Origin of the sequence: Paenibacillus sp. FSL A5-0031 (assembly GCF_001956295.1) — a bacterium.
In the GTDB taxonomy this organism is placed as follows: Bacteria; Bacillota; Bacilli; order Paenibacillales; family Paenibacillaceae; genus Pristimantibacillus.
This window is the reverse complement of the sequence record NZ_MRTD01000010.1, coordinates 230,685-288,355: the sequence shown is the minus strand read 5'-3', so window position 1 is coordinate 288,355 and position 57,671 is coordinate 230,685. Positions and strand designations below refer to the sequence as shown.

Genomic DNA, 57,671 nt, shown 5'->3' with positions numbered 1-57,671 from the left:
CTTCACGACTGCTGTTGGCGTATTTGAATCCGTTATTGCCTTCACGCTCGTCTTGGCGGGCAACGCGCTTAGCCGCAAATACCTGCAACGCGGGATTTGGTAACTGAAAGGGGAGATTGCTGTGACCGTGAAAACATCATTTTCAGAGAAGCTGTTCAATTTCTGCAACTATTTATTTTTCATACTGGTAGGTCTGACGACGCTGCTGCCCTTCGTTAACCTGATCGCCAAATCGTTCAGCAGCGAAGCGGCGGTCATCTCCGGCAAGGTTAATTTGCTGCCTGTTGGCTTTCAGACTGGGACATACATGTATGTGCTCAAGGATTCCATGTTTCTTAACTCTTTAAAAAATTCGATTCTTTTGGCCATTGTGGGGACGGCGTTAGGATTATTCCTCACGACCATTACGGCGTATCCATTATCTCGCGTTCAGCTTCGAGGCAGAAAATGGTTTCTGCTGATGTTTATTTTCACAATGCTGTTCAGCGGCGGCCTGATTCCTACCTACCTGCTCATGCAGAATCTTGGACTGGTCAATCAGTTTCCTGTTCTATTCCTGCCGGCGGCCATCAACGTGTTCAACATGCTGATTATCAAAAATTACTTTGAAGGGCTGCCGGACGGGCTGGAGGAGTCCGCCAAGCTGGACGGAGCAAGCAACATCCGAATTTTATTCTCCATTGTTTTGCCGCTGTCGCTTCCTGTGCTGGCAACCATTGCTCTATTTTTCGCGGTGGCGTTCTGGAACGACTATTTTACATCGATGATCTACATTACCAATCAGGATTTCAAACCACTGCAGCTGTATCTGAAGGAACTGTTGGTTTCCTCCAGCAGCGAGTTTTTGAAGGATAACGTGGACGCGGCGCTGAACATAACGCCACAATCCATTCAGGCAGCTTCAATATTGCTGGCTACGCTGCCGATCCTGATGGTTTATCCGTTCTTGCAAAAATATTTTGTCAAAGGTGTGCTGGTAGGTTCGGTTAAGGGTTAAACCTATCGGCCATGAAAGGCGGTGATGCTGTCAGCTTGTCATGATAGCGAGCAATGGAAGGGTAATGAAGTTTGACTTTAAAACACATATTCGGGAGGGTACTCTATGAAAAAAGGTTCTTGGTTGGCCATAGTCCTTGTATTTGCTCTTGCTCTTGCCGCATGCGGCAACAATTCCACTCCGGCTCCGGGCAGCGGCTCAGGGGGAGATGGCGAAGGCAATCCTAACCTCACGATGCTGATGCAGTACAGCCTGTTCGATCCGAACGCAGACCCGGTTGCTAAAAACATAGAAGATGCGACCGGCTACAAGGTTACCTATGAAATGCTTCCGGCGGAAAGTGCCGACGAGAAGCTGAACTTGATGGTTGCGAACAAGCAAAACTTCGATATCATGAAGCTGGGTTCTGCTCAGTTCTACAAGCTGGCAACAGCGGGCGCGCTGGAGCCGCTGAATGATCTGATCGAAAGCCATGGCCCTAACATCAAAGCGGCGATTAAGGAAGATTCATGGGAAAGCGTTACGATCGACGGCAAAATCTATGCTATACCGGAGACTGGCTCTGGCATTAGCGTAGGCGAGGAGCTCGTTGTCCGTCAGGATTGGATGGAAGAACTGAGCTTGAAAAACCCGACAACGCCGGATGAGCTGTATGAGGTGTTGAAAGCGATCAAGAAAGCCAAAAATATTGTACCGTTAACGGGTTCAAAGGATTCCATCTATGGAGATATTGCAGCAGCATTCGGCGTGCTGAACGACTGGAACGATGTGGATGGCAAGCTTCTGCATAAAGCAGAGCTTCCGCAGATGAAGGAATTTTTGGCTTATATGAACAAGCTGTACAGCGAAGGGCTGCTGGATTCGGAAATGCCAATCAATACGAGTGCGAAAGCGATTGAGAAGTTTTCCAGCGGCAATGCCGCAATGATCAAGCTGGCTTGGTGGAGTGCTTCTAGCGCAGAAGCCGCTCTTGTCAAAAACTTCCCTGAAGCCAAAATCGGCATTATTCCTTACTTAGTTGGCAAGGATGGCAAATCATCGATTGGCGTTAACCTGGCAACTACTTGGTTTATAGCGATACCGAAAGTTTCCAAGCAAAAGGAGCATGCGATCAAGCTGCTCGATACCAAGCTGAAGAAGGATATCTTCATAAAGCTCGCCATTGGCGAGGAAGGCGTTCATCACGAAGTGAAGGATGGCAAATATTATCCCATTCTGCCTAAATTCAATGATGACTTAACCAATGCAAGCTCCTACATGACCGGGGTTAATGAATATGATTATCCAGCTTACTGGCAGGCGCGCGTTCGGAAGGACCCTGTGCTGCAAAGCTACTATGAGGCGTTTCAGGAAAACGCGGCGAAAGGCAATATTGTCGTTGATCCGATGTCGATTGCGCCGCCGATCGATGCGGTATCCAAAAACAAGCAAAAGCTGACGAAGCTGCTCGACGACACGGTGCTAATGTATATCGCAGGTGCGCAATCTAGAGACAGCTACGATACCTTCCTGACGCAATGGATGGCCGAAGGCGGCGCAGAATCCGTCAAGGAAGCGAACGAGTGGTATCAAACCATTTCAAAATAAAGGCTTGCCTATAGACGTAGGCTTGATGGCAAAGGGGCAGCTGCGAATCGCAGGTGCCTCTTTGTCGCCCAGGCGAAATGCCCGGCATAATTGACTGAGGGGGAACAGAAATGAACGAATCATTTAAGCCGACTAAAGGCAGTGAGGTTGATATGCTTGCTATCGATGCCCAAGTGGAAGCTGCGCCGGAGGATATTACAATTACATTAGAAGGGCAGCGGCATGCTATAACAGCAGTCAACACCATTCCGGTGGCCGAAGAGTGGCTTGTCTTGTTTACAAGCACATGGGGGGAATCGGTTACTGTTCCTGAGAATGGCGTTGCGGTGCAGGTGGGGGCAGGCGGCTTGGTTTTGCGTGTCGTTAATGAAGCGCCTGTCGGCTTTGCCCCGGCCTGGTCGGGTCCAACGATACTAAACATCCCTGAGGATGGTTACGTACTTGTTGCCCTTGATCCTTTGTATGCTCCGGAAAACAGCCGCTTCTTTTTGTCTACCTGCTTTAGAAAAGGAGATCGGATCAAGCTGCGCAAGGACGGTGCGGTGACTGATCATCACGGGCTGGCAGGCGCTGCTGATCATGAAATCAGCCTTTATTTGAACCATCCATCCGTTTATTCGGAAACGCAGACTGTAACCACGGTTAGCGGTATTGTGAGCGGCGGCAATGCGGGCGAGTTTCCGGTGCTAACGGTTAATGGTGAAGCTGCTGTGGTAGACGAGCATGGTGCTTTTGCCCATACGCTGAAACTGGCGCTTGGCGTAAACTTTGTTGATGTGGAGATCAAAACGTGGAACGAAACATCAGTTGCTCGAAGCTTAGCTATTTTTTCTAAGAGCCGTGCTGAGAGCAAGCAGAGGACAATCCTTTGGATAGATCAGAGAGCCAACAGTGGGAAGCTGCAGTCTGCGGACGCGGTAAGAAAACTGCTGGAGCGTGCAAAACATGCAGGCGTTACGGATATTGCGCTTGACGTTAAAGGGGTGGAGGGTTACGTTTCTTACTTCAAAAATCCGCTGACGAGCCGTCCCCACATGAGTGAATTGGTAAACGCTGGGCAGAGTATTCCTTATCCAAAGCTGGATTTGCTGCAGATTTTTATAGAAGAGGGGCATCATCTTGGTCTAGCTATTCATGCATCCATGAATGTATTTGCAGAAGGCTCCATTGTACGTGGTCAATATGCGATTCTAAATGAGCATCCTGAATGGGAGGAAATGGTTTACAAGCATCAGGATAAAGGTGTGATCAAGCGGCAGCGAGACAGCTCGGCTCCGGGCTTGGTTGCGTTTGCCAACCCGCTGCATGAGAAGGTGCGCGAGCATCAATTGGCTGCTTTCCGGGAAGTGATTGCCGGCTATCAGGTGGACGGCATTATTTTGGACCGGGGCAGATACGACAATGAAACGGCGGACTTCAGTCCTTTGACACGAAGCCGCTTTGAGGCTTATTTGGCGGAAAGGGGCAAGCGGCTTCATCGTTGGCCTGAGGATATATTCGATTACGAAGGCAATACGAGAATAGATGGTCCGTTGATTTTGGACTGGTGGGCTTTCCGTGCAGGCGTCATTACCACTTTTGTTGCGGAGGTCAAGGAGATAGTGGACGGTCATAATCGACAGACGGGAAGCGATGTTTTGTTATCTGCCTACGTGGGGTCTTGGTTTGATACCTATTATGTCAACGGTGCAAACTGGTCCAGCCCTGATTTTCAATATGACAGCCGCCTACTATTTCAGGAGGGCTCCGTCTATACTAAGGACTACCGAGACACTGGCTATGTCCGGCACTTGGATTTCCTCATGATTGGTACCTATCAGGATACGCTGGCCGAGGTGGAGAAATATATGGCGCTTGGCAACATTGCCACAGGTGGAGAAGTTCCGGTATATGCGGGCATTTCTCTTAATCAAATGAATAGCGTCGAGCGGCAGGGTGAGGTATTCCATTCGGCTTTCCGGTACTCAGACGGGATAATGCTGTTTGACGCCTCGCATGCCGATTGGGATATGCTTAATCAGTCTTTAAAGAGAGCGTAAAGGATAGGTGATGGTGGCGCACAGGCAGCTTCTTTAGAAACCTCCCAACATATGGTATGATGACTAGCATAATGCGAAGGAGGAACCATATGAATCTAGCGAATAAAATAACGATTGCTCGTATTTTATTAATACCTGTGTTTATTTTATTTTTCCCCATATACCCCGAGTGGTTAATCAACAAATCAGAATTTTTTCTACATATAGATACCTATGGCATTTATTATGCCGCAGCATTATTTATACTCGCTTCAGCGACAGATAAACTAGATGGACATATTGCAAGAAAATATAATCAGATTACGAATCTTGGCAAGCTGCTCGATCCGCTGGCAGACAAGCTGCTAATATCCGCCGCGTTAATATTAATGGTAGGCGAGCAGATGATTTACAGCTGGATCGCAGTTGTGATTATCGGAAGAGAGATTATTATTACGGGCATTCGAATTGTTGCCTCATCTCAAAAAATTGCCTTGCAAGCCGACCAATTCGGCAAAATTAAGATGGTCTTTCAAGTTGTTGCGATTTCAGCGGTGTTGTTAAACCATCGTCCGCTCAGCTTTTTGACAGCGATTCCTGTTGATCAAATTTTGATGTGTGTTGCCTTAGCGTTGACCATCCTATCAGGAGCTAACTACATCAAAAACAACTATCGCTTGCTGCAGTAGAAATAAGAGTAGAGTAGAACGATTAAAATACAGCGGCAGCGATGGACGAGATGAAACAGTCCAAGGCTGCCGCTGTTTTAGTAAAAGCTCGTTTTCCTTCTAAGCATTCCTATACATTTGTGACTCGGGCTTGATGCCAACGCTAACGGACATAGAATCCGCTATTCTTCATAATTTGGGCTTAATTTGAATCTAACGGACATAGGATCCGCTATTAGGTCGAAATCGTGTTAAATCATAACGATTGGAGCCTAATAGCGTACCCTATGTCCGTTACTTCTGCAAAAAGAGGAAATCGAGGCAAATAAGGCATCTGATGTCCGTTATTTCTATCATCGCCGATTTCGTTATCTTGCGATTATATTCGGTAATCAAAACATACAAAGCCCGATGAGGTATAGTAAGAATATACAGCTATTTATTTCGATTTACAGGGGGCGAGCCGTCTGCAAACGATACAAACAAAGCTTTTTGACTATGGGCAAGCAGAGATCGATTATTTGAAAAGCGTAGATGAAGCGCTTGGTGCTGCCATGTCTCGGCTCGGAAAAGTCGAACGCATCATTATGCCTGACTTATTCACTTCACTCGTTTATGCGATTGTAGGCCAGCTGATCTCAGCTAAAGCAGTACACACCATATGGGAGCGAATGCAGGTGCGGCTTGGCGAAATATCCCCTTCGAACATAGCTAATCAAACGGCAGATTATATTCAAAGCTGCGGGATAACGATGAAGAAGGCTGTTTGCATAAAAAGCATTGCGGAATCGATTGTACAAGGTGAAATCCGGCTGGAAGAGCTGAACCGCTTATCGGATGCAGAGGTAATCAAGCAGCTGATGTCCTTAAAGGGAGTTGGCAAGTGGACGGCTGAAATGCTGCTCATTCATGCGATGGAGCGCCCAGATGTCGTGAGCTGGGGAGATATTGCCATTCGCCGTGGGATGATGAAGCTGTATGGTCTTCAAGATTTAACCAAAGAACAGTTCGATACCTACCGGCTAAGGTATTCCCCCTATGGTTCAGTGGCTTCGATTTATTTGTGGACCTTGTCAATGGAGTAAGCTAAAAAGGAGCAACAACATGGAGAAAACAATAAAAGAACAGCTCATAGCATTGAAGGAAGACGATTTTCAGAAATTTACGGCTGCGCTTATTCCTACAATAAATAATGTATTAGGCGTTCGCCTGCCGAAGCTTCGCCAGCTGGCCAAGTCGATAGCAAGCGATGACTGGCGTACCTATTTAAAGGATGCGGATAGCGAGTACTTTGAGGAAGTGATGCTGCAGGGGATGGTTATTGGTTATGCTCAAGCGGATATCACAGAACGCTTAAACATTGTCGCTGAATTTGTTCCGAAGATAGACAATTGGTCAGTCTGTGACAGCTTTTGCAATGGACTGAAATTTACAACGGACAATAAGTCAGCGGTATGGGATTTCATACAGCCGTATTTGGTATCTGACAAAGAGTATGAGATACGCTTTGGCGTCGTTATGCTGCTTGGCTATTATATTGAAGAAACTTATATCGAGCGCCTCTTGCAGTTGCTTGATCAGACGAAACGAGAGACGTATTACGTCAAGATGGCGGTAGCATGGGCATTGTCGATTTGTTATATTAAGCAGCCAGAGGCTACTATGAATTATTTGAAAAGCGGTGCTAATTCTTTAGACGATTTCACCTACAACAAAGCTCTGCAAAAAATAATAGAATCATACCGCGTCGATCAAGAAACCAAAATCATAATCCGCGGTATGAAACGAAAAAAAAGCTAAGGCTCAAAGCCTTCCTGGCTTACATAAATGCGATCATCGGAAAAAACCTGCTTGAACCGCTCGTATACGACGCGATAAGCAGCCGGATGATACCATTCCTCAAGACCTAGCTGCTCATACAAAGCATTGATGCCTAGTTGTCGCGTTCGTTTTCCACTGCTTCCGTCACCCATAAAATAATCGTCTATGCAGATGCGGTCAACGAGCGGTCGCAGTATTTCGGCGAATTGCTCACTGCTTGGCAGCATGGGGGCAATCGTCGCTTGAGTCGGAACGCCCGCATCATCTAGCAATTGAAGCGTCTTTAGCCTAGCCTTAATCGGAGGGGCATTCGGTGAAAAATGTTTTCGAATGTCCTCGCGATCTGTTTCCACTGTCATACTGACGCGAACCTTCTCTCCAAGTCGCAAGAGCAGATCAATATCCCGCTGAACAAGCGGGCTTCGCGTTTGCACGAACAAAAAATCAGGAGGATCATCAACCATCACCTCGAGCAAGGAGCGAGTAATTTGTTCCTTATATTCAATCGGCTGATAGGGATCAGTGCTGGATGACATAAAAATAGTAACCGGACCTTTAGACTTTTCTCTTAAAAATTGTTTGCGAAAAACTTCAGCAGCATTTTTCTTAATATCGACCCATGTTCCCCATTCGGCGCCTCGAAATAAAGAAACAGGCATTTTCCGCACATAGCAGTAGGAACAGCCAAACGTACACCCTGTATAAGGATTTAAGGAATGGCTGTAGCCGGTAAGAAAGCCGGTTCCTTTATTCAATAAGGTTTTGGGCTGTGTATAGAAATATTCGATCGTCATATTAGTGTTTTTCCAGCTGAAGCAGCTTGGTTTTCATTTCTATGCCGCCGCGGTAGCCAGTCAGCGATCCGTTCTTTCCAATGACGCGGTGGCAGGGAATTGTAATTAAAATCGGATTGGCGCCAATCGCCGTGCCCACAGCGCGAACGGCTGCTGGCCGCTGGATTTGATGGGCGATATCGGAATAAGACTTCGTTTCCCCATAAGGTATTTCGCAAAGTGCTTTCCATACTTCCTGTTGGAAGGCTGTTCCTTGATAGTGGAAGGAAATGCTGAATTGCTTGCGGGAACCTTGAAGGTATTCAGCTATTTCAATTGTATAAGGCTGGAGCAGCTCAACATTCTCTAGTAAAGGGCTGCCTGGATAGCGGGTATTTGCCCATTGGACCAGCTCGTCTATCGGTTCATTCTGAGAGCCGATAAAACAAAGTCCTTCCGTTGTGGCTGCAATGTATAGGCTCCAAGCCTCGTGCGTGAGCAATGTCCAATAAATGGGTGGTTTACTGTGTTTGGTCATTCGAATCAGCCTCCTGTTTGTGCAATTGCCGATAGGCTGCGGGTGTGCAGCCCGTCTTCTTTTTAAACAACGTTACAAAATACGGCGTGTTGCGCATGCCGACGCTTGAACCGATCTCTGAAATGGACAAATCGGATGATGTCAGCTGCTCCTTCGCTTTATCGACTCGTAATTGCTGTATATATTCAACTGGTGTCATGTGTTTGATTTTTTTGAAGGTCCGATGCAGGTGATAGGGGCTGCCGTGACATTGATCGGCAACGACTTGTAAAGTTAAGTTGTTCATATAGTTTCTGTCGATATATTCGGCAGCCAAATGAATCCATTCATCATCAGGCAGGCGCATCCCGGTAGGCTTGCATCGTTTGCATGGGCGAAAGCGGGCAGATAAAGCTTGCTCGGCCGTAGAGTAGATAGCAATATTTTCTTTGTTGGGCGGTTTGGATTTGCAGGATGGCCTGCAAAATATACCTGTCGTTTTCACTGCGTAAAAGAAGATTCCGTCATAAGCAGCATTGTTGTTTAAGATGGCATGCCACCTTTCCTCGGTCAATGTTTCTGAGTGTTGTTTCTCCATTTTGCTCACCTCCATCATTAGTATAACCTCGAAAGTGAACGTATGTACGCATTTTAGAATGTAAAAGCAAGATAACGAAAGCGGGATGATGAGAGGGTAGACTTTGATCCTGACGTGCAATCGCGTAAAATAGAAGGATCAATGCTGCCAATGGAGGAGAGCTTATCGAAGCTAAAGTAATAACATTACCTTTATTACATGTTGTAGGTTATCGTATTGAAGCTAACGTAGCAGAGTTTGAGTCTGGTCTTGGCAAGGATACTTATCGTTTACTCGTTGAAAGAAAAGCGGAAATTATGAATAGAAAAAATGAAAATGTGATGTTAATGCAAATCTACCCCATGAATGATGATTTTGACCCACAGGTCGATCGGTTTACGAATCTGATCTGTTATGAGGTAAGTGAACAAGCTGATGTTCCAGTAGATATGACTAGTCATACCGTGACTGAAAGTAAGTATGTTACATACAAGCACAAAGGACTTGAATCCGAGCTAAGTCGTTCGTACGGCTATGTTTATGGCGATTGGATGAGTGAAACGGGAAATGAACCCAAAGATTACGATTTTGAAATTTGGGATGAACGATATCAACCCGAAAGTCCCGATAATGAAATTGATTTGTATATTGCATTGAAGTAATGAGAGGTTATAAAAAAATATAGCTTTAAAAGGAGCACAATATCATGTCATTGCCACTTTCGAAACAGCTTAATCGGGATTTTATACTTAGCCAGCTTGAAGCTTTACTGAACATTCCAAGCCCTAGCGGGTACTGTATGGACATTGTGAAGCATCTAGGAGTGGAAGCAGAGAAACTTGGCTATTCGCTCGAAATAACGCCAAAAGGCAACGGAATGATAACCATTCCAGGCGTCAATTCAGAGAAGGTGATCGGCATAACCGCGCATTTGGATACGCTTGGAGCGATGGTTCGTTCGATCAAGTCGGATGGGAAGCTTCGCTTCACGTCGATCGGGGGCTACAATATGCAAACGGTCGAAGGGGAATATTGCGTTATTCATACGCGTGACGGCCGGAAATATGAGGGAACGGTGTTGTCTACGAAAGCCTCTGTACATGTATACTCCGATTCGCGGGAGTGGAAGCGCGAAGAAGCGAATATGGAAATTCGTATAGATGAGCTGGTGAAAACCAAAGCAGATACAGAGGGGCTGGGCATTTCCGTAGGCGATATCATTTCGTGGGAGCCGCGAGTGCGCATCTTTCCGAATGGCTGGGTGAAGTCACGGCATTTGGACGATAAAGCAAGCGTAGCAGCGCTGCTTGGATTAATGGAATGGTTCAAGCGTGAAGGGAACACACCTGCACATACACTCAAGCTGATCTTCTCGACCTACGAAGAGGTGGGACACGGAAGTTCTTATATTCCTGAGGATATAACGGAGATGATTGCGGTGGATATGGGAGCGCTGGGAGATGATCTTTCTGCGACAGAGCAGGATATATCCATTTGCGCCAAGGATTCGACTGGACCATACGATTATAATATGACGACTAAGTTAATTGAATTAGCCAAACGTGAGAACCTAGCTTATGCAGTAGATATTTACCCGCACTATGGCTCCGATGCATCGGCTGCGCTGCGCGGCGGAAGCAATATTCGTGCGGCACTAATCGGACCGGGCGTTCACGCTTCCCACGGCATGGAACGCACACACGCAGATGCCATCGTTGGCACGTCTGCTTTGCTTCTGGCTTATGTGATGGAGTGAGATTTCTAGTTAATATACAATAGTTAGAAAAAATGCGAAGAAGAGCGACGATGACATCGGTGCTCTTCTTTTTTTGATGACTAATCTTGTCAGAAAGACAATGAAGTAGGACGTTAGTAGAAGAGCGCCAAGCGTTATTTTGGGACAAAAAGATAGGGAATGCTCTTTGATTTCAGTGCTTTAGAAGCTTTATATTTATCCCGAATGATGTTGGTTTATCCTGATAGGGTGCAAAATATAGATTGCTGAAACGTATGATCGATTAGCTGAGAACGATGGAATATCCGCTTTTTAGGCTCCAAATAGTCCCTTTTTCAATTCAAACCCCGCTTTTTTTTGTTTTTTAAGTGTAAATTTACGGCAGTTAGGGGTTAAAACGTACAGGAAAAAGAGGAATGCGAAATATGTCGAATGGTGATTTACTGCTGCTTAGGTAGGATGCTGGTCAATAGTCCCTTATTTTTTCGCTGAATCAGTGGAATTTTAATTGGATTTTTCGTTCGGTGGAAAGTGGCAAACAGAAAAAAAACCTTTATTTTACATGGGTTAGAGGGAAAAAGCATGCGGGAAAACATGAGTCCCAAGTGGGAATTTCACCTTCTGTTTATTAAGCGCTTTCAATAGTCAGAATTATCAATTTGGCGATAAAAAACATGACATGACATATCCCACTATTCGCATCAATTAGGAGTCCGTACTTATGAAAACCATAATGAAAATGAGCAAGATTGTCTAAGTGTGACCATGTCTTTATTCCCTCAAGAATTATTATCATCTGTGTCATACTAGAGTGCAAAGAGAGACAAGAAGCTTTCCAAAACTCAAAATGTATGAGCGAGCTGATGAATGGAGGTTTCAGAGATGAATGTTTCAAATCAGGAGCAGAAGCAGATGAAGCTGAAGCAGTTTTTGAAAATACTATCCGAGGATCCTTCTCTATTACAGAAAGACGGTCAATCGGAAGCGAGGTCGCTGCCTGAGCTGCTTATGGCAACTGGCTGCCTAATCCATAATGAACCGATTGACATGGCGAAGCTGATATCTCAGCTGCTCGGTAAGATCGGCCTGCAAGCCTGCTCTAACGATATGATGGAGCATGTAATGAATGGCGGGACCGTGGATGAGTTCATTAATAACACGAGATGATAACATTTTATGTCTAAGCAGGAATCCATGGATAAGCCTATTCCTGTAAACAAACGATGCCCAAAAGTTCGCGTTTTGAATAATGAGAGAATTTTAATATTCATTAAGAACAACTTTCCTGAAGTTCGGCAACGGATGATTTTAAAGCAATGGAGGAAATGATTTGGAATTAAAACAGTATTGGATCATCGTCAAAAGAAGGCTATTGATGATAGCTTTAATTATTTCAGTGAGCTGTCTAACCATCGGCATTTACTCCAGCTACTTTATCAAACCACAGTATGAAGCATCCGCTAAGTTAATCGTTAACCAGTATAAGGACAGCAGCTCGCTCATTCCGAGCATAGATGTTGGATCGATTAACTCCACGATCGGACTTATCAAAACCTATAAAGAGATTTTGCGAACGCCGCGAATGATGAAGCGAGTTGTCAAGCAATACCCGGATCTCGGTGTGACATACGGCGAGCTCATCGGCAAGGTAAGCGTAAGCTCAGTGAATGAAACACAGGTCATGTCCATATCGGTACGTGATGACTCCTATGAGCAAGCAGCAAAAATCGCGAATGCGATCGCCATCGTTTTTCAAAAATCGGTTCCAGAGCTGATGAAGGTAGATAATGTTTCCGTGCTGGACCAAGCTGATCCGCATGAACAACACGGGCCCGTTGCTCCGAATCCTAAGATGAACATTGCAGTCACGTTCATGCTGGCATTGATGGTAGGTGTAGGCATATCCTTCCTGCTGGATTACTTGGATGACACGATTAAGACCGAAGAGGACATCGAGGCACTGCTGGAAGTACCAGTACTAACATCGATTCCGAAGTTTGAAGAGCGGGATGCGACAGAACACAGCAGCAACGCCACGCTAAAGACGAATGCAGGGAGGGAACAAAATGTCTCGTTTGATTCCTAAATGGAACTTGATAACGGAGCTTAATCCCAAATCGCCCATTTCTGAAGGGTACCGGATGCTCAGGACAAACATTGAGTTCTCGACAATTAATCAAAAGCTGCAAATTATTATGGTCACCTCTTCCAAGCCAAGCGAGGGCAAAAGCACGACATGCGCCAATATGGCAGTCGCATTTGCACAAGCAAACAAAAAAGTGCTTCTGATTGATGCGGATCTTCGCAAGCCTTCGCAGCATCATATTTTTGGGAAGTCCAACCGCAGCGGCTTAACGACGGCTTTATTGAACCAACTGAAGCTTGAGGACATCATTCAGTTTACGAATACGGAAAATCTGTCCATTATCCAAGCGGGGCCAACGCCTCCCAATCCTTCCGAGCTGCTCTCGTCGGAGCAAATGGCGGAGCTGCTTAAGACAGCTAGAGAGCGGTACGATGTCGTCATTATCGACACGCCGCCGATCATGTCTGTAACGGATGCTCAAATAGTAGCCACACAAAGCGATGGGGTCGTTCTTGTGATCGACTCGGGGAAAGTGAAAAAAGATGTTGCCCTTAAAGCAAAAGCGTCACTTGAACATGTGAAAGCAAATCTTATCGGCGTCGTGCTGAATAAGATCAATCGAAATCATTCAGATATCTACTCTTACTACTACGGAGAAAAGACAGAAGCTTAATCGTCTTTGCTCCAGCTCATAGAAGCAAGAAATAGATAGGTAATGTCTCCTGCACCTCTATCACCGGAGGCACTCGGTCATGCTGTGGGTCAGCCGACCTTAGACGTTAATCGTCAAGGGTGTGACGTGAGGAGGGGTTAGATGCCCCTTAACAACCAATAAAAAAATAATAGGATAGGGTGAAATCAAATGAAAAAAGTGAGAAAAGCCATTATCCCCGCCGCAGGACTTGGAACACGGTTTTTACCGGCAACCAAAGCGATGCCAAAAGAAATGCTTCCGATCGTCGATAAACCGACCATTCAATACATTGTAGAGGAAGCTATTGAATCAGGCGTTGAGGATATCATCGTCGTTACGGGTAAAGGAAAGCGGGCGATTGAAGATCACTTCGATATCGCATTTGAGCTTGAGCATATATTAGAAGAAAAAGGCAAGCTGGATATATTGGAAAAGGTAAGAAAATCATCAAATGTGAATCTTCACTACATAAGGCAAAAAGAAGCGAAGGGGCTTGGGCATGCGGTATGGTGCGCTCGCAACTTCATTGGGGACGAGCCGTTTGCAGTGCTTCTTGGGGATGACATTGTAGAAGCAGAAGTCCCTTGCACAAGGCAGCTTATTGAGCAATATGAGAAAACCGGCCGCTCGGTCATTGGCGTACAGACGGTTGGCGTTGATCAGACGCATCGTTACGGTATCGTTGACCCAGGACAGCGGGTAGACAATCTTTATGAGGTCAATCGTTTTGTAGAGAAGCCGCCGCAAGGACAAGCGCCTTCCAATCTAGCCATCATGGGCCGTTATGTGCTCACTCCCGATATATTCGAATATTTAGGACGCCATGAGCGCGGAGCTGGAGGCGAAATTCAGCTTACCGATGCGATTCAAAAGCTTAACGTAGAAAAAGGCGTTTATGCCTTTGACTTCCAAGGCATTCGTTATGATGTCGGAGAGAAGCTTGGCTTTATTATGACGACGCTTGACTTTGCTTTAAGAAATAATGAAATTAAGTATCAGTTGATGACTGAGCTTGAGGAATTAATGGAACGGGAGCTTAGCAAGCAGTTATTAGCTGGAAGGAGTGATAGAAGATGACACCTCCACAATATCAGGATGAAGCGGTAATCGGCGTTTCTGATTACTATTCGAATAGACGCAGCGCTCAGCAAACGGTAAGCATGTATTCGATTATAAAACGCACGATTGACATTGTTGGTTCGCTAGTCGGTTTAATCCTGTTAAGCCCGCTGTTTATCATCATCGCTATCCTTATTAAGTGGGAGGACCCTAAAGGTTCTGTCTTCTTCTATCAAACAAGGATCGGCAAGGATGAGAAGCCGTTTCGCATGTACAAATTTCGCTCGATGCTGACGGGTGCGGAGGACAAGCTGAAGGATCTGCTGGATAAGAACGAAATTAGCGGTGCAATGTTCAAGATGAAGGATGATCCGCGCATTACAAAGATCGGCAAGATCATTCGGAAAACGAGCATCGATGAGCTGCCTCAGCTGCTGAACGTGCTGAGGGGCGAAATGTCCTTGGTTGGTCCAAGGCCGCCTCTTTCACGGGAGGTAGCGGAATATACGGAGTACGACAAGCAGCGCTTGTCCGTAACGCCAGGCTGCACGGGACTTTGGCAGGTAAGCGGCAGAAACAATCTATGCTTTAAGCAAATGGTTGAGCTTGACCTGACCTATATTCAGAAGCGATGCATTTGGTTCGATTTCAAAATTATGCTGAGAACGGTGAAAACGTTAGTCGGCTCTCAGGATGCTTTTTAGATTGTGAAGGCTTACGAAGATAGTTTTGCTACGCAAAACAAGCGTATGCTTTCGAAGTCAGTTTTGCTTCGCAAAACTAAGCTTATGCTTACGAAGATAGTTTTGCTTCGCAAAACTTTGAGGAGTTGATAAAAATGGCAAGAATCCTGCATATTTCGGAGTTTACGAAGGGCGGTATCGAGACGCACTTGAACGAGGTGCTGAGCTACCAAGCGAGCAGACATGATATTTTTCTTATGGCTTCTAAGCAGAATTCGAGCCCTGAGTCGCTTCAAATTAGCCAAGATCGATTGTGCTTGTACCCTTACAAGAGGAAGCCGGCTTATTTTGTGAAAGCCATGAAAGCTATTCATCGTAAGGTAAAGGACTTCAAGCCTGATATTGTACATGTACACGGAACGTTCGCAGGTGTTTTCCTGCGGACGTTGTTTTTTTTCAAGAGCAAGCGCCCGGTCGTCATCTATAATGCGCATGGCTGGGCTTTTCTGATGGATATAAAGCCATGGAAGCAGCGGATATTCGCCTTAGTTGAGAAGACGCTCGCACTTCGGACTGATTTCATTATCAATATATCGAGACATGAATATGAGAAGGCCATGCATTATGGACTGCCAGCAGCCAAGTCGGGAGTCGTCTATAACGGCGTTTCGGATACGTCGGAAGTAAGCACGCCGCCTTTCGAGACTGATCCTGACATGATTCATCTACTTTATGTAGGACGCTTCGATCGGCAGAAGGGGTTTGATCTGCTGCTTGAGGTGTTCAACAAGCATCAGTTTACAAACGTTCGCCTATATTTGGTTGGCGATACGGTGCTGAAGGAAGTTGAATACAAGTTTCCTGAGAACACAATTAAGATCGGCTGGGTGGACAATTCTCAGATCGATCGTTATATGCAATCTTGTGATGCGGTCATTATTCCATCTCGCTGGGAAGGCTTCGGCATCGTTGCCATTGAAGCGCTGCGGAATAAGAAGCCGGTTATTGCGAGCAATCGAGGTGCGCTGCCGGAAATTATTAGCGATGGCGTTAACGGGTATGTATTCGACTTCGATAAAAAGCAGGAGCTGGCAGACATCATTCATGAGCTGGACAAGCCGAAGCTGAGAGAGCTTGGCTTAGCGGGATGGGACATTTTCCAAGAGAAATTCCATTCGGATAAAATGAACAACCAAATCGAGCGGCTTTACGAGGAAGCCTTGCAGAAATCAAGCAAACCGTTATCCTCCGCCGTCAAAAAATACGTCTAGATTTACGGGGATGGAGAGAAGATGAGCCAAATCTTGCAAAGCAATCTAGTGATTAAAGCTAAATTAGCCAAAAAAGAAGAGAAGCAGCAAATCTTTTTGGCGATTTATTTATGCTTCTTGCTGGTGCTGACCGTCTACCAGGATTTCCCGTTAGTCAATATGATCGGCGAGATTGGCAGGTCACCCATTATTTTGCTGGTTCCGCTGTTTGTGTTATGCGAAATTGGGCTGCTGGCGAAGCATAAGCGGGTGATGCATGGCAGCATGCTGCAGAAGTATATATTCGGATTTATTTTATATTTGTGCTTTATCAGCATTGCCTATTTGCTTATTCAATTCATTCAAGGCAGCTATAGCTTTGGATCAGAGAGTTTGCTTGGCAAAGCGATAAAGGTACTTATTTATTTTGTGCTCATCCTGCTTTACATCAGGCATATGCAGCTCGTTTTTTCCAAAATTACAAGCTTTAAGACGCTGTATGGCTGCTTCCTTGCAATCGTTACGCTGCTGACGGTCATTATGATTTTGGAGCTTATGAGTATGCCGAACGCCTTCACGTATTTGCATGCAGGGAGCAACCCTTATTGGAGGGTTCGGATGTTGACCTCGGAGAGCAGCACGACGGGCTCCATCGTGGTCGTGTATGCATCCATTTTGGTGTATCTGACAAAGTATTTGAACAGCTTCGGCAAGACGTTAACGATCGTTTATGCTTCAGGTTTTTTTCTGTTTTACTTATTTATTACAGGTTCCAAAGGGTTTATGATTATCAGCTTGTTCACGCTAGTCGTGACGATGATTAAGTTTTTGGATTTTCGGAAAAAGAAAAATTTTGTTTTGCTCATCTCAGTCGTTCTGGCCATGTATATGTTCATCACTAATTTTTCTGCGGGGCTGGTCAGCTCGTTCAGTAATGACATCGAAAACTACACATCTTCCTACACGCGTATGGGAACGATCATCATCGCGCTGATTACGGTGTTTCACAATCCGCTCGGGGTTGGCACAGGAGCATATCTCATGTATTTCGATAAGTATGTGAATGATTCGATCAGCATGATGTCTCATTTCTATTACAATACATTTGGCATCAGCCAAATTAATGCGGGGGAGCTGTTGCAATATTCGGGCTCGGACAAAAACTTAGGCGTCAAATCGGGCTTTTTCCAATGGATTATGTTTGGCGGGCTTTTCGCAGTCGTGTTCTTTTATCTGCTTGCCAAAAACCTGATCGTCAAAGTGAAATCCAGCTCTATATTATTTCTTGCTTTAGTTTTTATCTTATTTTCAATGCTTCTTGTTTCCTTGGAGATTAAATATGAGATATGGCTGCTATTTGCTTTTATTAGCCTTTATTTAGGCAAAAACGATATAGATCAACCAAAAAGGTCGGGGGTATCCAAATGAAGATGCTTGTGGTGTGCAGTGATTTTCCCTATCCCGCCGATCATGGCGGAAGGGTAGACACATGGGGGAGAATCAAGGTGCTGGCGGAGCTTGGCTGGAAAATCCACTTGCTCGTTTGCGGCAAGCAGATGCCATCTAAGGAAGAAATGGACACAGTATATAATTACGTGGAAGAGATTACGTTATGTGATCGAAGAAGCAAGCTGGCTGATCTGCTGCATGTTATTCCAATGCAGGTACAGTCGCGCAGTGAACTAAGTAATGTAGAGCTGGCAGGAGATTATGATTATGTACTGCTTGAAGGCGACTACGTGTATCCGGTTTTGCAAAATCCAAAGATCAAGCATGATACGGTTATCCTGCGGGTGCATAACGATGAAGCGGTCTATTTCAAGGCGCTAGCCAATAGCACCAAAAACGTCGTTCACAAAATGTATTACCACATGGAGAGCCGCAAATTCACGATTTTGCAAAAAAAAATGCTGGAGAAGGTGGATAAATACTTGTTTATATCGAGCAAGGAATTTGAAAGCTTCCGCAAACAGCATCCTGCTGCAAAAAGCTTGTTCCTTCCGCCTCCGGTTACGAAGGTCAATTTCGAAGCTAGTGATTTTCGCAGCAAGCATGTCGTGTTCATTGGTTCCCTATTTATGCCGAACAACCGAGAAGCGATTCAGTGGTATCTGGAGCATATCCACCCGCTGATGCTGAAGGAGCCGGACTATAAGTTCATCATAGCAGGGAACAGCAGAAAACAGAGTCTCAGCTGGCTCGACAGCTACAACCTAAAGAATGTCATTGTGCATGATACGCCAAAGAGTTTGGATGAAATATACCGAAGCGGCTATTTATTCGTTAACCCGATGCAGAACGGAGCAGGCGTCAAGCTGAAGACGATTGAAGCGATTCAGAACGGCTTGCCGGTTATCTCCACCTCCATCGGCTACGAGGGAACAGGACTTGTAGATAACGAGCATATCATGGTCGCTGATCGGCCGGAACAATTTTATGGGAAAATCAAGCAGCTATTCGATGATCCGCAAAGGGCAAAATCATTGCTGGAGTCATCGCAAAGCTTCTTGCGCACCCATTACAATCACAAAGAAGTATTGAAAACATATATGCAATCCTTGAACGTCAGTTATCCAGTAAAGCAGGTGCTCTAATATGAGTCGAAGTAAAACGAATGTGTTGTTTGTTACCCACGCGGATAAGAAGGGCGGCGCTGAGCAAAGCCTGATCCATCTCATCAATTATTTGGACACGTCAAAATATCGGATTTTCTTATTAAGCCCTCGCGATGCGTCGTATCTAAATGAAATTAGATCGGATTATGTTCATTTTCCGCTGCAGCTGGGCAGCATTAAGAAAAAACTAGGCTTAGGTTATATCGAAACGGTGCTTAAGATTCAGTCCTTTGTTCGTAAAAATCGCATCGACATCGTTCATGCCAATGGCTGGCGCGCACCTTGGTACACAGCTCCGCTAAAGTTTATGACGAAGTCAAAGCTGATCTGGCATCATCGCGACTATACCCATTTGCGTATGTTCAACCAAGTGCTGCCTAAATTTTTTGATCAGGTGATATGCATTTCGCATTTTGTAGCCAATTCGATTCAGGGCAGCAACAAGACGATCATTTATAACGGTGTTGATCCAGAGCTTGCTTTGACAAGAAAGAGCAGAGCTTTTATGGAGGATGATACGCTCGTCATCGGGACATTCGGCCGGATTGTGGAATGGAAAAGATACCATCTCATGATCGAGGCAGTAAAGAAACTAAGCGACAGCAATCGGAACAATTGGAAGCTGCTCATCGTGGGCGATGCATCCGTTGACGGGTCGGATGACTATTATAATGACATGATCCAAAAGGTGCTGTCCTACGGCTTGGAGCATCATGTGGTCTTCTATGGCTACAGCAAAAAGCCGCTAGATGTGATGAAGGAATGTGATTTAACGATAAACTTCTCCCTTAACGAGCCGTTTGGCAGAGTTATTATTGAATCGATGCTCGTTGAAACGCCAGTTATCGTTGCAGATTCGGGCGGAGCGCCAGAAATCATCCATCATACGAGAGGCGGCTTCATCGTGAAGGACGGCGACGTGGAAGAGCTATATCAGACGATGAGAAGCGTCTACGATGGGGAAGTTGATTATGAGGAACTATCAAGCCAAGGTTATGCAAGCGTAATGAGCGACTTTAATATGAGCTCCATAGCGAAGAAGGTGGAGTCGACATATCGTGAGCTGCTTGCGCCAAACTTAAAATCGGAAGCGGCAGGCGGGATGGTTAGATGAGCACCGTATATAATCGATTAAGCTTCGGCAAGCTCCTGGCTGTATTAAAGGGGGCTGCCATACTGCGAGTCAAGACGAGTTCAGCTGGCAGGCTTGGCCGTATTTCCGGAAAGCTGACCTTGCGAAACAAAGGGCGGTTCATCGTTGGGAAAAATGTTTCTTTCCATGCGAAGCCGCTGCCTTCTTCCGTTACCGTAGAGAAGCAGGCGGAGCTTTGGGTAGGTGATAATGTGTTTTTTAATTATGGCCTCGATATTGGCTGTACGAAATCAATCCGAATTGGCAGCAACACGATTATCGGTCCGATGGTGAACATTATCGATACGAACTTCCACCCTGTAGATATGAAAGACCGAGCTGGCAGCAAGGACATCGTCATTTCGGACAATGTGTGGATTGGACGCGGAGCTGTTATTTTGCCTGGCGTAACGATTGGCAGCGGTTCAGTCATTGCTGCAGGCAGCATCGTAACGCGGGATATTCCGGATAATGTGCTGGCAGGCGGTGCACCCGCAAAGATTATTCGCGAGCTCCAAATTACGAAGGAATGGGTTCGCAGATATAACTAAAGGGAGCGTACGGCGATGAAAGTATGGATGTGGCCAAAATCAAGCGAATTGAACTTTTACAATGATTTATTGACCGATTCACTCAGCAGTGCAGGCATGGAAGTAAAGGATTTGCAGCATGGCAAGCTAGCGCTTCAGGTCGGGCAAGCGAAAGCTGGCGACATCGTCCATATTCACTGGATGCATCATGCCTATCAGAATGATAATCTGCTGTTGTTCATGGTGAAATCGATCATATTTATAATGACGATGCTTTATTTGAAGCTGCGAAAAGTGCAGCTGGTTTGGACGATTCATAATCTGTATCCGCATCAGGTGAAGTATAAGCGGCTGGAGCGTTACATGCGAACGATCATTTGCAAATTTTGCAGCAAGCTGCTGGTTGCTTCGGAGTCGATCAAACGTAAGGTTATGATGGAATTCGGAGTGCCGGCTAGCAAGCTTTTTGTCGTAAAGCATGGTCATTATCTTGGCGTTTATAAGCCTGCAGGCTTCAACTTCAGAGCGTCTTATGGCATCAGCGAGGAAGCTGATGTTTATTTGTTTTTAGGGGCAATCAAAGCGTATAAGGGTGTCGAGGATTTAATTGAAGCGTTTAATGCATTCAAGACTCGAAACACCTATCTGATCATTGCGGGCAAAGCGGACAAGCAAATGGAATCCTATTTGAAGCGGGTAGAGGATAAGGAAAACATTATTTTGGACCTGCGCTTTATTCCCAATGAAGCAGTCGCTGACTTGATTAGCGCCGTTGATGTGATGGTGATGCCGTACAAGGAAATTACGACCTCCGGCTCTGCGATACTTGGCCTCTCGTTCAGGAAGCTGATCGTCATGCCGGACAATGATTTTATCGATGAGTATTTTATGGAGGATATGGTCGTGAGCTACAACCCAAGCGATTATAACGGTCTCGAAAATGCAATGAAAGCCGCGTTAAATGTGAAGAGAGAGCATAAGACGCCTAAGTACGAAGAAGTGCTTAAGGAGCTCGACTGGAGCGCGATCGCACAGAGGATAAAAAATGTTTACCAAGGATGGGGATAAAGGATGAAGGTAACGGTGGCCATCTGCACCCATAACCGGGCGAAGGATACGGGAGAGGCAATAGAGAGCGTAATTGCTCAAAGCTTTGAGCGGGAACAAATCGAGATTGTTGTAATCGACAACAGATCAACAGACAATACGGCTGAAGTGGTAGGCAAGCTTGCGTATCGGTATGGCCCAAGCATTCGGTATATTTTTGAGAACAAGCTTGGTTTGTCGGTAGCCCGCAATCGAGCGATTAAGGAAGCAAACGGTGAATTCATTTTATTTTTGGATGATGATGCGTTGGCTTCGCGGGACTGGGTGCAGCATATTGTGAACGTGTTCGAAAGCGATCCGGCGATTGGCTGCGTAGGCGGCAAAATTGATCCGATTTGGGAAGCGGCTGAGCCGGACTGGATTCCAGAGGAGCATCGCTCGGTATTCACGATTCTTGATTATGCAAACGTGGTGAAGGAAATGCCTGCACCGTCCATTCCATATGGCGCTAACGTAGCATTTCGGGCAAGCGTCTTTCATAAGTATAAGCCGTTCCGAGAGGATCTTGGGCGGGTAGGCACAAATCTGCTCTCAAGTGAGGAAAGTGAGCTCATCGCACGGATTCGTGAAAGCTACAAAGTATTTTATACGCCATATGGATCCGTTCAACACAAAATTGCCAAGGAGAGAACGACAAAAAAATGGTTTTTGAAGCGGATCTTCTGGCAAGGCGTGAGCGATGCGGTTAAGCGACAGGATCGAAGCCTCTTTGCTATCGTAAAACATGTGATCCGAATGATTCAGGCGATTGGAACATCCTTGCTGTCGATTTTTCATTTTAAGAAATTCATCAGTCAGATCGTGAAAATATGTTATCGCAACGGGTCATTAGTCGGCATTCTGCGCTATAACGGTAGGGGTTGACGGAAAGTTATGGCACAGCTCGCAATCTCTAAAGCGTGGAGAGGCAACGGCCTCGTTCAAACGATTATGCGCACGAGTGCAACGAACCTGCTAGTCATGGTCATCAGCACGCTGACTTCCATCGTGACGGCGCGCATGTTCGGCGTTGTTGGCAAGGGCGAATTTTCAGCCATTTTGTTTTGGCCAACGCTTCTCGCGGGTCTTGTTGGCTTCGGCCTGCCGACCTCTCTTATTTATAATATGAAGCAAAACAAAGGCAGCGGCAGCGATTTTGTTAGAGCGGGTTTTCTATTTCAAATTCCGGTTAGCATCATCATTGGCGTGGTCGCGTGGATATGGCTGCCAGTTTGGCTTGGCAATTACCCAGCTGACATCATTCAAATTACGAGATGGTATACGGTACTCATGCTGCCGATTCTGCTCGCTATTAATTTAATATCGGCGCTGGCGCAAAGTACGGGCAAGTTTAACATTTATAACGGTCTGCGCTTACTGGTTCCGCTGTGCAATCTAGTTGGGCTCTTGGGGTTATGGGTAATTGGCGATTTAAGCCTGCATAATGCATCGCTTGTATTTCTCGTAACCAGCGTGCTTGTCGTTTCATGGTCGCTCTATAGTTTAAGAGAAACGCTTCAGATGAACTGGTTGAAGGGCCTCGGCAATCGGCTGGCAGCGAAAGCGTTATTCGGCTATGGCAGCAAAGTGTTCGGAGTGGAACTGCTCGGCACACTGTACACGCAGTTTGACAAGCTTATCATTCTATCGATGCTGACAGCTAGAGAACTGGGGTTGTATACGGTCGTTTATGCGCTGTCCCGCGTATTCAATGTCGTACAGATGGCGATTACGAATGTTGTGTTTCCGAAGGTTACCGGCATGGAGAAGTCAGCCATCATCGCAACGGTAGGCAGGGCGTTTCGGTTATCGATGCTGCTGATGACGATCGTCGTTATCCCGAGCATGTTCATTGGGCGTTATCTGATGGGCATCCTGTTCGGAGCGCCGTTCCTTGAAGCAAGCGGGGCCTTCTATCTGCTGTCGTTCGAATGCATTCTCGGCGGGGGCTCATGGATTTTGGCATCCTCGTTTAATGCGATGGGTCGTCCAGGGCTGGTACTTGTCCGCCAGCTTATTGCCCTAGCGGCAACCATCGGATTGTTTTTTCTGTTTACACCCTTGTATGGGCTTAATGGAATTGCACTTGCTTTATTAATCGGCGCAGTCATTCGTTTAGTAGTGACGTTGGCGTCTATGAGAATTATTTTCCAAGTAAAACTATCAGGGATGCTGTTTGATAAAAATGATTTCCGTTTTTTAATCGAGCGTTTGAAAGACAAAAAACAACGTAAAGGAGCGCGTTGATATGCAAGTTGAAGCACAGGTACATCCGATGGAGGGCCTCAAAAAAATGCTTCTCCGAATTACAAAGGTAATACCACCGGGTTCAAGCATTTATTATATCGATTATCCCGTTTACAACAATGGCGGCGATTTGCTCATTATGAAGGGTGCAGAGGCGTTTTTTAAAGACAATCATATCCGCGTGGCCGCGCGTTATAGCGTTCTTGATTTTCCAGACAAGCTGACCATTCCAAATGATCAAATTATCGTGCTTCAAGGCGGAGGCAACTTTGGTGATTTGTACCCGGTTCATCAGAAGCTGCGGGAGAAAATTGTAAAGGATTATCCTAATCACCGAATTGTACTGCTGCCGCAGACGATTTTCTTCGAGAAGGAAGCGGAGTATGATCGCACGGCGCGTATTTTTAACGCACATAAGGATGTTCATCTTTTTGTGCGGGATACGCTGTCCTATGGGATAGCAGCTCAAAAATTTGATAAATGCTGCGTATACTTATCGCCGGATATGGCACATCAACTGTGGCCGATTTTGCCCAAAAGCAGCCCCGGCAAGGAGCTGCTCTGCTTCTTCCGTACCGACATCGAGAAGACAAGCGAGCAGGCGAGCTTTGAACTGGCAGGGAGAGGCGATTATTTGGACTGGGCTTCCCTATACAATCGCGTCGAGAAAAAATCAATTAAGATGATCGGGCAGATGATGACGAAAAGCGGTGTCCCTCTGCCGATGCAGGCGATATGGGGCAAGTACTCCGACTATCTCGTAGACAAAGCGGTCAAGCGCTTCAGCGGCTATCGCATCGTGCAAACCTCCAGGCTGCACGGGCATATATTATCCTGCTTGATGGACAAGCCTAATACGCTGCTCGATAACTCATATGGCAAAAACTCGAACTATTACAATACATGGACCAGCGGGATCAAGTCAGCGCAGCTGGTGGTGAAGAACGAAGCATAATAACCCCGGTATATCGAAGAGAGTAAGTGCGAATCGAATCACCGTATCATAAAAACGATTAGGAGGAATCAACATGAAGATTGTTCTTCTATCCGGAGGCTCGGGCAAGCGGCTGTGGCCGTTGTCGAACGAATCGAGATCCAAGCAGTTTTTGAAGGTGCTAAAAGACGAGAGCGGCGAGCGTGAATCGATGGTTCAGCGCGTGTGGGGACAAATCACGAAGGCGGGTTTACGCGAGCATGCCTATATCGCAACAAGCAAGCCGCAGGTAGATATGATTCACAGCCAGCTCGGAAGCGAGATTGAAGTGATCGTCGAGCCGGAAAGAAGGGATACCTTCCCTGCTATCGCGCTCGCAGCAACCTATTTATATTCGGTGCAAGGTGTAAGCTTGAATGAAACAGTCGTTGTCATGCCAGTTGATCCCTACGTGGAGCAATCGTTTTTCCATAAGACGAAGGAGCTTGAGCTGGTTTTGAATGAATCGGGAGCAGACTTAGCGCTTATGGGCGTGAAGCCAACGTATCCTTCGGAAAAATACGGCTATATCGTTCCTGAGCTTGCAGCTGAGGCGAACAATTATGTCAATGTAAACAGCTTTAGAGAAAAACCCCGCGAAGAAGAAGCGGCAGCCATGATTGAGCAGGCTGCACTTTGGAACTGCGGGGTTTTTGCATTCAAGCTTGATTTTCTCATTAACATTCTGATTGCTAATGAACTGCCGATTCAATACGACGAGATGCTGAAGCAATACGGGAAGATGCCGAAAAACAGCTTTGACTATGAAATCGTAGAAAAGTCCAATCATATCGTAGCCTTGCCTTATGAGGGCGATTGGAAAGACCTTGGAACTTGGAACACCTTGACCGAGGAAATCGAAACGCCGCTTATTGGGAAAGGGATTATTTCGGGAGATTCAACGAACACGCATGTCATCAATGAGCTCGACATCCCGATTACGCTGCTGAATGTATCGAATGTCATTGTAGCGGCGAGTCCGGACGGAATTTTGGTATCGGATAAAGCCGCTAGTCCTATGATCAAGGAGGTCATGAAGCATTCCGACCAGCGTCCGATGTATGAGGAGCGTCGTTGGGGCCGCTATCGTGTGCTTGATTATTTGAAATATCCCGACGGCAAGGAAGTGCTGACTAAACGAATATGCGTTGCGCCAGGACGGAACTTAAGCTATCAATATCATTTGCTGAGAGATGAGGTATGGACGATTGTTGCCGGACATGGCGTCATGGTACTGAATGGTCGAAGCTTTGAAGTGAAATCAGGCGATGTGCTAACGATATCGAAAGAAAGCCTTCATAGTCTGCGCGCAGAAACGGAAATGGACATTATCGAAATTCAGACAGGGACGGAGCTTATTGAAGAGGACATCGTCCGGCTTGCCTTCGATTGGAATGAGATTATGCAAATATGCACCGTATAAATAAATCATTCAATGAAGGAGCGAATAGCATGAACATCACGGTTATTGGAACGGGCTACGTGGGGCTCGTGTCGGGCATTTGTTATGCGGAGCTTGGCAATCGCGTCATCTGCGTAGACAAGGACCCGCGCAAAATTGAGACACTAAACGCTGGCGGCATTCCGATCTATGAGCCAGGCCTCAAGGAGCTAGCAGCGTCGAACCGAGCTGCAGGAATGCTCACCTTCACGACTGATTTGCGAAGCGCGGTACAGCAATCGGACATTATTATTTTGGCGGTAGGAACACCGCCGCTGCCAAATGGCGAGGCTAATCTATCTTACATTGACCAAGCAGCCATAGAGATTGCTAAGGCGATGAACGGTTATAAAATCATAGCGGTAAAAAGCACCGTACCCGTTGGAACGAATGAACGCCTAGCAACCGTTATCGCCTCCCACACGAGTGAGTTGTTTGACAGTATCTCGCTGCCAGAGTTTTTGCGCGAGGGCTCGGCGATACAAGATACGCTGCATCCCGATCGCATTATTATCGGAGCCAGCTCACAAAGCGCAGCAGAAATTATGAAGCTGCTTCATATTCCTTTAACGGAACAAATCGTTATTACAGATATTCGCAGCGCTGAAATGATTAAATATGCGTCCAATGCATTTCTAGCTACCAAAATATCATTTATCAATGAAATCGCTAATATTTGCGAGAAGGTAGGCGCAGATGTAACGAAGGTAGCTGAAGGAATGGGTTATGACAAGCGAATTGGCCCATCGTTCCTAAAAGCGGGAATCGGCTACGGGGGCTCTTGTTTTCCAAAGGATACAAGCGCCTTAATTCAAATTGCCGGACATGTTGATTATGAGTTCAAGCTGCTGCGCTCGGTAGTAGAGGTCAATCAGGATCAACGCTTCAACGTCATTCGCAAGCTGGAGACAATATTCCAAGGTGAGCTTTCAGGCAAGACGATTGCAGTATGGGGGCTTGCGTTCAAGCCGAATACCGATGATGTGCGGGATTCGCCGGCATCGGAAATTATTCAACATTTGGTGGACAACGGCGTTAAGGTCAAGGCTTATGACCCTATTGCGACTGACAACTTCCGCACTTTATATGAAATTAGCGGTGTTGAATGGTGTGAGGACGCGATGGAAGCGGCAAAAGATGCGGATGCGCTTTGCTTGCTGACAGAGTGGGAGGAGTTCTCGCATGTTGACCTTGGACTGCTTCAACAAGTATTAAAAAGTCCGATTCTGATTGACGGCCGCAATGTTTTCGAAGAGGAGCATTTGGTTGGTACTGAATTTGTTTATTACTCCGTAGGCCGCCCTAGCCTTAATCAAGGCGTAAAGCAGCAAATACCTGTATTACAATTTTAAACCAAACTAATGACCAGAGGTGAATGAAATGACGTTTCGAAAAAAAGTAACCTTATCCGCGCTGGCGATCTCCATGCTTACAGCATCGCTAGGCGGATTGCCGCTCAGCCAGAAAGGGCTGACGGAGAAGCTGGGATTTGTTCAAGCGGCGAGTGCCGCAGAAGCTGCGCTGCCTTCAAGCGTGTTTTTGGAGCGTATGCAGGCTCTATATGCTGCACTAGCAGCTGGGGACAAGAAGGACATGCAAGAGGTTAAAAATTTGCGAGATGAAATTGCCGGTCTGGATGAGGCAACAAATCAGCAGCTGATCGATCCGATTTGGACAAAAATTAGCGAGAAGCTTCCTGAGTCTGCCGATAAAGCGGAACTTAAAGCGAGCCTGTTCCGGTTGATCAAGGCTGTAGGCTCCTTCCGTTACGACCCTGAAGCCTCTGATTTGGAGGCTATTCGCACGAATCCAGAGTTTCGTGCAACGTTAAAGACGATTGCAGCTGCCGGCGGTGACGAGAACATCCGATTGGAAGACTTTCTTGTCTTTATGTTTGGCGATGGCAGCAGCCGTAAAGGCGTGGAAGGAACGATTGGCAGCCTGATCGCGCAGAAGTCTCCGGAGGAGCTGATTTTGCTGCTTGGCAATAAGCAGGGCATTGTAACGGTTCTTCTTCAAGCGATGGAGAAGCTGATGGGTGAGACAAAGGAGTACAAGTTCAGCTCTATTTTGAAAAATTTAGGCGTGACGCCGCAGGATGTAAGAGCGACCGTACAAAACTTCCAGGTGAAGCTTCAGAAGGACGAGCCTGCGATCAGCGCGATGACTGTGGCGTATATTCGTTCAAGCGTGAAGTCAAGCGTGAAAATAGACTACACCGGTCGTGTGCATTCGTATAGCCTAAATGTGTTCGGCGTATATCTTTTCCCTCAAGTTCTGCAGTGGTCAAAGGTATCCGGCGATTCTAATGTAAAGGTATTGCCTACGGGTGTCGTTACTATACCGGATGCTGCGAAAACCGGCACAGCTGTTATTCAGGCTAAGCTGATTAATCCATACGGTGGCTCGGCGAAAGTCATATTTGAGCAAGAGGTTACTTTAAACGCTGCAATTTCGCATGAGACCGAGTTTCCTGTGGAGTCATTCCTTGCGCGGATGAATAAGCTGCATTCTGCTCTAGCAGCAGGAGATCCAGCAGATATTGGGGCCGTTCGCAATTTGCGTGATGAGCTTGCCGGGCTGGACTTTGCTAAGGATCACAATTTAATCGACCCGATTTGGAAGAAGATTGCAGCTAAGCTGCCCGCAGAAGCAGACCAAGCAAAGCTGAAGGCTGTTTTATTCAATATGGTTAAGGACATTAGCTTGATTCCATATGACCCGCAGGCTGCAAGTTTAGAGGCGATTCGCAAAAATCCTGAATATCGTGCTGTGTTAGCTGAGCTTGGAGCAGCCGGAGGCGGTGAAACTAGCTTTGTAATAGACGATATTCTCATGTTTTTATTTGGCGATGGTGGCGTTAACCCAGGTATAGATGGCGCTATAAGGCAGAAGCTTGCCAGCCTGTCACCGACTCAGCTGCTGCAGTTGATTGGAGATAAGCAAGCGATTTCCACACTGCTGCTCCAGAAGACAGAGGAGCTGCTAAGTGAAACCGGCAATTATAAGTTGAGCTCCGTTTTAAGCCAGTTGGGTGTAACGGCGGAGGAGTCTGCTGCGACCATGCTTAACTTCCAAGCTCGATTGAAGATGGATGAGCCAGCAATTCAAGCGCTAATTATCGCTCATATGCGCTCTGAAGCTGTCGAGGCTGTTAAAATCAGTGAAGACGGCCGTGAGCAAAAATTCAGCTTGAAGGTGTTCGGCGTGGATGTTCCGCCGCTTGCGCTAAGGTGGAGCAAAGTATCTGGAAGCAAAGATGTGAAAGTATCTACTGGCGGTACGGTTACGCTTCCGCGAGGCGTTGCCAGCGGATCGGCGGTTGTTCAAGCGACATTGATTAACCCATATGGTGGACAAGCTAAAGTTATATTTGAGAAAGAGGTTACGTTAACAGCTACAAATGGAGAGGGAGAACACTTCCCGGCAGAAGAATTCCTTGAGAGAATGAATAAGCTTCACGCGGCACTGCTTGCTGGAGATCCTTCGGATGTGCAGGATGTACGCAATTTGCGCGATGAGATCGCCAAGCTTGATTTCGCCAAGGATCAATCCCTTATTGATCCTGTGTGGGTCAAAATTGCTCCTAAGCTTCCCGCAACGGTTAACCAAGCGGAGCTGAAGAAGACTGTGTTCCAGATCATTCAGTCTGTAGGCTCCCTGCAATATGATCCAGAAGCGAAGGGACTTGAAGCGATTCGAACGAATCCAGAGTTCCGAGCTGCACTGAAGACGATTGCCGCAGCAGGCGGGGTAACAAGCCTCAGCATGGATGATTTCCTCGTTCTGTTGTTCGGTGACGGAGCTGACCGCCTAGGTGTTGAAGGGACCGTTCGCAAAATTATCTCGGATATGAAGCCTCAGGAGATCGCTCAGCTGCTCGGCAACAAGGAAAAAATAAATGCGGTTATTATGGAAGCCATGGGTGAAATTTTATCCAAAAAGGATGATTATGCATTAAGCGAGGCGCTGAACAACTTAGGTGTTAAATCGGCTGATGTACGTCTATCTGTTTTTAAATTCCAACTAAAGCTGAAATATGATGAGCGGGCCCTTAACGCATTAACAGTTGCTTATATCCGTTCAGAAGTTATTTCGGCGGTGAAGATTACGTCTAGCGGAAGGCAGCATGAATACAGCTTGAAGCTGCTTGGCACTGTTTTGCCATCCTCGTTCTTGAAATGGAAGAAAGTATCGGGAAGCAAAGATGTCACGGTCGATTCGCGAGGGAAAGTAACGATTCCGAAAAAGGTTGCTAATGGTACGGCTGTTATTCAAGCGACGTTAGTGAATCCATACGGCGGCTCTGCTAAAGTGATTTTCCAGCAAGAGGTGACGCTCGTAAATGAAGATGTGGAAATTGATCCTAAGGCAGAGTTTAAGCGGATAGCTGAAGAATTGGATAGCAAGCTGAACGAGGTTAAGAAAAAGCTGAAAGCAGCGACCAACGATGAGCAGAAGGCACAACTGATCATGGATGTTGTACAGGCTAGAAATGTAGCTGTTGATGAGATCAATAAAGTAAAAACAACGAATGCGCTGAAAAATAAGGCGATAAATGAAACGAAAAGCAAGGTCAACAAATTGCTTACTACTATTATTACGGAAATCATGCGATCTTAACAAAAAGCAGCCAGTCTTCCTTCTCGCCTAAGAGAAAGGAGACTGGCTTCTTTCTATTCAAAACGGAAGGTGGTATGAGCATAATATGAGCAAGCATCATGCAAGGAAGAAACGGCGTCCGCGGCTTCAGAAGCCGGATACGATTAATATTATTTTAGGCTCGTTAACGCTTATTCTGTTATTTGTGTGGGGCGGTCTCTATTGGAATGAATCCTCACAACAATCACTTATTGTGAATGCGAATGGCGCAGCATTAAACGAGCAAGCACAGCTGAGTGAGGAAGAACTGTATGGGACAGTGCCTGAGAAAACGAGTCCAACTGTAGATGGCGTACCGCCAACGACTGACAAAACCGGCAAACCAGTGGAACAGGTAGCGGGTAAGCCTGCTGGAAGTGGAGGGGAAGCTGTACTGCCGGAGAAAGAGGCGGATAAGCTGGCTGGGGAAAATGAAAATCCTTTGCCCGTTCAGACGACGAAGCCATCAAGTACAACTAAACCGAACAAAGGGACGGAGACGAAGCCGAATGATGGTTCAACGTCAACGCCAACGACAAAACCAAAGCCAACGCCTTCGCCTGATCAGCCAAATGTGCCGGAAACGGAAGCTCCAATTACGTCAACAGAAAAGTATGAGCAGCAGATTGTTCAGATTCAAGCTAAGTGTACGCAGGATATGAATGATGTATTGGCAGGGGCGGAATCAAGTGTTGCACAATTGGATATGTCTGATCCTTACGCGTTTCAGGAGTTAAGCCAGAAATGGATGGACGGGCTTTCGAAGGTGGAAGCGACATGCAGTACAAAAATGCAAGGAATTATTGCACAAGCAGAAAAGGATAATGTAGAGGCAGAAATTACGGATAAGTGGGAGCAAACGTTCAGCGATCTCATGCTGCAGCTTCAAGGGCAATTCGAGGCGAAGCTGCTGCAATTGATGGGCGGTTGAAGCTAAGAACGTTTGGAGTTCCTTATTTTAATCAAATATAGATATAGTGGATAGATCATTCATCCTTTGGCAAGGTGCGATCGCGGAGTACACGTTCGAGCAAGTTGCGAATTAAATCCAGGTCGTCCTTTTCCAAAGGAACCCCATCCCAGTGCAGCTGATCATAATTCAAATATTCCTTCGCATTATGATTAAGCTCGATTGGCGGCTCAGGATAATCAGTAAGCCCAAGAAGATAATCAGCGGAAGTGCGCAGCTTGCGTGAAATGGTTTGAATGGATTCAAGAGTCGGCTGTCGATAGCCGGATTCATAGCCTGCATAGGTGCTTTTCGCAACTCCTAAATAATCAGCAACTTCCTGCATCGTTAATTTCCTCGATTTACGCAGCTGTTTAAGGCGCTTCGCAAACATCAATATCCCCCTCTCCAACGTCACAATGTCTATTTAAAATGATCATATTGCTTGCAAGGTAAATGCACACATAATTATATCATGTTTTCCAATTGCATGTACAAATCCGAACACTAGCTTGTTGTAAGCAACCTTACAGCCGCCAAAAGTCCCGCTCCGACTCCGAATTGACTCCATAAGCACATCTATGTGCTTACAGCCGCCAAACTCATGATACTTCAAGGCTCTAAGAACATATACGTTCTAATAGCCACCATAAATCCCCACTCCAACGGCCCACCAAACTCTATAAGCTAATCAACAGCCCTGTATGCCGCCGCCGAAGTCTGTCGTATTTTCAAAAGCTGCCTAAATACACGGATATTTGAACAATCATTATGGTTTTTTCTAATGAAAGCGCATTCTTTATAAGAGTACTATTAAGAGGTAAATATTTCTTGCCAAAAATTTTGCGTGATTGCTAGAAACGTTTACAGCTTATTTTAGCCCATTTATGAAAGGGGAACAAATGCTGAATGAATAAGCGATTGAAACGGAGCATGTCGTTAGTGTTGGCAGTAGTTATGGTTTTCTGCACGGTTTTTGCTGGATTTACAAATGAGCAAGCAGAGGCCGCGCAAACTGCACAGCCGCAGATGTGGAAGTTTGATTTTGGTTCAGCGCCAGCACCTGCTGGAAGTACAGGCGGTCCTGTTGCGGATGGTTATATCGGAATTACTGGAACGACGCTTTATACACCTGAGAAGGGCTATGGTTTGGATATGAATCTTGCTTCTCGTTTTCGAGGGGCAGAATCACCGGATAACGTAATTAATGATTTTGTTTTGGGAGGAACCAATGTTCCTTTTGTATTCAAAGCGGACATACCTAATGGCAACTATAAGGTCACGCTTTATTCCGGTGATCTTCTTCAAACGACTTCTACCTACAAAACGAAGGTAACGATTGAGGATGTAGCCGGGGAATCTATCAACTCTCGCAGAGCTGTAGAGAGCAAGGTTTATCATGCTTCAGTCGCAGATGGACAACTAAATATTCAACTGACAGGCGATGGAACATTCAGTGTTTTGAACGCTGTCATCATCGAGCAAGTGCTTCCTTCTGCGCCAGAAGGACTCATGCTGACGAGTATAAGCGCAAGCGGAGTTTCAATGAAATGGACAGCTGTTACGGATGCGGTTTACTACCATGTATATCGTACAACTGGCGGCAGCGAGCCAAGTGCGCCGATTGCTGAGCAAATCAAAGAAACGAGCTATTCCGATGCTAATGTAAGTGTTGGGGATAGCTATACGTATTATGTTTCGTCCGTCAATGCCTTTGGCCAGCAATCGCCTTTAAGCACAGCTAGCGAGGCTGCCTCGATTCCGATGCCGCAGTCTCCTGTTGTTCCCACCAATCTAGCAGTTACCGAAGTGAATGCCGCCTCTACTCGGCTTGCTTGGGGCGCTTCTGCCGGAGCGGCGGACTATGTGGTATATCGTTCGGATGCAGTGGATGGGACGTATGCTGAGATTGGCCAATCAGCAGCATTGTCGTATATCGATCAAACTGCGAATACTGCTATCGTACAATATTACAAAATAAAAGCACGGAATGGACAAGTCTTGTCCGACTTCTCGGCTTACGCGGCAAGCACCGTGTATGTGCCGCCGGTCGTCTTGCCGGATGGAGATGTAAAACGTTTTGATTTTGGAAAAGGTTCTACAGCCGATGGTTATGTTTCCGTTTCCTCTGCTGTTGCTTATACCGCGGAGCGAAAATACGGATTTGGTGATCCGGCAAAGGTAAGCTTCGTCGACCGCGGCACAGCGGATGCGCTGCGCTCGGACTTCAGCATCGTAAAGGACACATCCTTTATTGTGGATCTGCCGAATGCAGATTACACCGTGTCTCTTATTGCTGGGGATCTGAATGACGTAACGGATATTTCAATTACGGTCGAGAACATTGAAAAGGTAAAACGACTGGATGGCAATGCGGTTAGGCCAGCAGGTCAATTTCTTGAAATGAGCTTTGATATTGCGCTCGTAGACGGGCAGCTGAACTTCGAGTTTACGGGGACTGCTCCAAAAATCAACGCGCTCGTCATTACGAAAAAAGCGGAGCGTACACCAGGCGAGCTGCCTACTATTTATTTAGCAGGTGATTCTACTGTACAAACGTACGATCCGTACTGGCTTCCACAAGCGGGCTGGGGACAAATGATTCCAAGCTTTTTCTCTGAAAATGTAATTTTCAAAAATCATGCAATCGGCGGTCGTAGCACCAAAAACTTTATATCCGAAGGCCGCTTGGACGAGGTGCTGAGAGCTATTAAGCCGGGCGATTATTTCCTCGTGCAATTTGGTCATAATGATGCAACGATTAGCGTTCCGGATCGTTATGCATCTCCAGCTGATTACAAAAACTATTTGAAAACGTATGTAAACGGCGCGAAGCAGCGCGGAGCAACGCCAATTCTTGTGACGCCGATGGGCAGGCGCAGCTTCAACGCCGAGACTGGAAAGTTTAACGTCAGCTTCCCAGAATACGTGCAAGCGATGAAGGAAGTTGGGCAGGAGCTTGACGTTAATGTGGTCGATTTGAGCACGCTGAGTATTGCGTATTACGATTCAATCGGTCCAGCAGCAACGTTATCGGTGTTCCTTCATACGCCAGCTGGTGTATACGGAGCATTTCCGAATGGCTCCGCTGATGATACGCATTTCCAAGAATATGGCGCCATCCAGCTCGCGCGTATGCTCTCGGCAGCGATTAAGCAGCTGGATTTGCCACTGGCTCAATCCGTAAAAGAAATTGAATTGCCAGCAAACGTGCCAGCTAAGCCGACCAGCCTTATCGCTGGAAGCATAAGCAATGCAGGAGCATTGCTCAAATGGGACAAAACAGCAACAGCGGATATTTACAAAATCTATCGCAAGCTTTCCTCAGAGCCGGATAGCGCGTATGCCATGATTGGTACTTCTACACTTCCGACGCTGAATATGGGCGGCCTAGTTGAAGGGAACAGCTATCATGTTTATGTGACAGCAGTGAATGGCAAAGGAGAGTCTGCGCCATCCGATCCCATCTTTATTCAAACGAAATCGGCATTGTACAAATATGATTTCGGAACGATTGGCGGTGTAGTTGAGGCCGGATATACCGAGGTTACTCGCAATACGATCTACACCGCTGAACGCGGGTATGGCATAACAGACAGCACAGGTATGATAGATCGCGACCGCGGAGCGGGTACGGATGCGCTCAGACGAGACTTTGTTGCTTATTTTGGCAATAGCTATGAATACAAAGTCGATCTGCCAAACGGTTATTATTCAGTCAAAACCTATACGGGGGACTGGATCGGGTCAACGAAAACGAATATTAATATTGAAAATAAGGATTATGGCACGGTATCATCGGGCAAGGAAAATATTGCTGAACGGGTGTTCAACATGATTGCCGTTAAGGATGGACAGCTGAACATGATCCTCAGCGGTCAGACTGCTCATTTGAATGGGGTTGAAATAACGCCGCTGCTTCTAGCGCCTACGAAGCTAGAGCTAAACGATCTTGATTTGAGCAGCAATCCAATTAAGGCGGAACTTTCATGGACGGGAGTAGCTGATGCTGTAAAATATCATGTTTATCGCAAGGCTACTGTCGCAAGCAGCGCTGAGCTGCTAGGCGTGACGACGCAACCAACGTTTATTGATACAAGCGCGGATGTTGGCCTTGAATACGTATATTCGGTGTCGGCAATAGACAATACCGGATTTGAGTCAGTGGCCTCTAATTTCCTACAGGTGTCCATGATTGATCCGAATGTGGAGAAAGCAGCGATTCCAACAGGCCTTGCGCTTGCTTCTATTCACAAAAACGATATCAGCTTCACTTGGGATGCCGTTCCACAGGCAAGAATGTACAATGTATATCGCGCCAAAGAAGCGAATGGCCCTTATACGTTGATTGGAAAGTCATCTACGGCAGCTTATACCGACAACACCGTTTTGACGACGATTCCTTATTACTATAAAGTGGCCTCTGTCAATGAGGGCGGCATTTCTGAGCTGTCGGGTGCTTTGGAGACACAGGCAATTACAACGCTAGTTCGCGCAATGGAGTATCTGGATCGTTCGCCTGTCGCCATTAAGACGGAGAACGGCAACTATTTGGGCTGGCGTATGTTAGGACTTGATCCAGAGTCAATCGGCTTCAATGTTTATCGTGACGGCGTCAAGCTTAACGATGAGCTAATCACGAAGAGCACAAACTATGTGGATACGGCGGGTACAGACACATCCTCATACCATATTACATCGGTGCTGAGCGGTGTTGAGCAGGCGGCGACCAGCAGCTTCGGCGTTTGGCAAAAGCAGTACAAATCAGTGCCGCTGCAGAAGCCAGCTGATGATTATACGAAGGACGGACAGCCGTACACGTATTCAGCGGGTGACGCTAGCGTAGGGGATCTCGACGGTGACGGTAAATATGAAATTGTCATGTTATGGTCGCCATCTAACAGCAAAGACAATTCCCAAGCCGGTTACACGGGCATTGTGTATATGGATGCTTATAAGCTTGACGGCACGCGGCTATGGCGCATTAATCTCGGACCAAATATTCGAGCAGGAGCGCATTATACGCAGTTTATGGTTTATGACTTGGATGGTGATGGACGTGCGGAAGTGACGTTCAAGACAGCGGATGGCACGATTGACGGAACGGGCAAAGCCATCGGTGATCCTAGCAAGGATTATCGCAACAGTACCGGATATGTTTTGTTAGGCAATGAATATTTAACCGTATTCGAAGGCTCAACTGGAAAAGCGCTTGCCACAACAGAATATGATCCGCCTCGCGGTGATGTTGCTGCGTGGGGAGATGCTTACGGCAATCGGGTGGACCGTTTTCTAGCAGCGGTCGCGTATCTTGACGGCGAGAAGCCGAGCTTAGTTTTTAGCAGAGGGTATTATACGCGTACGGTGATTGCTGCTTATGACTATCGCAATGGTCAGCTGACGAAGCGGTGGGTATTTGACTCTAACGATGAAGGAAACGGCTCCTTTGCAGGCCAAGGGAATCACAATTTATCGATAGGCGATTCGGATGGCGACGGCAAAGACGAGATTCATTTTGGCGCGATGGGTATCGATGACGATGGCAAGCCGCTCTACAATACGGGACTTGGTCACGGTGATGCGATGCACTTTGGCGACCTTGACCCTGAACGTCCGGGACTGGAAATATTCGCTGTACAAGAGCATAGCGACTCCCCATACGGGATGGATTTGAAGGATGCGCGTACAGGCGAAATTATTTGGGGTATTCATACCGGCGTAGATACGGGCCGCGGGATGTCAGCGGATCTCGATCCAAGATATTTGGGTGAAGAGATGTGGAGCGCCAATATTGTAAGTAGCGAGCATATCCCGGTTACAGGATTGTACAGCGCTAAAGGCGAGAAAATAACGACGAGCATCCCAAGCTCGACAAACTTTGGCGTATGGTGGGATGGCGATCTGCTGCGCGAGCTGCAGGATTATAATCGCATCGATAAGTGGGATTATATGAATGCAAAAACGGTTAATTTATTGACCGCAGTTGGCTCCGCTACAAATAACTCGACGAAAGCGAACTCTAGCTTGCAGGCTGATTTGTTCGGCGACTGGCGCGAGGAGATCATGTGGCGTTCAGAAGACAGCAGCGAATTTAGAATTTACTCTACTGTGGATGAAACTGAATATCGCATTCGTACGCTGATGCATGATCCGAACTATCGTTTAGGAGTAGCTTGGCAAAATGTTGCTTATAACCAGCCGCCGCATCCAAGCTTCTATTTAGGAGACGGAATGGGGATGCCAGCAGCTCCAAGTATTCAATATATTCAAGCGCTAGTTACTTCGATAACGGTAACAGCGGCAGGGCAAGCCGATTCTGTTAAGGTGGGCAGCACGCTCCAGATGAATGCAGAGGTTCATATGGATACTGCGGCTAACAAAAATGTTGTTTGGTCAGTTGTGAATGAGGATGGCAGTTCTACGGCTCTGGCAGCAATTGGAACAGATGGCCTGCTACATGCGACAGCGGAAGGAAAGGTAACCGTCGTAGCGACGGCTGCGGATGGATCGGGTGTAAAAGGGGAGAAAGTAATTACCTTGCTTGCGAATCCAGTCGTTTCACCAAGTCCAACACCGACACCAACTCCAAGTCCAACACCGGATTCACCGCTTGGTGGTACAGCGCCAACTCCAGCACCTGCTGGCAATCAAGTAACGGTTGAAGCAGTGACAGTGAATGGAAAAGCGACAGCGGTGGTAGAAGCTGCAGATCTCCAAAAAGCGATCGAAGCAGCAACGAAATCGCTCGCTATTAAGGTGAATGCGGTAGGGTCTGCCAAATTAGTAGAGATCAGCATTCGTGGCGGTGCGTTTGCGGGCTTGAATACGAAGGATGAATTATCTTTAACCATTGATACGGGCTCGGCAAAAGTAACCCTTTCGAACAAAGCACTTAAGGGTGCGCTTGGCGCAGGTACAGAAACGCTTAAACTATCAATCGATAGGATGAATACTTCTGGACTCTCCGAGACTATTCGAGAGAAAGTTGGCGATGCAGCCGTCTATGATTTCAATCTATATGTAGGCGATAAGAAAATAAGTGAATTCGCGGGCGGCAAGCATGCACTTGAGATAAGTGTTCCTTATGTGCTTAAGCCAGGTGAGAAGCCGGGCAATGTGGTCGTTTATTATATCGCAGACGATGGCAAATTCGAAATCGTTCGCAATGGAAAGTATGATGCAAAAACAGGGACGATCACCTTCAAGACGAATCATTTCAGCTATTATTCTAGCCTATATGCGGCATCTGCATTCACGGATCTGAATCAAGCTTTATGGGCAATCGATCCGATTGAAGCATTGGCAGCGCGCAGCATTGTTAATGGCTATGGAGATAGCAGCTTCCAGCCAAATGGCGAGGTGACACGAGGAGCATTTGTGAAAATGCTGATGCTAGCATTTGAGCTAGAAGACAGCGAAGGCGTAAGCAGCTTTAGCGACGTGAAAGCAGGCGCATGGTACGCCAGCTCAATTGCCGCAGCTGAGAAGCTTGGCATAATAAAAGGCAAGTCTGACGGAACCTTTGGCGTCAACGAGCTTATCTCACGGCAGGATATGGCCGTTATGGCCTACCGTGCAGCTGAGGCGGCTGGCTTGAAGCTTGTGAGTGGAAGCGCAATTGCTTTCACCGATCAGGAGGAGATTGCCGATTATGCAGTCAAGGCTGTTCAGGAAATGCAGTCGACAGGCATTCTGAACGGCATGTCGGGTAATACATTTATGCCAAATGGATGGAGTACAAGAGCACAGGCAGCAAAAGTCATTTACTCGATGATGAGCATGCTCGAATAAAATATTTCAACTGAACAAATCCCTATAGCGAAGGAAAGCCGAGTGATTCGGATTCCGCAGCTATAGGGATTTTTTTATTCAATAATATCTTGAATATGCCATGGGGACTTAGCGGTTTCTCGTTTGAACATAAAGGTATAGACGCTGCTTCGGCGAGGCTTATTCAGCTGATGGATGGATACAGGTAATCTTATTTGGGTAGTTAAAGCATCACCAAGCTCATCGGTGTGGATCTGACCTTTGGATTTTGGTGGGATTTGCTCTCGTATGGAAACGAGTGACTCCATAACATGTAAGATGGAAGCGAGCTTTTCCTTTGGCATTTCTTTGGCGAGCGGAAGCAACAATTCATGGTCTTGATGATACATCGCTTCAACGAAGCTTCTAGCTAGAACGCTTGGCTGAACAGATTCAAAATAAGGTTTGATTTGACCAGCAGCCTTATGTACCATCATCTGGTGCGCGGGGTCTGGTGTATCTGATTTATGGGTGGAGCTGCCTAGAAAGTGAATGCAAAAGTGACCAGAGAAGCCATTCTCCGGAATGCCGTCACCGCCATGCGGCATGCCATTCATAGAAGCAGCGATCCAGGTGTCGCCGGAGTGGACGAGTATGGCTTTTCTTTTCCAGCTCCATTTGTCATTATAAATTTGCTTCATAACGCGGGAATCCTCTTTCGTTAACGGCTGAACATCTGCATGATCGCTGCCAGCGCGCCGTTGTACATGGAAGGTTAATCCCGTCTCCAGCTCCGTCACGGAAAACATGCTTTTTTTAGGCAAAAGCTCCGTTGCTTGCTGCCATGTCAACAATTTCCCGTAATGCTGTGTCCGCAAACCCTCGGCTAATCGAACCAGCTTCTTAGCTAGCTTGTCAGGCAAAATTATTTTTTCTGCTTTTGCTTCGTTCCAGAGCTGTCCAGAGCGATCCAAGCGATAATGTACCGTTTCAGCAGACTTTAGTGTGATGTCTATATCGGAGTAATAGTCTATTTCTGCTTCAGGAACATGCTTGGATTGACGCAAAGCGGCATCCATTTCTTGGCTTTCAATTTGCAGCTCGCTCATAAATGAGGATTGTTGACCAGAGCGGACAGTCATAATCATTATATGTTGCTGCTGCTCATTTGATTTTTTGGGCTTCAACATCATCGTCTGCGCAGCGGCATCGTTGGCTTGTAAGGTTAACAGCGATATAAGAACGAATATAACAACAGCTGCTTGTCTCCAGATCCGGGTCATAAGATGTCCTCCTCCAATCCCAATTGTCGTTATCTTTATATTCAGCCAATTTCCCGTTAATTATGTGGTCACCGCGTATGCATGCTTCTGCCTAAAATGATTCATACTAGCACGGATACTACCGTATAGGGGTGATTAACGACAATGGGATTGCCGTGGATTCTGGCCATATTGTTATTGTTCCAGCAAGGAGCATATTCTGATTCTTTAGTTATCGAGCATGAAGGCCATGCGATTTCGGAAATGAAACGTGCACAGTATAGCGATTCGATGACTGGCATTCCGCTCGTTAATCAAGAGAAGCTTGATAAATTTATGGATGAGCTTGATAAACGAGTGCAGAAGCCTCCTATTAACGCAGCGCTGGATGGAGCGGGGAGAATCATGTCCGAGCAGACAGGAAGTAAGCTTAATCGTAAAGCGTTCGAGGAGCTGTTTTACAGCTTTATTTATGAAGGGGAATTATTAAAGCTTGAGGCTCCTCTGCTAACGACTTATCCGAAAGTAGACAGCGAGCTGCTCTCGAACATCAAAACCAAAAAAATTGGACTCTATGCTACATACTACAACTCACGCAACAAAAACCGTTCTCATAATGTTGAATTAGCTGCGAAAGCAATTAATAACCATGTTGTTTTCCCGGATGAACGGTTTTCTTTTAATGAGGTTGTTGGCATGCGGACAAGGGAAAAAGGGTATTTGCGTGCTCCAGTCATTGTGAGGGGAGAAGTTTCGGAAGACGTCGGCGGCGGTATTTGTCAAATTTCATCTACCCTCTTTAATGCGGTGGACCGGGCAGGACTCAAAATTGTTGAGCGCTACTCACATAGCCGACATGTCAAATATGTTCCGCCAGGCCGCGATGCGACGGTAAGCTGGTACGGGCCGGACTTTGTGTTTCAAAATAAATATGATCAGCCTATACTTATTCGTGCTTATGCGCAGGGAGGGCAGGTTAGCATCGTTATTTGCTCTTCGGAAGACGTTAATGCAAAAACGAGACAAGTGCCCAGCGCTTCGAAAAAATTGCCTGAGGAAATCAAGCTGGAGATGGATGCTGGCGGCTCGGAGCCAAAAAAATAAACATAAAAGATTAGATTAGGGACTGCCAATTGGCAGTCTTTTTATGATGTAATTTATTGCTAGATCTCAATTGCAAAGGTAAAGTAAAGCAAGGGAGAGATGCTTATGGATTACAAAATTGTTTTTTTCGATGTAGATGGAACGATTACGCACCATGAGGATGGCAGCATTTCAAATCAAACAAAAAAAGCGATAAAGGCGCTAATCGACAAAGGAATCAAGGTCGTTGCTGCAACAGGCAGGCTGTTATCCATGTGCGATGAAATTAATCCTTGCTTCATTACCCAGCGGCAAATCCTTTGATTTATGAACAAGAGGTTAATTTAATGTGCTTGTTTGCTGATGAAGAAACAGCCCAGAAATACAGGGAGCAGTTTCCTCATTTAACCTTTAGAAGATGGCATCCTTTTGTCCTGAATGTATTGCAGGAGTAGGTATCCAAGTCGCTGGCGATCATCAAGGTTTTGCAGTATTTTAACCTTGATAAATCAGAAGCGGTTGCCTTTGGCGATGGCGAGAACGACATAGATATGCTCGAATTTGTAGGGCTAGGCATTGCAATAGGCAATGGGAGTGAACGGCTAAAGGGAGCAGCTGATTTTGTTACCAAAAAGTCGAGCGAGGACGGAATTGAGTTTGCGCTCAAAAAGTATGGGATTATATAACCCTTTCCTTCTTATACGAAGGTGATCGGCTTTTTTTGATGATGGTTTGGTACGTAAGGGTTGACACCGCTAAGCGATTTCGTGATGATGGAGTAGAGCATGTAGCGGAAGGAGCTGACCTAAGATGAATTTAATAGTGGAACAACCAGCAGCTCGCTGGTACAAAAAAGAAATGGGTCTTTCCGATGGTGAAGCGATTCGTATTTACGTTCGCCTGGGCGGCTGCGGCAGCGTTCATCCAGGACTTTCACTTGGCATTATGAAGGATGAGCCCAAGACAGCGGGACTTCGTGATGTCGTAGAAGGTATTACCTATTTTATAGAAGATGATAATCTGTGGTATTTGGATAATAAGACGCTTCGCATTTCTTTTGACGAGAAGTATGAAGAAATTAAAATGGTTGTGGAATAACCACATGGCATAGCAGGACAACAAAAAAGGAGCAGCTCCAATAGGTCATAAACCTTAAGGAGCTGCTCCTTTTTTGCGTGTTGGCGCTTATTTGTTACTTATCATGGGGCGATTCTGCTTTAGTTTTGTCCTGGCATGAGCTTTTTGAGCAATTGCAGCATTTGCCGTTATGACGATGACCAGCTGCCTTGTCTTTATCATGCGGTGCTCCGTTTTCTGTATTCTCCTTGTTATCCTCATTTAAAGATGCCTGTATGTCCATTTTGTTTACCGCCATCCTCTCATTTACCGATCACTTATTTCTATTATAAAAGAATGATCATGGAGGCCACATCGGGGAACCTCCCTATTTGCTAAGCAGCTTTCGCATAGAAACCCTTAGCTATAGTTCAGGGAGTTCCCCGACATACAAATGGAAGAGAATCCCCTAAACTAAAGGTGTAGCAAACGAAAGCGAGCACAGCATAAACGATTAACACCACACATTAGGAGGATTTCATATGGAGCATGCTCCTTTGAGAAGGGTTGAACAGCTTGCTTTGAAGAAGCAAAAGGTGTTTTTGACAAGCAAGCTGAGATATATATTGCGAGCCATGTTAGCGAGTATGTTTATCGGATTTGGCGTAATCGTAGCGTTTAAGACAGGCAGCTTTTTCTATGAGTCACATAGTCCGCTAACCTATCCAATGGCGGCGATAACGTTTGGAGCAGCAATCATTCTAATCGCCTATGGCGGAGGAGATCTTTTTACAGGAAACACCTTCTATTTCACCTTTGCAGCTCTTAGGGGCAAAATGCGCTGGCTAAACGTTGTAAAGCTATGGTGTGCAAGCTACGCAGGCAACTTTCTTGGTGCAGTTGCTTTCGCCCTTCTCATATGGGCAACCGGATTGTTCAGCGATGCGTCCGTTAATGGATTTTTACTCAGTGTCGTAGAGAAGAAGCTTCACGCACCGGTATGGGAATTGTTTTTCCGGGGTGTATTGTGTAACTGGCTGGTCTGCTTAGCATTTTTTGTTCCGATGTCACTGCGCGGAGATGGGCCAAAGTTGTTCGCTATGATGCTATTCGTATTCTGCTTCTTTATTTCAGGCTACGAGCACAGCATCGCTAATCTTTGCACCTTCGCCATTGCGCTTGTGCTGAATCATCCGGGAACCATTTCACTAGAAGGCATGATTCATAATCTTGTACCTGTAACACTAGGTAATTTAATTGGTGGCTCCGTCCTTATGGGCGTTATGTATTATTTCGTAAACAAACCATTTGAAGAGGTGGAATAACAATGAAAAAATCAAAAGTTGTCGTTATTGGTGTAGGAGCAGTAGGATCCACAACAGCCTATACGCTGCTGCTTCGCAGCCGGATGGATGAGCTTGTGTTAATAGATGCGAATGCAGGCAAAGCAGTTGGGGATGCGCTTGATATGAATCACGGGATGCCATTCCTTGGTCAGACTAAAGTATGGGCAGGAACTTACGAGGACTGTAAGGATGCGGATATCGTCATCATTACAGCTGGAGCAGCACAGAAGCCTGGGGAGCCAAGGCTGAATCTATTAAAGCGCAACATTGCCATCTATGAAAGCATCGTATCCGAAGTATTGAAATACAATGATGACGGCATTCTATTAATCGCGACGAATCCGGTAGATATTATGAGTTACTTCTGCCAGAAAAAGTCGGGCTGGCCAACTCACCGTGTAATCGGTTCAGGCACATTGCTCGATAGTGCTCGTTTCCGCTATCTGATCGGCGAGCGATTGCAGCTTGACCCGCGCAGCGTACATGCCCATATCATTGGGGAGCATGGGGATTCCGAGCTTCCATTATGGAGCTTGGCAAACGTAGCTGGTTCGTCCATCTCGCTTAGCGAGGAAGAAAAGTCAGACATCTTTACGCATACGAGAGATGCGGCCTACGAAATCATAGAAGCGAAAGGTGCCACTTATTACGCTATTGCGTTAGCACTGGATCGTATTGTAACTGCGATATTGTCCAATGAGTCGGCTGTACTCAATGTATCCACGTTAGTTGAAAACTACCACGGCATATCGGATGTATACATGGGTGTTCCGTGCGTCGTTGATCGCAATGGAGTAAGAGAGGTGCTGGACATTCCGATTACAGAGGAAGAAAAAGCGCTGCTGCACCGTTCGGCGAACAAACTGAAGGAACTGATTGAAACGATCTCGATTTAGACAAAAATAAGAGGAGCTGATCGTCATGGTAACCAAATGGCTAAGCGAAAACAAATATGCAGCGGGCTTAATGCTTGTGCTGCGGGTGTACTTGGGATGGCAATGGCTGAGCGCTGGATGGCATAAGCTTGGCGGATTTGATGCCAGCGGATTTTTAAAAGGAGCTATCGGCAACCCAGTAATGGATAAAGCGACAAACGAATTAGTTTATCCGACGTTCACTGCATTTCTAGAACATGTTGCTCTTCCGAATGCAGGCATCATTAACTTCCTCATTCCCGTTGGTGAATGTTTGGTAGGGCTTGGACTTATCGTTGGCGCACTTACGACAGCTGCAGCTTTTTTCGGATTATTAATGAACTTCATGTTTATGTTTGCAGGTACGGTATCGACTAACCCTTGGATGCTGCTAATCGGAATTATCGTATTCATCGCTGGCACGAACGCAGGTAAATTCGGTATTGATTACTTTGCCCTTCCTTATCTGCGCAAATTATTTAAGAAAGGCAACCGCAGCGATAGTGGGTATGCGGACAACAATACAATCCCTCGTTAGAGCGGAACGAATGTAAATAATAAGGGTTGCTCCACAAGTAGGTATCTACTTTTGGGGCAACCCGTTTTTTTTGCTCGATTGACATGAACTCCTTAGTTTGTTACTTTAATTATATATATTCGTATTGGTTTAGTTGGATTTAAGTGAGTGGAGGTGTGTCAAATCAACATTGAGAATATAGAAGCATTCGTCTATGTCATCCATTGTGGAAGCTTTAATAAAGCAGCTGACGCGTTGTATTTGTCTCAGCCTTCTGTAACAGCAAGAATTAAGTCCCTTGAGCAGGAGCTCGACTGCAAGCTGTTCGATCGAAATGGCAAACAGATTCAAATAACGGAAGACGGTAAACGATTTCTCCCTTATGCCCAGCAGCTGCTGCTCATCTATCAGAAGGGCAAGCAGCATATTAATCAGAAGAAGTCTTTGCCGAACGAGTTCCGAATTGGCTGTACCGTGTCTGTCTCCAATTATATTATTCCTGACTTATTACCTCGCTTAAAGAAGAAATTCCCACACACTCACTATAAAATCGTCACAAGCACCACGGATGAGATTGTGAATAAAGTGCTGAGCAAGGAAGTGGATATTGGCTTTGTTCGCAAGGTGAATCATCCTAACCTGCAGTCGACCAAGTTCTATGAAGATCCAATACGGCTGCATGTGTATCATGGGCATCCGTTCTTAACAACGGATAAGCTGACGGTTGAGGCGATCGCTGAGCAGCCGCTCGTTTTTTTTGAATGCGGCTCATTGGATTGGCTTCGCATTCATCGTATATTCGAGAATTTGGAGCTGCCGCCCAACATTCAAATTCAGACGGATAATTCTGAGATGGCCAAAAAGCTTGTCATTCAGAAAGCAGGCATCGCGTTTCTTCCAGGCTTATGCGCCCAGCAGGAGCTGCAGGATGGGAAGCTTTATCCGATACGCGTCCCCGAGACGGAAGGCATTTTTTTACAGACGAACCTCATTTCGCATCATGGAGAGCATTTGGAATTTGTACATGCCATTACCGAAATAGGCAAGCAATTAGCAGATGCGGAGCTAAGCTTATCAGCAAATATAAATCTGTAATACAAAAACTCTATTATTCGAAAAGCGATGGGTATGGTACATTCATAATTACAGTTAAGCCGATATGAATAGTGCACTTAATCACATTCGTCCGCTGCTCCTACTGAAGCAGCGGACGTTTTTTGTTGATAAAAGCATCATTGGATTATTCAATTTTCTTATAGAAGATCTCTATAAGCTAGAGGATTGACGAAGCTGGCAGTCCGGTGGTAAAGTGAATTCAACATAATCCTTACTTAACAGGTAGGAATTATAAGGATTTAAACATTTAGGGGGAAAAAGAAAATGAAAAAACGATTCGTTTTATCGATTGCACTCGTCCTTGCCCTTACAGTTGCTGGCTGCGGAAGCAATAAAAACAACACCGGCGGCAGTGCGGAAACAGGAAGCGGAGAGGCTTCCAAATCCGTAACAAAAATTGTTGTTGGCACAGGAACACAATTCCCTAAAGTTTGCTTTATAGATGAGAATGGCAAGCTTACTGGTTTTGATGTAGAGCTTGTAAGAGAAATTGATAAACGTCTTCCAGATTATGAATTTGACATTCAAACGCTTGAATTTACGAACCTGCTGTTAAGCTTGGAAACGAAAAAAATTGACATGATTGCACATGAGATGGAGCAAAATCCGGAACGCGTACAGAAGTACCTCTTTAATAAAGAGCCTTATGCGCACTGGAGAAACAAGATCATTGTAGACAAGGACAATAATTCAGTTCAAACGTTGGCTGATCTAAAAGGTAAAAAAGTACTAACAACGGCAACAAGCGCAGCGGCAACGATTCTTGAAAATTACAACAAGGAAAACGGAAACGCGCTTGAGCTTGTGTATCAAAATGGCGGCGCAAACGACAACGTATCGCAAGTAACCTCGGGCCGAGTGGATGCCTTCCTCGCTGCTGACTTTACTTTATCGTTAGTTGATCCGAAGAAAGAGCTTAAAGCAGTAGGACCGGCACTGAGCGAAGCAGACATCTTGTTCATGTTCCGCAAGGACGATCCGGAGCAGCAAAAGCTTTCTGATGCAGTTGATGTAGTAATCAAAGAACTGAAAGCAGACGGTACGCTGGCTAAGCTTAGCTCAGAATGGCTGGGCGATGATTTTACTTCCCAAGAAAAATAAACCCAATTGAAAGGTGAGATGGCTAAGGTGGGAGAACCTTTTGATATCAGCTACGTGTTCGAGTATCTAATAAAGCTACTGCCTACCTTGAAAGTCACTCTTCTTATTGTGGTGAGTTCCATCGTACTTGGGGTTGGCGTCGGATTTATCGTCGCCTTTCCCCAGCTTTATAAGATTCCGGTTCTAAGACGGTTTTCACAGGTGTATTTATCTTTTTTTAGAGGGACGCCTATACTCATTCAGCTATTTCTGTTTTATTACGGCTTGCCTGAGGTTTTGAAGCTTTTTCATTTGGATGTAGCTAAAGTGCCGGCATTATATTTTGTCATCCTTACTTATGCGCTGCACAGCGGAGCCTATATAGCGGAGATGATTCGCGCGGCTGTCGGGGCAGTGGATAGGGGCCAGGTTGAAGCAGCTTATGCGGTAGGAATGACGGGTTTCCAAGCTTTTACCCGAATTGTACTACCTCAAGCCGTTTCGATTGCATTGCCGGTATTCTCTAATCTTGTTATTGCAAATTTGAAGGATACATCACTCGCCTTTTCGTTAGGTATTATGGAATTAACAGGAAAATCACAAACACTGGCTGTTATGTCGAGGCATTTCCTTGAAACGTATGTTTCGCTCGCGATTATCTATTTTATTTTGAGCTTTGGGCTTGAGAAGCTGTTCCATTTGATCGAACGCAGGTTATTGAAGCATGAGCGCCGCATCGCGGTAGAAGACAAAGAACCTCTTATCAAAAAAGATAAATCAAGGCGGTTTGCAGCCGGAATAGGCTTTGGCAGAGGAGGAAGGGAAAATGAAGCTTGATTTCGCATTCATATGGACGGCGTTTGTTCAGCTTTTGAGCGCGGTGCCAACGGCTTTGGCGATTACGTTCGTTTCTGTTTTTTGCGGCTTCCTCATTGGGACATCTGTAGCTGTCATTAGACTTTACAAGATTCCAGTCCTTTATCCTATCGCCGTTTCCTATGTTACCGTCATTCGCGGAACTCCTATGCTAACGCATTTATTGCTTATTTATTTCGGTTTGCCGATTATCGTTGATGGTATAGCTGAGGCGTTAGGCTTATCGTTCCGTTCGGTCTCAATTCCCATGATAGGATTCGCTTATATTTCTTTCTCGATTACGGCTGGCGCATACATGTCTGAGGTTGTCAGATCGGGACTGCTTGCGGTTAACCGCGGACAAATGGAAGCAGCGTATTCCATTGGAATGACGACCTCTCAAGCGATGCGCAGAATTGTTTTGCCCCAAGCTTTTGCTGCCAGCTTGCCTAACTTATCGAACTCGGTAATTGGCATGCTGCACGGATCAACGCTGGCTTTTACAGTGTCCGTCGTTGACATTAATGCTAAAGCGCAAATCGTTGCTTCAACAAACTGGAAGTTTTTTGAGGCATACCTTGCCGCAGCTCTTATTTTCTGGGGATTAACCTTTTTCATCGAGCGACTGACCGCGTTAGCCGAGAAGCGCTTTAACCTGTACAACAGAGGCGGTGTCTCATGATTAAGCTGACGCAAATTAGGAAGAGCTTTGGACGCAATGAAGTGCTCAAAGGAATAGATCTTACAGTCAAAAAAGGCGAGGTCGTTGCCATACTCGGGCCAAGCGGCTCTGGGAAAACAACGCTGCTGCGCTGCATCAATTATTTAGAGAAGCCAAGCGACGGTCAAATTTCGATTGGTGATTTCACCGTTAATTGCAAACGTCCCGATAAAAAAGGAATTCATACGCTTCGGCAAAAAAGCGCAATGGTTTTCCAGCAATATAATTTATTTAAGCATAAGACGGCAATTGAAAATGTAATGGAAGGTCTCCTCATCGTTAAGAAGCTTCCGAAGGAAGAGGCGCGGCAAAAAAGCGAGGAGCTGCTTGAAAAGGTTGGTCTTGGCAATAAGCTGCATGCTTATCCGAGCGAGCTGTCTGGAGGACAACAGCAGCGTGTGGGCATCGCTCGTGCGCTGGCGCTGAACCCAGAAGTTATTTTGTTCGATGAGCCGACTTCGGCGCTTGATCCAGAGCTGGTTGGCGAGGTGCTTAGCGTTATTCGCAAAATCGCAAAAGAAGGCATCACGATGATTATCGTGACCCATGAAATGAGCTTTGCGCAGGATGTTGCCAGCCATGTTGTCTTTATGGACGGCGGAGCGATCGTTGAAGAGGGCAGGCCTAACGATATTTTCACCAATCCGAAAGAAGAACGAACCAAACAATTTTTGAAACGGATCACACCTGAGGGTGTCTATTCCATCTAACACATAGAGGAGCGAATCAATATGTCACTCAAAATTGGCATTCTGGATCAAAGTATTATTTTTCCCGGTCAAACTGCTGCTGAAGCCTTGGCGAATACCGTGAGGCTGGCGCAATTGGCAGAAACGCTTGGTTTCGAGCGCTTCTGGGTATCTGAGCATCATGATTCTCCCGGGATGGCGGGGTCCTCGCCAGAGGTGCTTATTGCTTATTTGCTGGCTCAAACATCATCCATTCGCATTGGTTCAGGCGGCGTAATGCTCCAGCATTACAGCCCTTATAAAGTGGCAGAAAATTTTAATGTGCTTGCTTCACTCGCGCCAGGAAGAGTTGAGCTTGGCATCGGGCGAGCGCCAGGCGGATTGCCGCGTTCTACGAAAGCTTTGCAGAAGGGCGTAGCGGAAGCCGACACTTTAGCTGAGAAGCTGACAGAGCTGGAGCAGCTGCTCCATGATAAGACTGGCGAAGAGCATCCGCTGGCTGGGCTTGTTGCAAGTCCGCTGCCGAAGCAGCCTGCTGACATTTTTTTGCTTGGCACAAGCTTATCAAGCGCGGAGCTGGCTGCGGAGAAGGGTTATCCGTATGCTTTTGCATTATTCATTAATAACGATCCAGATACGGCTCAAAAGGCGATAAATACGTATCGGAATAAATTTAATCGGTCGTTTGGCGGAGAGCCTAAAGCGATTCTAGCATTGTCAGTAATAGCATCCGATTCGGAAGAAGAAGCGAATGAGCTGGCAGGTCATTTTAAAAATGTGAGAGTTACACTGGCAAGCGGCAAGACTGTAAACGTAGGCACGCTGGAACAAGCGAAGGAATTTGCTAGGCAGGCGGGAGAGACATTTACAGCAGAGGAAAGGGATGCGGATATTACCCGCGGCACCAAGGAGACGGTTCGCAAACGACTGCTTGAAATTGGGGAGCAGTATGGCGTGGATGAGTTTATTTTTACGACGATTATTCCTGATTTCGCCAAGCGTGTACGATCCTTCGAGCTGCTTAAGGAAGCCTTTGAAGGAGAGTTGGTATGAGCGATTTCTCAGCTGAATTCATAGAGGAGAAGTTGATAGCCATTCGAAGGCAGCTGCATCAGCATCCTGAGCTTTCTCATGAGGAGTTCGAGACGACGGCTTCCATACGCGGCTGGTTAACGGAGGCGGGCATTCGAGTTGTTGATTATGGACTTCAAACCGGTGTCATTGCAGAGATTGGTGGATTGCACGGCGGCCCCATTGTCGCGGTTCGCGCGGATATAGACGCACTGCCGATACAGGAGGAGACGGGTCTTGCATTTGCTTCAACAATTCGGGGTAAAATGCATGCCTGCGGACATGATTTCCACACGGCGTCGATTATAGGAACTGCTCTTTTGCTCAAGGAACGGGAGCAGGAGCTGCAAGGAACGGTACGCTTGTTGTTCCAGCCTGCGGAAGAAAAAGCAAAGGGTGCTCAGAAGCTTATTGCAAGCGGAGCTTTGGAAGGCGTGAGCGCGGTGTTCGGCATGCATAACAAGCCGGATCTCCCAGTTGGAACGATTGGAATTACAGGCGGGCCGATCATGGCGGCAGCTGATGGTTTTGTCGTTGAAGTGGAAGGCCGCGGCAGTCATGCTGCAGTACCTGAAGCGGGTCTTGATCCGATCGTAACCGCGGCGCATATGATTACGGCGCTGCAATCGATCGTAAGCCGCAGCGTAAGTGCGCTGGACAGTGCGGTTGTTAGTGTGACAAGGCTTCATGCGGGAACCGCTTGGAATATTATTTCGGACAAAGCGGTATTTGACGGTACGCTGCGTACGTTTGAAGAGCATGTCCGCATGACAGTGCGCGAGCGCTTTGATCAGGTCGTAAATGGTGTAGCATCGGCGTTTGCAACGAGTGCGAAAGTGAAGTGGCTGGAAGGGCCGCCGGCAGTTGTCAATGATCAGAAGTGGGCCGATCAAGCTTCGATAACAGCGAATGCTCTTGGCCTTGCAGTGGTGAAGCCGACGCCTTCTCCGGCAGGCGAGGATTTTGCGTTTTATTTGAAGGAAACCGAAGGGGTGTTTGTGTTTTTTGGCACAGCCGGCTCACAGGAATGGCATCATCCATCCTTTGATTTAGATGAAAAAGCATTGCCGATTGCTGCTTCTTTTTTTGCTTCCCTTGCTGTGGATGCTCTGCGCAAGCTGACGAGCGAGAATACGCTGGGAGGACGACAACATTCCGAAATCATATGATGTGATCATCGTTGGGGCAGGCTCTATGGGGATGAGCGCAGGTTATGAGCTCGCAGCCCGCGGAGCAAGGACTCTGCTCATTGATGCCTTTGATCCGCCGCATAATATGGGAAGCCATCACGGCGAGCCGCGTCTAATCCGGCATGCTTATCATGGCGGCGATACTTATGTGAAGATGGCGCTTCGTGCTGATGAGAGGTGGCTGGCACTCGAGAAAGCAACGGGGGAAAAGCTGCTGGAGCGATCGGGCGTGCTCAATATGGCAGAATCGAGCTTTTACAACTATGAAGGCAGATTAGGCGTTGCTATTGCGAATGGCGTTCAAGTGGAGCTGCTGCGAGCGGAAGAAATTAATCGGCGTTTTCCAGGTGTACAATTAGCTGACTCCTTCCAAGGGATGTACGAGCCGAATGCGGGTTACTTATACAGTGAAAAATGTGTAGCTGCTTATAAGCAGCAAGCTATAGCAGTCGGAGCGGAGCTTCTGGTAAACAGCTTCGTTACAGATATACAGGCGAGTGCTTCAAGCGTTACTGTTCATACGAAAGAAGCTGCTTTTACAGCACAGCAAATCATTATTACCGCCGGCGCATGGTTTGGCATGCTCGCGAAGCATGTTAAGCTTCCCATTCGTGCAGTTCGCAAGGTAGTAGGGTGGTTTGAAACGCGTTCACCCGCTTTTGATGCAGGCGTATTTCCCGGCTTCACTTGGGGCGGCGCGCTGGGAGGCTACTACGGCTTTCCGAGCATCGGCGGCGCTGGAATTAAAATTGGCAGACACGATACAGGCGTGGAGTGGCAGCCAGGTGAGCCGATTGCTCCATTTGGAGCTTATCCAGAAGATGAAGAGGATCTTCGCCGCGCGCTTGCCGCTTTTGTTCCGGATGCGGCCGGCAAGCTTTTGCGGGGGGCAGTATGCAAATACGAGTTTACGCCTGATGAGGATTTCATTATTGATGCTCATCCTGAGCATCATAATGTGCTGCTTGCTGGCGGTTTTTCCGGTCATGGCTTTAAATTTGCGAGCGTGGTAGGCGAGATTTTGGCTGACAAAATACAAAAAAAGAATACAGGGTACGATTTGCGATTATTTGAGCTTGATCGTTTTAGCAGGGCATAACGCAATTTACTTTTGTTATTCACGAGGAGGATTTTAAATGAGCGAACCCATTGTCGATATTCATGCATTTGTGAACGTATATGATCAAATTGAGCAGGAATTGGAAGGGCTGTCGGATCACCAGCTGAAATGGAAGGCTGCCCCTGAGTCATGGAGTGTGACCGAGGTGCTCGCTCATCTCGTTGATCACAGCATTATCGTATCCTTTCGCATTCGTGAAATCTTGTCTGGCTCCGAGACAAGGCTGCCTTCCTTTAAACAGGATGCTTGGGTGTCTGGCCAAAGGGCAAATGAAGGCGATGTTAAAGATATTTTGCTTGCGGCACGTTCACTTGTTCAATATAACAGCCTGTTGTTTAATCGTTTGACCGAAGAAGAATGGAGCAAGACCGGCATTAACTTTAAAGGTGAGCCCGTATCAATAGCTGTGATCGTACCGGCATTTGTGAAGCACGTGCAAGGTCACTTAGGTCAAATTCGTCGAATCAAGCAGGGAGAGCTGGACTCTCGCAATTAGATTGATGCCATTTTAAAAGGTATAGCCATTGTAATCATATAAAGGGAGAGCAGGTGAAGAAGCATGTCTGATACAGCTGTCATTATTCGTAATGCTGAGCTTGAGGATCTAGATGCTACACGGGAAGTACTTATTGATGCTTATGGCCAATATGAGCAAGTGCTGCCTGAAGCGGCATGGAATCAATATAAAGAAAGCATACTGGAATCTGTTGAAGGCGCAGCAACGAAGGCGCGTTTAGTTGCGGTGCTCGGCGGGAGGATCGTTGGAAGTGTGTTCTTGTTTGATTCCTCTGAAGCGGCCTATGGACGGCCGGAGCTTCAAATTCATTCACCGATTATTCGCCTGCTCGCCGTATCGCAGACAGCACGCGGCTTCGGCGTAGCGACGGAGCTTATCCGTGCCAGTGCAAAGCTTGCAAAGGAATGGGGAGCGGAGACGCTGCATCTTCATACTTCAGACATGATGGATTCAGCTGTAAGGCTTTACGAGCGTCTTGGCTTCGAGCGCGCATTCGATAAGGATTTAATGAATGGGGAAACGCTCGTTAAGAGCTACCGGCTTCAATTAAAGGAAGCATCGTTATTGCAGGTAACTTAGCAGGACTGCTGCTTTTGCTGTCAGAAGATCAATCATACTATGTTCATTAGGAGGATGTTTATTATGGCGAACCGGAAGCAACTTAAGTTTGGCGCATTGATTCATGGTGTGGGAGGCAATATCTCGGCATGGCGGCATCCGGAAGTGCCGGCTGATGCGAGCGTGAACTTTAAATTTTATACGGAGCAAGCACAGACTGCTGAAGCGGGTAAGTTTGATCTTGTCTTTATCGCTGATGGTCTATATATAAACGAAAAATCGATTCCGCATTTTTTAAACCGCTTTGAGCCGATTACGATATTGTCCGCGCTGGCAGCTGTTACGTCCAAAATTGGATTGGTTGGCACATTATCGAGCTCATATAGTGAGCCGTTTACGGTTGCAAGACAATTTGGCTCTTTAGATCATATTAGCGGCGGTCGTGCTGGATGGAATGTTGTTACATCTCCGCTTGAGGGCTCGGCAAGCAATTTCAGCAAAACGGATCATCCGACACATGATGAGCGCTACAAAATTGCCGAAGAGTATTTGGAAGTGACACGCGGTTTGTGGGATTCTTGGGAGGACGATGCTTTCGTCAGAGACAAAGAGTCAGGTGTGTTCTTTGATCCGTCTAAGCTGCACCGTCTAGATCATAAAGGCGAGTATTTCTCCGTTCAAGGTCCGCTTAATATTGCTCGCTCGAAGCAAGGTCATCCGGTTATTTTTCAAGCGGGCTCTTCTGAGAGCGGCAAGAAGCTGGCTGGCAAAGCAGCAGATGCGGTATTCACAGGCCATGACAATATCGAAGATGCAAAAGCATTTTATAAAGACGTGAAGGATCGTACGGTGGCTGAAGGCCGTTCGGTGGATGATATCGTTATTCTTCCTGGCATTGGTCCGATTATTGGACGCACGGAAGAGGAAGCTGAGCGCAAGTACCAAGAGCTGGCAGAGTTAGTGACGATCGAGAATGCTTTGAACTATTTAGGGCGTTTCTTCGAGCATCATGACTTCTCTCAATATCCGCTTGATGAGCAGTTCCCAGAGCTTGGCGACCTCGGTCAAAACAGCTTCCGCAGCGGCACCGACAAAATTAAAAAAGTAGCGAAAGAGAAAAATCTTACGCTGCGCCAGGTTGCGCTTCAATCCGCGACTCCGCGTCCGCAATTCATCGGTACACCTGAGAAAATTGCAGATCTGATTGAGGAGTGGCATGAAGAGGGAGCAGCAGACGGCTTCATTATTCATTCTTCGATTCCAAGCGGCTTGAATGATTTTGTTGAGCTGGTTGTTCCAATTCTCCAAGAGCGCGGCATTTATCGCACTGATTATGAATCGGATACGCTGCGCGGCAATCTCGGCTTACAGATTCCAGCGAATCGCTATACCAAAGAGAAAGTGAATAGCTAATTAATTTAAAAATGTATAGTCCTTCCTTCCATGTTGTGATAATGACAAGTCTTGAGAGGGTATAGAGATGGTCGCTTGGGTAGACTTGTATTGAGCGCTCTGTTAAATGGAGGTGCAATACGATGAAATACGAACTGGGCAATTGCCTGCTGGAGCAGCGATTAAGCGAACGCGGGTTATCGCAGGCGCAGCTTGCAGATGCACTGATGGTGAGACCCGAGAGGATCGGCGACTATATCGACAACAAACGAATCATGCCGCTTAAGGTGGCGATTTCGATAGCTGCAACGATTAAATGTGATGTACCCGAACTCTATGAGCTGCGGACATCCAATGAAGTAGAATAATGATTCAAAGAAAAATAGCCCTGTAGGTCTTCTACGACCTGCCGGGCTATTTACGTTATATAATAACTGCTGGATGAAGAATGGTCTGAATGATTGGGTTGATCTCAAATTCTGATGTTCATGATATAATTCAAACATATTGTACGGAGGCGACATGCTTAGGAGCTGACATCATATGAATGTGGAAAATCACCTTATACTGTGGAACCTTGTTTCGCTAAAAATATTGGATGTGCAGCGAGCCGAGCTTACGGTTGGCGACAATTTGCACACCTCTCAGCTTACGTCGAGTACTCTATTATACGCGATAAGTGGCCGTGCTCGGCTCCTGCTGGACGGGAAGGAGCATGAATTGGAGAGTGGGTATGTTTGCCACGCCGGCAAAGGCACAGTTGTTACTATTTGTGATATCACCGGCCATTTAGAATATTATATGATTCAGTATAAAGCCACTCTGCCGCTGCCATGCAGCCAAGACTTACTTCAATTGCTGGCTAGCACGGAACCATTTGAAATCCAATATGGTTTTGCGGCGAGTCCTGCTGCTCCGCTGCTCCAGTCCTTGTCCCGTATGGAGCAGGAGTGGAACCAGCCGGGAGCGATGGCGAAGCTGCAGGTAAAATCATTTTTTTATCAGTTTATTTGCGAGCTGATGGGGCAACTGCAGCACAGGCGGATGGAGCAAGTTTCTCCGGATGCGGTACTTGAGGCTGTTAGATATATGGATGCACACTATGCCGAACCGATTACAGCAGACACACTTGCAGCATTATTGAATTGCAGTTCTCGGACATTGCAGCGGATGTTCAATAAGCGGTTGTCTCTTGGACCGATTGACTACCTGATGCAAATCCGTATAGACAAGGCCAAGGAGCTGCTGTCTCGTACGAATATAGGGCTTAAGAATATTGCTGAAGCAGTCGGTTATGAGGACAGCTATTATTTCAGCCGTTTATTTAAGCGTTATACGGGTGTTTCTCCAAGCATG

At 46.4% G+C, this 57,671-nt stretch carries 52 protein-coding genes and 1 pseudogene (2 of these 53 cut by a window edge); 47 read left to right on the top strand and 6 right to left on the bottom strand.

Features of this window, described 5'->3' with window-relative positions; all coding sequences use genetic code 11:
• The 7 genes from BK120_RS19225 to BK120_RS19195 all read left to right on the top strand — a co-directional run.
• Positions 1-103 carry the 3' portion of an ABC transporter permease gene (locus BK120_RS19225; RefSeq protein WP_076269115.1) on the top strand. The gene continues 854 nt to the left of window position 1, outside the view, so 103 of the gene's 957 nt are visible here — the last part of the coding sequence; the start codon falls outside the window, past its left edge; it ends in the stop codon at positions 101-103.
• Between the two features lie 24 nt (positions 104-127).
• A complete protein-coding gene (locus BK120_RS19220; protein WP_372239005.1) occupies positions 128-997 on the top strand; it encodes a carbohydrate ABC transporter permease in 870 nt (289 codons plus the stop codon).
• 105 nt (positions 998-1,102) lie between these two features.
• Positions 1,103-2,584 carry an extracellular solute-binding protein gene (locus tag BK120_RS19215; RefSeq protein WP_076269113.1) on the top strand — a complete coding sequence of 494 codons (1,482 nt, stop codon included), beginning with the start codon at positions 1,103-1,105 and terminating at the stop codon, positions 2,582-2,584.
• A 110-nt stretch (positions 2,585-2,694) separates the two neighbouring features.
• Complete coding sequence (locus BK120_RS19210) at positions 2,695-4,623, top strand: family 10 glycosylhydrolase (RefSeq protein ID WP_076269112.1); 1,929 nt, start codon at positions 2,695-2,697, stop codon at positions 4,621-4,623.
• Positions 4,624-4,712: 89 nt separating this feature from the next.
• Positions 4,713-5,291, top strand: a complete 579-nt coding sequence (pgsA, locus tag BK120_RS19205; RefSeq protein ID WP_076269111.1) for a CDP-diacylglycerol--glycerol-3-phosphate 3-phosphatidyltransferase — start codon at positions 4,713-4,715, stop codon at positions 5,289-5,291.
• 446 nt (positions 5,292-5,737) lie between these two features.
• Positions 5,738-6,355, top strand: coding sequence for a DNA-3-methyladenine glycosylase family protein (locus BK120_RS19200; protein WP_076269110.1), 618 nt, complete (start codon positions 5,738-5,740; stop codon positions 6,353-6,355).
• Between the two features lie 19 nt (positions 6,356-6,374).
• Positions 6,375-7,070, top strand: a complete 696-nt coding sequence (locus BK120_RS19195; RefSeq protein WP_076269109.1) for a DNA alkylation repair protein — start codon at positions 6,375-6,377, stop codon at positions 7,068-7,070.
• Here the strand turns inward: BK120_RS19195 and BK120_RS19190 are convergent.
• The 3 genes from BK120_RS19190 to BK120_RS19180 are packed head-to-tail and all read right to left on the bottom strand — an operon-like array spanning position 7,067 to position 8,979.
• Entirely contained in the window at positions 7,067-7,885 is an 819-nt protein-coding gene (locus BK120_RS19190; protein ID WP_076269108.1) for an SPL family radical SAM protein, read from the bottom strand. The genes BK120_RS19195 and BK120_RS19190 overlap by 4 nt on opposite strands.
• 1 nt (position 7,886) lies before the next feature.
• Positions 7,887-8,402: a methylated-DNA--[protein]-cysteine S-methyltransferase gene (locus tag BK120_RS19185; RefSeq protein WP_076269107.1), complete on the bottom strand. Its 516-nt coding sequence runs from the start codon at positions 8,400-8,402 to the stop codon at positions 7,887-7,889.
• On the bottom strand, positions 8,386-8,979 hold the full coding sequence (locus BK120_RS19180; protein ID WP_256710949.1) for a bifunctional transcriptional activator/DNA repair enzyme AdaA: 594 nt from the start codon (positions 8,977-8,979) through the stop codon (positions 8,386-8,388). Before BK120_RS19180 ends, BK120_RS19185 begins: the two co-directional genes overlap by 17 nt.
• Positions 8,980-9,116: 137 nt before the next feature.
• Here BK120_RS19180 and BK120_RS19175 point away from each other — a divergent pair, with 137 nt between their 5' ends.
• The 20 genes from BK120_RS19175 to BK120_RS19080 all read left to right on the top strand — a co-directional run bounded on the left by BK120_RS19175 (position 9,117) and on the right by BK120_RS19080 (position 32,061).
• Positions 9,117-9,620, top strand: coding sequence for a GyrI-like domain-containing protein (locus BK120_RS19175; protein WP_305953892.1), 504 nt, complete (start codon positions 9,117-9,119; stop codon positions 9,618-9,620).
• 44 nt (positions 9,621-9,664) lie between these two features.
• Complete coding sequence (locus BK120_RS19170) at positions 9,665-10,714, top strand: M42 family metallopeptidase (protein WP_076269105.1); 1,050 nt, start codon at positions 9,665-9,667, stop codon at positions 10,712-10,714.
• A gap of 861 nt (positions 10,715-11,575) precedes the next feature.
• A complete protein-coding gene (locus BK120_RS19165) occupies positions 11,576-11,860 on the top strand; it encodes a hypothetical protein (protein ID WP_076269104.1) in 285 nt (94 codons plus the stop codon).
• Positions 11,861-12,023: 163 nt separating this feature from the next.
• Complete coding sequence (locus BK120_RS19160; RefSeq protein ID WP_076269103.1) at positions 12,024-12,779, top strand: YveK family protein; 756 nt, start codon at positions 12,024-12,026, stop codon at positions 12,777-12,779.
• Positions 12,760-13,452, top strand: a complete 693-nt coding sequence (locus BK120_RS19155) for a CpsD/CapB family tyrosine-protein kinase (RefSeq protein ID WP_076269102.1) — start codon at positions 12,760-12,762, stop codon at positions 13,450-13,452. The genes BK120_RS19160 and BK120_RS19155 overlap by 20 nt, the downstream gene beginning before the upstream one ends.
• A gap of 189 nt (positions 13,453-13,641) precedes the next feature.
• Entirely contained in the window at positions 13,642-14,550 is a 909-nt protein-coding gene (gene galU, locus BK120_RS19150) for a UTP--glucose-1-phosphate uridylyltransferase GalU (RefSeq protein ID WP_076269101.1), read from the top strand.
• On the top strand, positions 14,547-15,236 hold the full coding sequence (locus tag BK120_RS19145; protein ID WP_076269100.1) for a sugar transferase: 690 nt from the start codon (positions 14,547-14,549) through the stop codon (positions 15,234-15,236). The genes galU and BK120_RS19145 overlap by 4 nt, the downstream gene beginning before the upstream one ends.
• Before the next feature lie 134 nt (positions 15,237-15,370).
• Positions 15,371-16,486 carry a glycosyltransferase family 4 protein gene (locus BK120_RS19140; protein ID WP_076269099.1) on the top strand — a complete coding sequence of 372 codons (1,116 nt, stop codon included), beginning with the start codon at positions 15,371-15,373 and terminating at the stop codon, positions 16,484-16,486.
• 21 nt (positions 16,487-16,507) lie between these two features.
• On the top strand, positions 16,508-17,893 hold the full coding sequence (locus BK120_RS19135; RefSeq protein ID WP_076269098.1) for a hypothetical protein: 1,386 nt from the start codon (positions 16,508-16,510) through the stop codon (positions 17,891-17,893).
• Positions 17,890-19,059: a glycosyltransferase family 4 protein gene (locus BK120_RS19130; protein WP_076269097.1), complete on the top strand. Its 1,170-nt coding sequence runs from the start codon at positions 17,890-17,892 to the stop codon at positions 19,057-19,059. Before BK120_RS19135 ends, BK120_RS19130 begins: the two co-directional genes overlap by 4 nt.
• Before the next feature lies 1 nt (position 19,060).
• Entirely contained in the window at positions 19,061-20,194 is a 1,134-nt protein-coding gene (locus tag BK120_RS19125) for a glycosyltransferase (protein ID WP_076269096.1), read from the top strand.
• Positions 20,191-20,763 carry a DapH/DapD/GlmU-related protein gene (locus tag BK120_RS19120; RefSeq protein WP_076269095.1) on the top strand — a complete coding sequence of 191 codons (573 nt, stop codon included), beginning with the start codon at positions 20,191-20,193 and terminating at the stop codon, positions 20,761-20,763. Before BK120_RS19125 ends, BK120_RS19120 begins: the two co-directional genes overlap by 4 nt.
• 15 nt (positions 20,764-20,778) lie before the next feature.
• Positions 20,779-21,810, top strand: a complete 1,032-nt coding sequence (locus tag BK120_RS19115; RefSeq protein ID WP_076269094.1) for a glycosyltransferase family 4 protein — start codon at positions 20,779-20,781, stop codon at positions 21,808-21,810.
• A 3-nt stretch (positions 21,811-21,813) separates the two neighbouring features.
• Complete coding sequence (locus tag BK120_RS19110; RefSeq protein ID WP_076269093.1) at positions 21,814-22,713, top strand: glycosyltransferase; 900 nt, start codon at positions 21,814-21,816, stop codon at positions 22,711-22,713.
• A gap of 9 nt (positions 22,714-22,722) precedes the next feature.
• Positions 22,723-24,075 carry a lipopolysaccharide biosynthesis protein gene (locus BK120_RS19105; protein ID WP_076269092.1) on the top strand — a complete coding sequence of 451 codons (1,353 nt, stop codon included), beginning with the start codon at positions 22,723-22,725 and terminating at the stop codon, positions 24,073-24,075.
• A 1-nt stretch (position 24,076) separates the two neighbouring features.
• A complete protein-coding gene (locus BK120_RS19100) occupies positions 24,077-25,030 on the top strand; it encodes a polysaccharide pyruvyl transferase family protein (protein WP_076269091.1) in 954 nt (317 codons plus the stop codon).
• Positions 25,031-25,103: 73 nt separating this feature from the next.
• Positions 25,104-26,471 (top strand): sugar phosphate nucleotidyltransferase, encoded by a 1,368-nt coding sequence (locus tag BK120_RS19095; protein WP_076269090.1) that lies wholly within the window; start codon positions 25,104-25,106, stop codon positions 26,469-26,471.
• A gap of 29 nt (positions 26,472-26,500) precedes the next feature.
• Entirely contained in the window at positions 26,501-27,841 is a 1,341-nt protein-coding gene (locus tag BK120_RS19090) for a UDP-glucose dehydrogenase family protein (protein ID WP_076269089.1), read from the top strand.
• Between the two features lie 28 nt (positions 27,842-27,869).
• Positions 27,870-31,112, top strand: coding sequence for a hypothetical protein (locus tag BK120_RS19085; RefSeq protein WP_076269088.1), 3,243 nt, complete (start codon positions 27,870-27,872; stop codon positions 31,110-31,112).
• 85 nt (positions 31,113-31,197) lie between these two features.
• A complete protein-coding gene (locus tag BK120_RS19080) occupies positions 31,198-32,061 on the top strand; it encodes a hypothetical protein (RefSeq protein ID WP_076269087.1) in 864 nt (287 codons plus the stop codon).
• Positions 32,062-32,116: 55 nt separating this feature from the next.
• On the opposite strand, the gene BK120_RS19075 is transcribed toward BK120_RS19080, so the two are convergent.
• Positions 32,117-32,473 (bottom strand): helix-turn-helix domain-containing protein, encoded by a 357-nt coding sequence (locus BK120_RS19075; protein WP_076269086.1) that lies wholly within the window; start codon positions 32,471-32,473, stop codon positions 32,117-32,119.
• 515 nt (positions 32,474-32,988) lie between these two features.
• On the opposite strand from BK120_RS19075, the gene BK120_RS36285 reads away from it, so the two are divergent.
• Positions 32,989-39,870: a rhamnogalacturonan lyase family protein gene (locus BK120_RS36285; RefSeq protein ID WP_083682192.1), complete on the top strand. Its 6,882-nt coding sequence runs from the start codon at positions 32,989-32,991 to the stop codon at positions 39,868-39,870.
• A 74-nt stretch (positions 39,871-39,944) separates the two neighbouring features.
• Here the strand turns inward: BK120_RS36285 and BK120_RS19045 are convergent, their stop codons facing one another.
• Positions 39,945-41,111, bottom strand: a complete 1,167-nt coding sequence (locus BK120_RS19045; protein WP_076269085.1) for a hypothetical protein — start codon at positions 41,109-41,111, stop codon at positions 39,945-39,947.
• Positions 41,112-41,255: 144 nt separating this feature from the next.
• On the opposite strand from BK120_RS19045, the gene BK120_RS19040 reads away from it, so the two are divergent.
• The 3 genes and pseudogenes from BK120_RS19040 (at position 41,256) to BK120_RS19030 (ending at position 43,271) form a co-directional block, all read left to right on the top strand.
• Positions 41,256-42,194: a VanW family protein gene (locus tag BK120_RS19040; protein WP_076269084.1), complete on the top strand. Its 939-nt coding sequence runs from the start codon at positions 41,256-41,258 to the stop codon at positions 42,192-42,194.
• Between the two features lie 105 nt (positions 42,195-42,299).
• Positions 42,300-42,859: pseudogene (locus tag BK120_RS19035) on the top strand (HAD hydrolase family protein).
• Positions 42,860-42,983: 124 nt separating this feature from the next.
• Positions 42,984-43,271 (top strand): HesB/YadR/YfhF family protein, encoded by a 288-nt coding sequence (locus tag BK120_RS19030; protein WP_076269083.1) that lies wholly within the window; start codon positions 42,984-42,986, stop codon positions 43,269-43,271.
• 94 nt (positions 43,272-43,365) lie between these two features.
• Here the strand turns inward: BK120_RS19030 and BK120_RS35325 are convergent, their stop codons facing one another.
• Entirely contained in the window at positions 43,366-43,533 is a 168-nt protein-coding gene (locus tag BK120_RS35325; RefSeq protein WP_179089828.1) for a hypothetical protein, read from the bottom strand.
• Positions 43,534-43,771: 238 nt separating this feature from the next.
• Between BK120_RS35325 and BK120_RS19025 the strand changes: the two genes are divergently transcribed.
• The 16 genes from BK120_RS19025 to BK120_RS18950 form a co-directional block, all read left to right on the top strand.
• Positions 43,772-44,554 carry a formate/nitrite transporter family protein gene (locus BK120_RS19025; protein ID WP_076269082.1) on the top strand — a complete coding sequence of 261 codons (783 nt, stop codon included), beginning with the start codon at positions 43,772-43,774 and terminating at the stop codon, positions 44,552-44,554.
• 2 nt (positions 44,555-44,556) lie between these two features.
• Positions 44,557-45,471: an L-lactate dehydrogenase gene (locus tag BK120_RS19020; RefSeq protein ID WP_076269081.1), complete on the top strand. Its 915-nt coding sequence runs from the start codon at positions 44,557-44,559 to the stop codon at positions 45,469-45,471.
• 25 nt (positions 45,472-45,496) lie between these two features.
• Positions 45,497-46,027, top strand: coding sequence for a DoxX family protein (locus BK120_RS19015; RefSeq protein ID WP_076269080.1), 531 nt, complete (start codon positions 45,497-45,499; stop codon positions 46,025-46,027).
• Between the two features lie 162 nt (positions 46,028-46,189).
• Positions 46,190-47,101, top strand: coding sequence for a LysR family transcriptional regulator (locus BK120_RS19010; protein WP_076269139.1), 912 nt, complete (start codon positions 46,190-46,192; stop codon positions 47,099-47,101).
• Positions 47,102-47,386: 285 nt separating this feature from the next.
• The gene (locus tag BK120_RS19005; protein ID WP_076269079.1) at positions 47,387-48,223 is read left to right on the top strand and encodes a transporter substrate-binding domain-containing protein; all 837 of its coding nucleotides are present in this window, start codon (positions 47,387-47,389) and stop codon (positions 48,221-48,223) included.
• A gap of 27 nt (positions 48,224-48,250) precedes the next feature.
• Complete coding sequence (locus BK120_RS19000) at positions 48,251-49,039, top strand: amino acid ABC transporter permease (protein WP_076269078.1); 789 nt, start codon at positions 48,251-48,253, stop codon at positions 49,037-49,039.
• Positions 49,029-49,739 carry an amino acid ABC transporter permease gene (locus BK120_RS18995; protein ID WP_076269077.1) on the top strand — a complete coding sequence of 237 codons (711 nt, stop codon included), beginning with the start codon at positions 49,029-49,031 and terminating at the stop codon, positions 49,737-49,739. Before BK120_RS19000 ends, BK120_RS18995 begins: the two co-directional genes overlap by 11 nt.
• Positions 49,736-50,488, top strand: a complete 753-nt coding sequence (locus BK120_RS18990) for an amino acid ABC transporter ATP-binding protein (protein WP_076269076.1) — start codon at positions 49,736-49,738, stop codon at positions 50,486-50,488. The genes BK120_RS18995 and BK120_RS18990 overlap by 4 nt, the downstream gene beginning before the upstream one ends.
• 21 nt (positions 50,489-50,509) lie before the next feature.
• A complete protein-coding gene (locus tag BK120_RS18985) occupies positions 50,510-51,520 on the top strand; it encodes an LLM class flavin-dependent oxidoreductase (protein WP_076269075.1) in 1,011 nt (336 codons plus the stop codon).
• A complete protein-coding gene (locus BK120_RS18980; protein ID WP_076269074.1) occupies positions 51,517-52,707 on the top strand; it encodes an amidohydrolase in 1,191 nt (396 codons plus the stop codon). Before BK120_RS18985 ends, BK120_RS18980 begins: the two co-directional genes overlap by 4 nt.
• Positions 52,691-53,827 (top strand): N-methyl-L-tryptophan oxidase, encoded by a 1,137-nt coding sequence (gene solA, locus BK120_RS18975; RefSeq protein ID WP_144376797.1) that lies wholly within the window; start codon positions 52,691-52,693, stop codon positions 53,825-53,827. Before BK120_RS18980 ends, solA begins: the two co-directional genes overlap by 17 nt.
• Before the next feature lie 37 nt (positions 53,828-53,864).
• Positions 53,865-54,344 (top strand): DinB family protein, encoded by a 480-nt coding sequence (locus BK120_RS18970; protein WP_076269073.1) that lies wholly within the window; start codon positions 53,865-53,867, stop codon positions 54,342-54,344.
• A gap of 63 nt (positions 54,345-54,407) precedes the next feature.
• Positions 54,408-54,944, top strand: a complete 537-nt coding sequence (locus tag BK120_RS18965) for a GNAT family N-acetyltransferase (protein WP_076269072.1) — start codon at positions 54,408-54,410, stop codon at positions 54,942-54,944.
• Between the two features lie 63 nt (positions 54,945-55,007).
• Positions 55,008-56,336, top strand: a complete 1,329-nt coding sequence (locus BK120_RS18960) for an LLM class flavin-dependent oxidoreductase (protein ID WP_076269071.1) — start codon at positions 55,008-55,010, stop codon at positions 56,334-56,336.
• A gap of 122 nt (positions 56,337-56,458) precedes the next feature.
• The gene (locus tag BK120_RS18955) at positions 56,459-56,683 is read left to right on the top strand and encodes a helix-turn-helix transcriptional regulator (RefSeq protein WP_076269070.1); all 225 of its coding nucleotides are present in this window, start codon (positions 56,459-56,461) and stop codon (positions 56,681-56,683) included.
• 175 nt (positions 56,684-56,858) lie between these two features.
• Positions 56,859-57,671 carry the start of an AraC family transcriptional regulator gene (locus tag BK120_RS18950; RefSeq protein ID WP_076269069.1) on the top strand. It continues 969 nt past the right edge of the window, so 813 of the gene's 1,782 nt are visible here — the first part of the coding sequence; it begins with the start codon at positions 56,859-56,861; the stop codon falls past the right edge of the window.

Excerpts from the sequence above, each read along its gene's own strand:
- BK120_RS19100 (WP_076269091.1), top strand. The coding sequence starts at position 24,077 with ATGCAAGTTGAAGCACAGGTACATCCGATGGAGGGCCTCAAAAAAATG.
- BK120_RS19015 (WP_076269080.1), top strand. The coding sequence starts at position 45,497 with ATGGTAACCAAATGGCTAAGCGAAAACAAATATGCAGCGGGCTTAATG.
- BK120_RS19185 (WP_076269107.1), bottom strand. The coding sequence starts at position 8,402 with ATGACCAAACACAGTAAACCACCCATTTATTGGACATTGCTCACGCAC.
- BK120_RS18970 (WP_076269073.1), top strand. The coding sequence starts at position 53,865 with ATGAGCGAACCCATTGTCGATATTCATGCATTTGTGAACGTATATGAT.
- pgsA (WP_076269111.1), top strand. The coding sequence starts at position 4,713 with ATGAATCTAGCGAATAAAATAACGATTGCTCGTATTTTATTAATACCT.
- BK120_RS19025 (WP_076269082.1), top strand. The coding sequence starts at position 43,772 with ATGGAGCATGCTCCTTTGAGAAGGGTTGAACAGCTTGCTTTGAAGAAG.
- BK120_RS19005 (WP_076269079.1), top strand. The coding sequence starts at position 47,387 with ATGAAAAAACGATTCGTTTTATCGATTGCACTCGTCCTTGCCCTTACA.
- BK120_RS19105 (WP_076269092.1), top strand. The coding sequence starts at position 22,723 with ATGGCACAGCTCGCAATCTCTAAAGCGTGGAGAGGCAACGGCCTCGTT.
- BK120_RS19195 (WP_076269109.1), top strand. The coding sequence starts at position 6,375 with ATGGAGAAAACAATAAAAGAACAGCTCATAGCATTGAAGGAAGACGAT.
- BK120_RS19145 (WP_076269100.1), top strand. The coding sequence starts at position 14,547 with ATGACACCTCCACAATATCAGGATGAAGCGGTAATCGGCGTTTCTGAT.
- BK120_RS19080 (WP_076269087.1), top strand. The coding sequence starts at position 31,198 with ATGAGCAAGCATCATGCAAGGAAGAAACGGCGTCCGCGGCTTCAGAAG.
- BK120_RS19095 (WP_076269090.1), top strand. The coding sequence starts at position 25,104 with ATGAAGATTGTTCTTCTATCCGGAGGCTCGGGCAAGCGGCTGTGGCCG.
- BK120_RS19030 (WP_076269083.1), top strand. The coding sequence starts at position 42,984 with ATGAATTTAATAGTGGAACAACCAGCAGCTCGCTGGTACAAAAAAGAA.
- BK120_RS19120 (WP_076269095.1), top strand. The coding sequence starts at position 20,191 with ATGAGCACCGTATATAATCGATTAAGCTTCGGCAAGCTCCTGGCTGTA.
- BK120_RS19165 (WP_076269104.1), top strand. The coding sequence starts at position 11,576 with ATGAATGTTTCAAATCAGGAGCAGAAGCAGATGAAGCTGAAGCAGTTT.
- BK120_RS19170 (WP_076269105.1), top strand. The coding sequence starts at position 9,665 with ATGTCATTGCCACTTTCGAAACAGCTTAATCGGGATTTTATACTTAGC.
- BK120_RS19215 (WP_076269113.1), top strand. The coding sequence starts at position 1,103 with ATGAAAAAAGGTTCTTGGTTGGCCATAGTCCTTGTATTTGCTCTTGCT.
- BK120_RS18980 (WP_076269074.1), top strand. The coding sequence starts at position 51,517 with ATGAGCGATTTCTCAGCTGAATTCATAGAGGAGAAGTTGATAGCCATT.
- BK120_RS19180 (WP_256710949.1), bottom strand. The coding sequence starts at position 8,979 with ATGGAGAAACAACACTCAGAAACATTGACCGAGGAAAGGTGGCATGCC.
- BK120_RS19155 (WP_076269102.1), top strand. The coding sequence starts at position 12,760 with ATGTCTCGTTTGATTCCTAAATGGAACTTGATAACGGAGCTTAATCCC.
- BK120_RS18985 (WP_076269075.1), top strand. The coding sequence starts at position 50,510 with ATGTCACTCAAAATTGGCATTCTGGATCAAAGTATTATTTTTCCCGGT.
- BK120_RS18995 (WP_076269077.1), top strand. The coding sequence starts at position 49,029 with ATGAAGCTTGATTTCGCATTCATATGGACGGCGTTTGTTCAGCTTTTG.
- BK120_RS19135 (WP_076269098.1), top strand. The coding sequence starts at position 16,508 with ATGAGCCAAATCTTGCAAAGCAATCTAGTGATTAAAGCTAAATTAGCC.
- BK120_RS18965 (WP_076269072.1), top strand. The coding sequence starts at position 54,408 with ATGTCTGATACAGCTGTCATTATTCGTAATGCTGAGCTTGAGGATCTA.
- BK120_RS19085 (WP_076269088.1), top strand. The coding sequence starts at position 27,870 with ATGACGTTTCGAAAAAAAGTAACCTTATCCGCGCTGGCGATCTCCATG.
- BK120_RS19190 (WP_076269108.1), bottom strand. The coding sequence starts at position 7,885 with ATGACGATCGAATATTTCTATACACAGCCCAAAACCTTATTGAATAAA.
- BK120_RS19020 (WP_076269081.1), top strand. The coding sequence starts at position 44,557 with ATGAAAAAATCAAAAGTTGTCGTTATTGGTGTAGGAGCAGTAGGATCC.
- BK120_RS19040 (WP_076269084.1), top strand. The coding sequence starts at position 41,256 with ATGGGATTGCCGTGGATTCTGGCCATATTGTTATTGTTCCAGCAAGGA.
- BK120_RS19115 (WP_076269094.1), top strand. The coding sequence starts at position 20,779 with ATGAAAGTATGGATGTGGCCAAAATCAAGCGAATTGAACTTTTACAAT.
- BK120_RS19045 (WP_076269085.1), bottom strand. The coding sequence starts at position 41,111 with ATGACCCGGATCTGGAGACAAGCAGCTGTTGTTATATTCGTTCTTATA.
- BK120_RS19110 (WP_076269093.1), top strand. The coding sequence starts at position 21,814 with ATGAAGGTAACGGTGGCCATCTGCACCCATAACCGGGCGAAGGATACG.
- BK120_RS18955 (WP_076269070.1), top strand. The coding sequence starts at position 56,459 with ATGAAATACGAACTGGGCAATTGCCTGCTGGAGCAGCGATTAAGCGAA.
- BK120_RS19125 (WP_076269096.1), top strand. The coding sequence starts at position 19,061 with ATGAGTCGAAGTAAAACGAATGTGTTGTTTGTTACCCACGCGGATAAG.
- BK120_RS36285 (WP_083682192.1), top strand. The coding sequence starts at position 32,989 with ATGAATAAGCGATTGAAACGGAGCATGTCGTTAGTGTTGGCAGTAGTT.
- galU (WP_076269101.1), top strand. The coding sequence starts at position 13,642 with ATGAAAAAAGTGAGAAAAGCCATTATCCCCGCCGCAGGACTTGGAACA.
- BK120_RS19130 (WP_076269097.1), top strand. The coding sequence starts at position 17,890 with ATGAAGATGCTTGTGGTGTGCAGTGATTTTCCCTATCCCGCCGATCAT.
- BK120_RS19210 (WP_076269112.1), top strand. The coding sequence starts at position 2,695 with ATGAACGAATCATTTAAGCCGACTAAAGGCAGTGAGGTTGATATGCTT.
- BK120_RS19075 (WP_076269086.1), bottom strand. The coding sequence starts at position 32,473 with ATGTTTGCGAAGCGCCTTAAACAGCTGCGTAAATCGAGGAAATTAACG.
- BK120_RS19140 (WP_076269099.1), top strand. The coding sequence starts at position 15,371 with ATGGCAAGAATCCTGCATATTTCGGAGTTTACGAAGGGCGGTATCGAG.
- BK120_RS19090 (WP_076269089.1), top strand. The coding sequence starts at position 26,501 with ATGAACATCACGGTTATTGGAACGGGCTACGTGGGGCTCGTGTCGGGC.
- BK120_RS18960 (WP_076269071.1), top strand. The coding sequence starts at position 55,008 with ATGGCGAACCGGAAGCAACTTAAGTTTGGCGCATTGATTCATGGTGTG.
- BK120_RS18990 (WP_076269076.1), top strand. The coding sequence starts at position 49,736 with ATGATTAAGCTGACGCAAATTAGGAAGAGCTTTGGACGCAATGAAGTG.
- BK120_RS35325 (WP_179089828.1), bottom strand. The coding sequence starts at position 43,533 with ATGGACATACAGGCATCTTTAAATGAGGATAACAAGGAGAATACAGAA.